At 61.5% G+C, this 57671-nt stretch carries 52 protein-coding genes (1 of these 52 running past the window's edge); 36 read left to right on the top strand and 16 right to left on the bottom strand.

The window, feature by feature from the left end; genetic code table 11:
- Positions 1–337, bottom strand: partial view of a glycine betaine/L-proline transporter ProP gene (proP, locus tag DPV74_RS06475; RefSeq protein ID WP_119336803.1) — the 5' portion only. Its footprint begins 1151 nt before the window's first position; 337 of the gene's 1488 nt are visible here — the first part of the coding sequence; it begins with the start codon at positions 335–337; its stop codon lies off the left edge, out of view.
- A 540-nt stretch (positions 338–877) separates the two neighbouring features.
- Here proP and DPV74_RS06470 point away from each other — a divergent pair.
- Entirely contained in the window at positions 878–1210 is a 333-nt protein-coding gene (locus DPV74_RS06470) for a YnfA family protein (RefSeq protein ID WP_059527239.1), read from the top strand.
- A gap of 34 nt (positions 1211–1244) precedes the next feature.
- Here DPV74_RS06470 and dnaQ read toward each other — a convergent pair whose 3' ends face one another.
- From dnaQ to DPV74_RS06455, 3 genes are read right to left on the bottom strand one after another with little or no spacing between them, the layout of a single operon-like run.
- Positions 1245–1979, bottom strand: coding sequence for a DNA polymerase III subunit epsilon (gene dnaQ / locus DPV74_RS06465; RefSeq protein ID WP_060173808.1), 735 nt, complete (start codon positions 1977–1979; stop codon positions 1245–1247).
- Between the two features lie 37 nt (positions 1980–2016).
- The gene (rnhA, locus tag DPV74_RS06460; RefSeq protein WP_021163370.1) at positions 2017–2460 is read right to left on the bottom strand and encodes a ribonuclease HI; all 444 of its coding nucleotides are present in this window, start codon (positions 2458–2460) and stop codon (positions 2017–2019) included.
- Positions 2457–3269 carry a class I SAM-dependent methyltransferase gene (locus DPV74_RS06455; RefSeq protein ID WP_027787882.1) on the bottom strand — a complete coding sequence of 271 codons (813 nt, stop codon included), beginning with the start codon at positions 3267–3269 and terminating at the stop codon, positions 2457–2459. Before DPV74_RS06455 ends, rnhA begins: the two co-directional genes overlap by 4 nt.
- An 18-nt stretch (positions 3270–3287) precedes the next feature.
- Here DPV74_RS06455 and gloB point away from each other — a divergent pair, with 18 nt between their 5' ends.
- The 8 genes from gloB to DPV74_RS06415 all read left to right on the top strand — a co-directional run bounded on the left by gloB (position 3288) and on the right by DPV74_RS06415 (position 13769).
- Entirely contained in the window at positions 3288–4094 is an 807-nt protein-coding gene (gene gloB, locus DPV74_RS06450; protein ID WP_027787881.1) for a hydroxyacylglutathione hydrolase, read from the top strand.
- A gap of 151 nt (positions 4095–4245) precedes the next feature.
- Positions 4246–5814 (top strand): transglycosylase SLT domain-containing protein, encoded by a 1569-nt coding sequence (locus tag DPV74_RS06445; protein WP_119336802.1) that lies wholly within the window; start codon positions 4246–4248, stop codon positions 5812–5814.
- Between the two features lie 157 nt (positions 5815–5971).
- Positions 5972–7189, top strand: coding sequence for a nitrate/nitrite transporter (locus DPV74_RS06440; protein ID WP_119336801.1), 1218 nt, complete (start codon positions 5972–5974; stop codon positions 7187–7189).
- Positions 7190–7554: 365 nt separating this feature from the next.
- Complete coding sequence (gene carA / locus DPV74_RS06435; protein ID WP_027787879.1) at positions 7555–8700, top strand: glutamine-hydrolyzing carbamoyl-phosphate synthase small subunit; 1146 nt, start codon at positions 7555–7557, stop codon at positions 8698–8700.
- Positions 8701–8737: 37 nt separating this feature from the next.
- Positions 8738–9397: a leucine efflux protein LeuE gene (gene leuE / locus DPV74_RS06430; protein WP_059620705.1), complete on the top strand. Its 660-nt coding sequence runs from the start codon at positions 8738–8740 to the stop codon at positions 9395–9397.
- A 49-nt stretch (positions 9398–9446) separates the two neighbouring features.
- Positions 9447–12701, top strand: a complete 3255-nt coding sequence (gene carB / locus DPV74_RS06425; protein ID WP_119336800.1) for a carbamoyl-phosphate synthase large subunit — start codon at positions 9447–9449, stop codon at positions 12699–12701.
- Positions 12702–12819: 118 nt separating this feature from the next.
- A complete protein-coding gene (gene greA, locus DPV74_RS06420) occupies positions 12820–13296 on the top strand; it encodes a transcription elongation factor GreA (RefSeq protein ID WP_021163362.1) in 477 nt (158 codons plus the stop codon).
- Positions 13297–13310: 14 nt separating this feature from the next.
- On the top strand, positions 13311–13769 hold the full coding sequence (locus DPV74_RS06415; protein WP_021163361.1) for a DUF4149 domain-containing protein: 459 nt from the start codon (positions 13311–13313) through the stop codon (positions 13767–13769).
- Between the two features lie 79 nt (positions 13770–13848).
- Here the strand turns inward: DPV74_RS06415 and DPV74_RS06410 are convergent, their stop codons facing one another.
- Positions 13849–14376 carry a YhbY family RNA-binding protein gene (locus DPV74_RS06410; protein WP_027787876.1) on the bottom strand — a complete coding sequence of 176 codons (528 nt, stop codon included), beginning with the start codon at positions 14374–14376 and terminating at the stop codon, positions 13849–13851.
- 193 nt (positions 14377–14569) lie between these two features.
- On the opposite strand from DPV74_RS06410, the gene DPV74_RS06405 reads away from it, so the two are divergent.
- From DPV74_RS06405 to phoR, 11 genes are all read left to right on the top strand, one after another.
- Positions 14570–15232 carry an RlmE family RNA methyltransferase gene (locus DPV74_RS06405; RefSeq protein WP_021163359.1) on the top strand — a complete coding sequence of 221 codons (663 nt, stop codon included), beginning with the start codon at positions 14570–14572 and terminating at the stop codon, positions 15230–15232.
- Positions 15233–15398: 166 nt separating this feature from the next.
- Entirely contained in the window at positions 15399–17297 is a 1899-nt protein-coding gene (ftsH, locus tag DPV74_RS06400; RefSeq protein ID WP_021163358.1) for an ATP-dependent zinc metalloprotease FtsH, read from the top strand.
- A gap of 78 nt (positions 17298–17375) precedes the next feature.
- On the top strand, positions 17376–18269 hold the full coding sequence (gene folP / locus DPV74_RS06395) for a dihydropteroate synthase (protein ID WP_374708953.1): 894 nt from the start codon (positions 17376–17378) through the stop codon (positions 18267–18269).
- A 28-nt stretch (positions 18270–18297) separates the two neighbouring features.
- Positions 18298–19653 carry a phosphoglucosamine mutase gene (gene glmM / locus DPV74_RS06390; protein WP_021163356.1) on the top strand — a complete coding sequence of 452 codons (1356 nt, stop codon included), beginning with the start codon at positions 18298–18300 and terminating at the stop codon, positions 19651–19653.
- Between the two features lie 452 nt (positions 19654–20105).
- The gene (gene pstS, locus DPV74_RS06385) at positions 20106–21140 is read left to right on the top strand and encodes a phosphate ABC transporter substrate-binding protein PstS (RefSeq protein WP_119336798.1); all 1035 of its coding nucleotides are present in this window, start codon (positions 20106–20108) and stop codon (positions 21138–21140) included.
- A gap of 94 nt (positions 21141–21234) precedes the next feature.
- Complete coding sequence (pstC, locus tag DPV74_RS06380) at positions 21235–22221, top strand: phosphate ABC transporter permease PstC (RefSeq protein WP_091922300.1); 987 nt, start codon at positions 21235–21237, stop codon at positions 22219–22221.
- A complete protein-coding gene (gene pstA / locus DPV74_RS06375) occupies positions 22218–23111 on the top strand; it encodes a phosphate ABC transporter permease PstA (RefSeq protein WP_027787872.1) in 894 nt (297 codons plus the stop codon). The genes pstC and pstA overlap by 4 nt, the downstream gene beginning before the upstream one ends.
- A gap of 15 nt (positions 23112–23126) precedes the next feature.
- Positions 23127–23975, top strand: a complete 849-nt coding sequence (gene pstB, locus DPV74_RS06370) for a phosphate ABC transporter ATP-binding protein PstB (RefSeq protein WP_027787871.1) — start codon at positions 23127–23129, stop codon at positions 23973–23975.
- 18 nt (positions 23976–23993) lie between these two features.
- Positions 23994–24698 carry a phosphate signaling complex protein PhoU gene (gene phoU, locus DPV74_RS06365; RefSeq protein ID WP_027787870.1) on the top strand — a complete coding sequence of 235 codons (705 nt, stop codon included), beginning with the start codon at positions 23994–23996 and terminating at the stop codon, positions 24696–24698.
- Positions 24699–24730: 32 nt separating this feature from the next.
- The gene (phoB, locus tag DPV74_RS06360; RefSeq protein ID WP_027787869.1) at positions 24731–25432 is read left to right on the top strand and encodes a phosphate regulon transcriptional regulator PhoB; all 702 of its coding nucleotides are present in this window, start codon (positions 24731–24733) and stop codon (positions 25430–25432) included.
- Positions 25433–25489: 57 nt separating this feature from the next.
- Positions 25490–26809 (top strand): phosphate regulon sensor histidine kinase PhoR, encoded by a 1320-nt coding sequence (gene phoR, locus DPV74_RS06355; protein ID WP_027787868.1) that lies wholly within the window; start codon positions 25490–25492, stop codon positions 26807–26809.
- Between the two features lie 135 nt (positions 26810–26944).
- On the opposite strand, the gene ppk1 is transcribed toward phoR, so the two are convergent.
- Positions 26945–29008: a polyphosphate kinase 1 gene (ppk1, locus tag DPV74_RS06350; RefSeq protein WP_027787867.1), complete on the bottom strand. Its 2064-nt coding sequence runs from the start codon at positions 29006–29008 to the stop codon at positions 26945–26947.
- Positions 29009–29285: 277 nt separating this feature from the next.
- On the opposite strand from ppk1, the gene ppx reads away from it, so the two are divergent.
- The gene (gene ppx / locus DPV74_RS06345; protein WP_027787866.1) at positions 29286–30800 is read left to right on the top strand and encodes an exopolyphosphatase; all 1515 of its coding nucleotides are present in this window, start codon (positions 29286–29288) and stop codon (positions 30798–30800) included.
- A gap of 80 nt (positions 30801–30880) precedes the next feature.
- On the opposite strand, the gene DPV74_RS06340 is transcribed toward ppx, so the two are convergent.
- The 3 genes from DPV74_RS06340 to DPV74_RS06330 all read right to left on the bottom strand — a co-directional run bounded on the left by DPV74_RS06340 (position 30881) and on the right by DPV74_RS06330 (position 32295).
- Positions 30881–31315, bottom strand: a complete 435-nt coding sequence (locus tag DPV74_RS06340; protein WP_027787865.1) for a hypothetical protein — start codon at positions 31313–31315, stop codon at positions 30881–30883.
- 178 nt (positions 31316–31493) lie between these two features.
- Entirely contained in the window at positions 31494–31931 is a 438-nt protein-coding gene (locus DPV74_RS06335; protein WP_119336797.1) for a DUF3592 domain-containing protein, read from the bottom strand.
- Positions 31932–31971: 40 nt separating this feature from the next.
- The gene (locus DPV74_RS06330; protein WP_119336796.1) at positions 31972–32295 is read right to left on the bottom strand and encodes a hypothetical protein; all 324 of its coding nucleotides are present in this window, start codon (positions 32293–32295) and stop codon (positions 31972–31974) included.
- A 187-nt stretch (positions 32296–32482) separates the two neighbouring features.
- Between DPV74_RS06330 and DPV74_RS06325 the strand changes: the two genes are divergently transcribed.
- The 4 genes from DPV74_RS06325 to DPV74_RS06310 all read left to right on the top strand — a co-directional run bounded on the left by DPV74_RS06325 (position 32483) and on the right by DPV74_RS06310 (position 36463).
- Entirely contained in the window at positions 32483–33034 is a 552-nt protein-coding gene (locus DPV74_RS06325) for a hypothetical protein (RefSeq protein ID WP_119336795.1), read from the top strand.
- A 280-nt stretch (positions 33035–33314) separates the two neighbouring features.
- Positions 33315–34586: a site-specific integrase gene (locus DPV74_RS06320; protein ID WP_119336807.1), complete on the top strand. Its 1272-nt coding sequence runs from the start codon at positions 33315–33317 to the stop codon at positions 34584–34586.
- A gap of 123 nt (positions 34587–34709) precedes the next feature.
- Positions 34710–35378, top strand: a complete 669-nt coding sequence (locus DPV74_RS06315; protein WP_240439936.1) for a hypothetical protein — start codon at positions 34710–34712, stop codon at positions 35376–35378.
- A gap of 2 nt (positions 35379–35380) precedes the next feature.
- The gene (locus tag DPV74_RS06310; protein WP_069238692.1) at positions 35381–36463 is read left to right on the top strand and encodes an ImmA/IrrE family metallo-endopeptidase; all 1083 of its coding nucleotides are present in this window, start codon (positions 35381–35383) and stop codon (positions 36461–36463) included.
- Positions 36464–36573: 110 nt separating this feature from the next.
- On the opposite strand, the gene DPV74_RS06305 is transcribed toward DPV74_RS06310, so the two are convergent.
- From DPV74_RS06305 to DPV74_RS06295, 3 genes are all read right to left on the bottom strand, one after another.
- On the bottom strand, positions 36574–37212 hold the full coding sequence (locus DPV74_RS06305; protein WP_240439935.1) for a hypothetical protein: 639 nt from the start codon (positions 37210–37212) through the stop codon (positions 36574–36576).
- Positions 37213–37600: 388 nt separating this feature from the next.
- Positions 37601–38221 carry a hypothetical protein gene (locus DPV74_RS06300; protein ID WP_162922970.1) on the bottom strand — a complete coding sequence of 207 codons (621 nt, stop codon included), beginning with the start codon at positions 38219–38221 and terminating at the stop codon, positions 37601–37603.
- 140 nt (positions 38222–38361) lie between these two features.
- The gene (locus tag DPV74_RS06295) at positions 38362–38961 is read right to left on the bottom strand and encodes a recombinase family protein (protein ID WP_119336793.1); all 600 of its coding nucleotides are present in this window, start codon (positions 38959–38961) and stop codon (positions 38362–38364) included.
- 321 nt (positions 38962–39282) lie between these two features.
- Here DPV74_RS06295 and DPV74_RS06290 point away from each other — a divergent pair, with 321 nt between their 5' ends.
- The 8 genes from DPV74_RS06290 to DPV74_RS06255 all read left to right on the top strand — a co-directional run bounded on the left by DPV74_RS06290 (position 39283) and on the right by DPV74_RS06255 (position 52108).
- Positions 39283–40446: a hypothetical protein gene (locus DPV74_RS06290; RefSeq protein ID WP_162922969.1), complete on the top strand. Its 1164-nt coding sequence runs from the start codon at positions 39283–39285 to the stop codon at positions 40444–40446.
- Between the two features lie 3 nt (positions 40447–40449).
- Positions 40450–42732, top strand: coding sequence for a hypothetical protein (locus DPV74_RS06285; RefSeq protein ID WP_162922968.1), 2283 nt, complete (start codon positions 40450–40452; stop codon positions 42730–42732).
- A 412-nt stretch (positions 42733–43144) separates the two neighbouring features.
- Entirely contained in the window at positions 43145–45919 is a 2775-nt protein-coding gene (locus DPV74_RS06280) for a type VI secretion system Vgr family protein (RefSeq protein WP_119336791.1), read from the top strand.
- A 35-nt stretch (positions 45920–45954) separates the two neighbouring features.
- Positions 45955–47919, top strand: coding sequence for a triacylglycerol lipase (locus DPV74_RS06275; RefSeq protein ID WP_119336790.1), 1965 nt, complete (start codon positions 45955–45957; stop codon positions 47917–47919).
- Positions 47910–48953 carry a T6SS immunity protein Tli4 family protein gene (locus DPV74_RS06270; RefSeq protein WP_374708954.1) on the top strand — a complete coding sequence of 348 codons (1044 nt, stop codon included), beginning with the start codon at positions 47910–47912 and terminating at the stop codon, positions 48951–48953. Before DPV74_RS06275 ends, DPV74_RS06270 begins: the two co-directional genes overlap by 10 nt.
- Before the next feature lie 12 nt (positions 48954–48965).
- Positions 48966–49253 (top strand): PAAR domain-containing protein, encoded by a 288-nt coding sequence (locus DPV74_RS06265; protein WP_119336788.1) that lies wholly within the window; start codon positions 48966–48968, stop codon positions 49251–49253.
- Positions 49254–51135: 1882 nt separating this feature from the next.
- Complete coding sequence (locus DPV74_RS06260) at positions 51136–51429, top strand: hypothetical protein (protein ID WP_119336787.1); 294 nt, start codon at positions 51136–51138, stop codon at positions 51427–51429.
- 16 nt (positions 51430–51445) lie between these two features.
- Positions 51446–52108, top strand: coding sequence for a hypothetical protein (locus tag DPV74_RS06255; RefSeq protein WP_240439934.1), 663 nt, complete (start codon positions 51446–51448; stop codon positions 52106–52108).
- A gap of 8 nt (positions 52109–52116) precedes the next feature.
- Here DPV74_RS06255 and DPV74_RS06250 read toward each other — a convergent pair whose 3' ends face one another.
- On the bottom strand, positions 52117–52437 hold the full coding sequence (locus tag DPV74_RS06250) for a helix-turn-helix domain-containing protein (RefSeq protein ID WP_119336804.1): 321 nt from the start codon (positions 52435–52437) through the stop codon (positions 52117–52119).
- 121 nt (positions 52438–52558) lie between these two features.
- Between DPV74_RS06250 and DPV74_RS06245 the strand changes: the two genes are divergently transcribed.
- The gene (locus tag DPV74_RS06245; protein WP_162922967.1) at positions 52559–53458 is read left to right on the top strand and encodes a hypothetical protein; all 900 of its coding nucleotides are present in this window, start codon (positions 52559–52561) and stop codon (positions 53456–53458) included.
- Between the two features lie 98 nt (positions 53459–53556).
- On the opposite strand, the gene DPV74_RS06240 is transcribed toward DPV74_RS06245, so the two are convergent.
- A complete protein-coding gene (locus DPV74_RS06240) occupies positions 53557–53808 on the bottom strand; it encodes a helix-turn-helix domain-containing protein (protein WP_089467086.1) in 252 nt (83 codons plus the stop codon).
- A 180-nt stretch (positions 53809–53988) separates the two neighbouring features.
- On the opposite strand from DPV74_RS06240, the gene DPV74_RS06235 reads away from it, so the two are divergent.
- Together DPV74_RS06235 and DPV74_RS06230 are read left to right on the top strand one after the other, a co-directional pair.
- Complete coding sequence (locus tag DPV74_RS06235) at positions 53989–54657, top strand: hypothetical protein (RefSeq protein WP_162922966.1); 669 nt, start codon at positions 53989–53991, stop codon at positions 54655–54657.
- Between the two features lie 114 nt (positions 54658–54771).
- Positions 54772–55563: an HNH endonuclease gene (locus DPV74_RS06230; protein ID WP_119336783.1), complete on the top strand. Its 792-nt coding sequence runs from the start codon at positions 54772–54774 to the stop codon at positions 55561–55563.
- A 66-nt stretch (positions 55564–55629) separates the two neighbouring features.
- On the opposite strand, the gene DPV74_RS06225 is transcribed toward DPV74_RS06230, so the two are convergent.
- Both DPV74_RS06225 and DPV74_RS06220 read right to left on the bottom strand, forming a co-directional pair.
- Complete coding sequence (locus DPV74_RS06225; protein ID WP_119336782.1) at positions 55630–56688, bottom strand: phage/plasmid replication protein, II/X family; 1059 nt, start codon at positions 56686–56688, stop codon at positions 55630–55632.
- A 345-nt stretch (positions 56689–57033) separates the two neighbouring features.
- The gene (locus DPV74_RS06220) at positions 57034–57531 is read right to left on the bottom strand and encodes a hypothetical protein (protein ID WP_162922965.1); all 498 of its coding nucleotides are present in this window, start codon (positions 57529–57531) and stop codon (positions 57034–57036) included.
- Between the last annotated feature and the right edge of the window lie 140 nt (positions 57532–57671).

Below are 57671 nucleotides of genomic sequence, written 5' to 3'. Positions count from 1 at the left end.
CGCGCTGGCGGCCGATGCGGTCGCCGAGCGGGCCGAACACCATGCCGCCGAGCGGGCGCACGAGGAAGGCGGCCGCGAACGTGCCGAAGGTGGCGAGCAGCTGCGCGGACGGGCTGCTGGACGGGAAGAACACCTTGCCGAGCGTGACGGCGATGTAGCTGTAGACGCCGAAGTCGAACCATTCCATCGCATTGCCGATGGCCATCGCGCTGACGGCGCGCTTGAGCAGGCTCTGGTCGACGACGGTGATGTCGTCCGCGACGAGCGGGGCTTCGCCGGATGACGAAGCGGAGGAAGAGGCAGCGGTCGGGCTGACGTGTGTTGCGGTCAAGGTCATGCACTCCTTTGACTGCGCCGGAACGGGCGGGCCGTCCGACACGGTTTGCCGGCGAGCGCGGTGTCGTGCGCGGCGCGTCGGGGCAGACCATTAAGCACTTACTGCACAAGCGGCGGTAAAGGGCCGTAAGGGGCTGCTTCGACGCGGGCCCGATGGGCCGTCGCGACAGTGCGCTCATGAAGAATGGGCCGCGTGATGCAAGCGGCAGATGCCGGTGCGGACGATGTCCGGCGTTCCGGCAAGCGCCCCGGAGGGGCAACGAAACGAGAAAAGCGGGCCTGTCGGGCGGGCTTTCCTGTGGGTGCAATTTCGGTCGAAGGGCCGGCTCGCAACGCGCGGACGGACTTCTCTCGAAATCGAATAGACAGAGATTGAATGTTGAAACAGGCGACATGATAGCACGATGACGGATGATCGTGCAAATTGCCGGGAAGCGCCCGTCTGGCGGGGCGTTCGGCGGGGGCGGCTCGGGTATGATCGGCGGCGCGCGGCGGGGCCGTGCCGCCTCGCGGTGGCGGGGGCGAATTCACGAGGAACCGGATGACCGAACTGATGAGGATCGCGGCGCTGTTCGCCGCCACCGCGCTGGCCGAAATCGTCGGCTGTTACCTGCCGTGGCTCGTGCTGAAGGAGGGGCGGCCGGTGTGGCTGCTGCTGCCGGCCGCGCTGTCGCTCGCGTTGTTCGCGTGGCTGCTGACGCTGCACCCGAGTGCGGCGGGGCGCACCTATGCCGCGTACGGCGGCGTGTACATCGCGGTGGCGCTGGTCTGGCTGCGAGTGGTCGACGGCGTCGCGCTGACCCGCTGGGACGTGGCCGGCGCGGCGCTCGCGCTCGGCGGAATGGCGGTCATCGCGCTGCAGCCGCGCGCGTGAGCGCGGCCGCGGCGCATGCCGTGTGCCGTGTGTTTCAGGCCGTTTCGGCGGCGCCTGCGTCGGCGGACTTGCGCCATACGCAGGTGCCCTTGACCGACTTGTCGAGCTCGTCGAGCTGCGCCTGGTGCGCGGCGAGCTCGTCGTCGCTCGCGGCCACCACGGCCAGGTCGAGCGCGGCGAGCGACACGCGCTGGCCGTTTGCCGCGCCGCCGTCGGCACCCGCGTCGTCGAGCATGTCGATCACGAGGCTGTCCTGGCCGCGCGTCATCGCGAGATAGACCTCGGCGAGCAGTTCCGAGTCGAGCAGTGCGCCGTGCAGCGTACGGTGCGCGTTGCTGATGCCGAAGCGGTCGCACAGCGCGTCGAGCGAGTTGCGCTTGCCGGGGAACATCTGCTTGGCCTGCACGAGCGTGTCGATCACGCCGCCGCAATGTTCTGTGAACGGCGGCAGGCCGAGCCGCGCGAATTCCGCGTCGAGAAAGCCAAGGTCGAACGGCGCATTGTGGATGATCAGCTCGGCGTCCTTCACGAAGTCGCGGATCTGGTCGGCGACTTCCGCGAATTTCGGCTTGTCGCTGAGGAATTCGGTCGTGAGGCCGTGCACCGCCAGCGCGCCCGGATCGCTGTCGCGCTCGGGGTTCACGTAGAAGTGCAGGTTGTTGCCGGTGAGCCGCCGGTTCAGCAGCTCGACGCAGCCGATTTCGATGAGGCGGTCGCCCGTGCGGGCGTTCAGGCCGGTGGTTTCGGTATCGAGAATGATCTGGCGCATGTCGGGGAAAACGTAGGAAACAGGGGGCGGCCCGCGTTCAGGCCGTGAGCGATTCGACGCCGCGATTCGCGAGCGCATCCGCGCGCTCGTTTTCGGGATGGCCCGCGTGGCCCTTGACCCAGCGCCACTCGACCTCGTGCTGCGCGACGAGCGCGTCGAGCCGCTTCCACAGGTCGGCGTTCTTCACGGGCGTCTTCGCCGCGGTGACCCAGCCTTTTTTCTTCCAGCCGTGGATCCACTCGCTGATGCCTTTCTGCACGTATTGCGAGTCGGTGTGCACGATCACCTGGCACGGCCGCTTCAGCGCTTCGAGCGCGGCGATTACGCCCATCAGCTCCATGCGGTTGTTGGTCGTGTTCGGCTCGCCGCCGAACAGCTCCTTTTCCTTGTCGCCGTAGCGCATCAATGCGCCCCAGCCGCCGGGGCCGGGGTTGCCCTTGCAGGCGCCGTCGGTATAGATGTCGATCGTATCGATTGTCATGAATGTTCTTGATGGGTGGTCGGGGAGGCCGCCGGCGTCAGGCCCGGTGCGAGCACGGGTTTCTTCATCCGGATCTGGCCGACGAGGCGCATGCCGCGCACGCGCTTGACGGCCGTCACCATGTAGACGGCGCCGAAGATCGGCCACCAGCGGTCGCCGGCGGCTTCCATGAAGCCGTAGCGGGCCAGCCACTTGTCGGTGACGAGCGGCGGCCGGTAGCAGCCGAAGCGGCCGCGTTCGAGGTCGAAGCCGAGCAGCTTGATCCAGTCCTTGAGCCGGATGAACGCGATCTGGTCGCGCGTGGCCGGCACGAACGGACGGTTCGCCATGCGCCCGAACGATTGCCGCATGCCCCACAGGCTGAGCGAATTGAAGCCGGTGATCACGAGCTGGCCTTCCGGCATCAGCACGCGCTCGGCCTCGCGCAGCAGGCGGTGCGGATCGGACGTGAATTCGAGCGTGTGCGGCATCACGATCAGGTCGACGCTCTGCGACTCGAACGGCAGGTCGAGCAGGTCGCACCAGGTCGTGCTGCGATCGGCGGGTGCATGCTCGGGCGAATGGGCTTCGCGGGCCCACGGATACTGATAGGGCGCGCTCGCGCCGCTCGCCGGATCGAGCACGAGGCCGCGATACGGCATGCGGTTCTCGCGCAGCGCGTCGAGCTGCGGCAGGCCGAGCTGCAGCGCGTGGAACCCGAAGACGTCGGACACGATCCGGTCGAGCTGCGCCTGCTCCCAGCCCAGCACGTAGCGGCCGGGAGGCGAGTCGGTCCAGGCGGGCCAGTCTATAATTTGACGGTCAGACATAACGATGATTGCGCGCCCATGAACGAGCTGGAATACGTGCCGGTTCCGGCATTCGATGACAACTATATCTGGCTCGTCTCGGACGGCCGCGATGCGATCGCCGTCGATCCGGGTGAAGCCGCGCCGGTGCGCCGGGTTCTTGCCGAACGAGGCTGGCGGTTGACCGCTATTTTACTCACGCACCATCATGCCGACCACGTCGGCGGTGTCGCGGCACTGCGCGATAGCCAACCGGACGATGCTCCGCTCGCGGTTTACGGCCCCGCGGCCGAGGCTATCGGCGTGGTCACGCGGCCGCTTGCAGGCGGCGATCGCGTGACGCTCGACGCACCGTCCGTCGCATTCGACGTGCTCGACGTGCCCGGACACACGCGCGGCCACATCGCCTATTTCCAGGCGGCCGGGCCGCGCAACGCGGCGCCGCACGTGTTCTGCGGCGATACGCTGTTCTCGTGCGGCTGCGGCCGCCTGTTCGAGGGCACGCCCGCGCAGATGCTCGCGTCGCTCGATGCGCTCGCCGCACTGCCGGGCGACACGCGCGTGCATTGTGCCCACGAATACACGCTGTCCAATATTCGCTTCGCGCTCGCATGCGAGCCCGGCAATGCGGCGCTCGCTGCGTGGCGCGACGAAGCGCAGGCGCTGCGCGCGCGGGGTGTGCCGACGCTGCCCACTACGATTGCTCACGAGCGTGCCGTTAACCCGTTCATGCGGGCGGACAGCGCGGCGATTCATGCCACGCTCGAGGCCGAGTTGCATGAAACGGTGCCGGATCGTCTGACGGCATTCACGCTGATGCGCGAATGGAAAAACCGGTTCCGATGACGATTTTCGGAGGACTCCAAAGCTCAAGCGGTGTCTGTAAAAATTGCTCCAAATGTAGGATTTCGCTGAGTTTTCGGTGTTTTTATTGACGTGAAGCACGCACTTCCGTAGTATCGCCTGCAATTTCCAGCCGTCGGAAGCCGAGATTTTCATGCGACTTATATTGAGTGCGATGGTGGTCCTGCTGCTCGCCGCTTGTGCGAGCCAGGCCCCTGTCGCCAACAACGCCGCCGATTCGCAGGCGACGTCCAACTACCTCCGTAAATCAGCCACCGCCAAAGAAACTGTCGACGTCGACAAGCAATCCGTCGGCGACCTGACCAGTGCAGACTCCGATCTCTGGGGCCGCATCCGCCGCGGTTTCCAGATGCCCGACCTGCAGAGCGACCTCGTCGACATGCAGACGACCTGGTACACGCAGCGGCCCGATTACGTGCAGCGCATGACCGAGCGCTCGCAGAAGTACCTGTATCACATCGTCGAGGAGCTCGAGGCGCGTCACATGCCGACCGAGCTCGCGCTGCTGCCGTTCATCGAGTCCGCGTACAACCCGCAGGCGCTGTCGGTCGCGAAGGCGGCCGGCATGTGGCAGTTCATGCCCGGCACGGGTCGTACCTACAACCTGAAGCGCAACATGTGGCAGGACGAGCGCCGCGACGTGCTTGCGTCGACGAGCGCCGCGCTCGACTACCTGTCGCGCCTGCATGACATGTTCGGTGACTGGTATCTCGCGCTGGCCGCGTACAACTGGGGCGAGGGCAACGTGCAGCGTGCGATCGCGCGCAACCAGGCGGCCGGCCTGCCGACCGACTACCAGAACCTGCGGATGCCGAACGAGACGCGCAACTACGTGCCGAAGCTGCAGGCGGTGAAGAACATCATCGCGAGCCCGCAGCAGTATGGCCTGACGCTGCCGGACATCCCGAACCACCCGTATTTCGTGACGGTCACGACGTCGCGCGACATTGACGTGGCGGTCGCCGCGAAGCTCGCGAACCTGTCGCTCGACGAATTCCGTTCGCTGAACCCGTCGTTCTCGAAGCCGGTGATCCTCGGCGCGACCGAGCCGCAGATCCTGCTGCCGTTCGACAACGCGTCGGCGTTCGAGAAGAACCTGAAAGCCTACAGCGGCCAGCTTTCGTCGTGGACCACCTATACGGTCAGCGAACGCGCACGGCCGGCCGCGATCGCCGAGAAGATCGGCGTGGACGCCGATACGCTGATGTCGATCAACAAGATTCCGGCCGGCATGCGCCTGAAGCCGGGCTCGACGATCGTCGTGCCGCGCGGCGATGACGACGACGAGGACATCAGCGCCGACGTCGCCGAAAATGGCGCGCTCGCGATGGAACCCGATGTGCCCGACACGCGCAAGATGCTGATCCGCGTGCGCCGCAAGCAGTCGATGGCGGCGATCGCCGGCCGCTACGGCGTGTCGGTCGGCCAGCTCAAGGCGTGGAACCGCACGCACCGCGATCTCGTGATGCCGGGCCAGGCGCTCGTGCTGCACGTGCCGGTCGGCCGTTCGGTGCCGGCGGAGCCCGGTCCGGAACGGATCGCGACGTCGGCCGCCGGTGCGCACATCGAGCGCGCGAGCCTGGCGGTGGGCGGCAAGTCGCACGGCGCGAAGCGCGGCGCGGCGAAGCCGGCGGCCAAATCGACGAAAGCGACGAAAGCTGCGCCGGCCAAGGCCACAACGCATAAGGGCAAGAAGAAATAACGCAGTCGCGAGCGCATCGCGCGGCCGGCCCGGTTCGTGCGATTGCGTTATCATCCGACGAAATGCGACGAAACGCCGTCACCGAGGTGACGGCGTTTTTGTTTGTGCGCGGCGCGGGGGTGCCGCCTTGAATGCCTTCATATAACAAGGAGAGGCGATGTCGTCGGTGCAGGTGAGGGTGCTCGTGCTGTTTTCGGTCGGGTATTTCGTGTCGTATGTGTTTCGCGGCGTCAATCTGGGCTTCGCGCCGTTCGTCACGCACGAGCTCGGGTTGTCGGCCGCCGATCTCGGCCTGCTCACCAGTCTCTATTTCCTCGGCTTCGCGGGTGCGCAGATCCCGGCCGGCGTGATGCTCGATCACTTCGGCCCGCGCCGCGTGACGGCCGGCATGCTGCTGTTCGCGGCCGCCGGTGCGGCCGTGTTCGGCGCCGCGCACAGCCTCGGCACGATGATGGTCGGCCGGCTGCTGATCGGCGTCGGCGTATCGGTGTGTCTCGGCGCGGCGTTCAAGGCGCTCGCGCAGCATTTCCCGGTCGGCCGGCTGCCGCTCGTGAACGGTCTCGTGATGGCCGTGGGCGGCCTCGGCGGCGTGATGGTCGGCTCGCCGCTGACCTGGCTGCTCGGCTGGACGAGCTGGCGCGCGATCTGTTTCGGCCTCGCGGTGCTGACGGTGGCCGTCGCGGCGTCGATCGGCCTGGGCGCGCCGGAGGCGAAGCAGGTGCGTCACCAGGGTGGGCTCGTCAGCCAGTTCAAGGGCACGTGGCATATCCTGAGCAGCCGTGCGTTCTGGAAGATCTCGTCGTTCTCCGTCGTCACGCAGGGGGTGTTCTACGCGATGCAGTCGCTGTGGGTCGGGCCGTACCTGCGCGACGTCGCGGGGTTCGATGCGCCGCATGCGGCGCGCCTCGTGTCGGTGCTCGGCTTCGCGATGATGGCCGGCTGCGTCGGCTTCGGCGCCGCGGCGCGCGTGCTCGAGCGGCGCGGCGTGTCCGTGTACGCGTTCTGCGGCATCGGCATGGCGTTGTTCGTCGCGACGCAGGCCGCGATCGTGGCGCGCGTGCCATTGCCGCCGGCCGTTCTGTGGGCCGCATACGGGATGTTCGGCGGCGTCGGCATCCTGACCTACGCGGTGATGGCCGGACATTTTCCCGCGCATCTGATCGGCCGCGCGAACACGACGCTCACGCTCGTGATCTTCCTGCTGATCTTTGCGTTCCAGATCGGTGTCGGCGCGGTGCTGTCGCACTGGCCCGCGGTCGACGGCCGTTATCCGGCCGCCGCGCACTTCACGGCATGGGGCGTGTTGCTCGCGCTGCAGCTCGCGAGCGCGGTCTGGTACGTATGGCCCGCGCGCGGCGCTGGCCAAGTACACTGATCCGGCGGTACGCTCGGGGCAGGGCGGCCGCGTAAAACGGGGCCGCAGCGCGCTGCTTCGCGCCGCCGCGCGTCGCGCACGCACGATCGGACGGCCGTATCGATTGAAGATAAGGCCATTTTCAGGCTATAATTTGAAAGTTTGTGCTGATCAACCTCGCACCCTAGCGCCTACCTCATACATCCCGTTCATCCGCCGCACGCCGCCTGCCGGGCGATGCCGCGAAGCCTCGTGCGCCACGCGCCGGGTTCGCGTCACGACAACGCAGGCCGCGTTCAGCTAGCGACCACGCGCGCCCACGCAGCGCGGCGCTCGCGCGGCAGGGTAAACAGGTCGGCAGCAGGGTGTTCCCCAAGGAGCCTCCCGTGTTGCCGTCTTTTACTCCCGCCTTGCTTGCACTCGCCGACGGCACGGTCTTTCGTGGTTATTCGATCGGGGCCGAAGGCCATACGATCGGCGAAGTCGTGTTCAATACCGCGATCACCGGCTATCAGGAAATCCTGACCGACCCGAGCTATTCGCGCCAGATCGTCACGCTCACCTATCCGCATATCGGCAACGTCGGCGTGAACGCCGAAGACGTCGAAGCCACGAAAGTCCATGCCGCCGGCCTGATCATCCGTGATCTGCCCACGCTCGCATCGAACTTCCGCATGGACCGCACGCTCGGCGACTACCTGCGCGACGAAGGCGTCGTCGCGATTGCCGGCATCGACACCCGCAAGCTGACCCGCATCCTGCGCGACAAGGGCGCGCAGAACGGCTGCATCCTGACGGGCTCGGACGACGAAGCGAAAGCGATCGAACTCGCGCGCTCGTTCCCGGGTCTCGCGGGCATGGATCTCGCGAAGGTCGTGTCGACCACGAAGCCGTTCGAGTGGAAGCAGACCGAATGGCGCCTCGAAGGCGGCTACGGCATGCAGGAAGCGCCGAAGTACCGTGTCGTCGCGTACGATTTCGGCGTCAAGTACAACATCCTGCGCATGCTCGCGGAACGCGGCTGCCACGTGACGGTGCTGCCGGCCGAGGCGAGCGCGGAAGATGCGCTCGCGCTGAATCCGGACGGCATTTTCCTGTCGAACGGCCCCGGCGATCCGGAACCGTGCGACTACGCGATCGCGGCCACGAAGCAATTCATCGAGCGCGGCGTGCCGACCTTCGGCATCTGCCTGGGTCACCAGATCATGGGCCTCGCGGTCGGCGCGAAGACGCTGAAGATGAAGACGGGCCACCACGGCGCGAACCACCCGGTGAAGGATCTCGGCGACGGCCGCGTGGTGATCACGTCGCAGAACCACGGCTTCGCGGTCGATGCGGATTCGCTGCCGGCCAACGCGCGCGTGACGCACGTGTCGCTGTTCGACGGCACGCTGCAGGGCTTCGAGCTGACCGACAAGCCGGCATTCTGCTTCCAGGGCCACCCGGAGGCATCGCCCGGCCCGCACGACATCGGCTATCTGTTCGACCGCTTCACCGCGCTGATGGACGCGGCGAAGCAGCGCAACGCTTAACGCAACCGACGCAACCGAAGGACGGGAGATTCGCATCATGTTCGGCCACGCACTCGGCATCACGGATATCTGGACCTACGTGTTCGGCGTGATCTTCATCATCCTGCTGCCGGGGCCGAACTCGATGTACGTGCTGTCGCTCGCGGCGCAGCGCGGCGTGAAGGCCGGCTATCGCGCGGCGTGCGGCGTGTTCGTCGGCGACACGGTGCTGATGGTGCTGTCCGCCGCCGGCGTCGCGTCGCTGCTGAAGGCGAATCCGCTGCTGTTCTCCGTCGTCAAGTACGGCGGCGCCGCGTATCTGCTCTACATCGGCACCGGCATGCTGCGCAGCGCGTGGCAGAAGCTGCGCGCGCGCGCCGATGCGCCGGCCGATGCACCGCTCGCGGTCGACGGCGAGCGCCCGTTCCGCAAGGCGCTGATCGTGAGCCTGCTGAATCCGAAGGCGATCCTGTTCTTCATCTCGTTCTTCATCCAGTTCGTCGACCCGGCATTCCCGCATCCCGCGCTGTCGTTCGTCGTGCTCGGGGCGATCGCGCAATGCGCGAGCTTCCTGTACCTGAGCACGCTGATCTTCGCGGGTGCGCGGCTCGCCGAGCACTTCCGCCGCCGCCGCAAGCTTGCAGCAGGCGCGGCGAGCAGCGTGGGCGGCCTGTTCATCGGTTTCTCGGTGAAGCTCGCGCTCGCCACGATGAGCTGAGCGCAGCCGGCCGACCCACGACAACGATTACTTATTGAATTCACAAGCCATGCCAAAACGCACAGACATCAAGAGCATCCTCATCATCGGCGCCGGCCCGATCATCATCGGCCAGGCGTGCGAGTTCGACTATTCGGGCGCGCAGGCTTGCAAGGCGTTGCGTGAGGAGGGCTACAAGGTCGTTCTCGTCAACAGCAACCCGGCGACGATCATGACCGACCCGAACACGGCCGACGTGACCTACATCGAGCCGATCACGTGGGAAGTCGTCGCACGCATCATCGAGAAGGAGCGCCCGGACGCGATCCTGCCGACGATGGGCGGCCAGACCGCGCTGAACTGCGCGCTCGACCTGCACCACCACGGCGTGCTCGAGAAGTTCGGCGTCGAGCTGATCGGCGCGTCGCCGGAAGCGATCGACAAGGCGGAAGACCGCCAGAAGTTCAAGGAAGCGATGACCAAGATCGGTCTCGGTTCCGCGAAGTCGGGTATCGCGCACTCGATGGAAGAAGCGACCCAGGTGCACGCCGAGATCATGGCCGGCACCGGCGGCAGCGGCTACCCGGTCGTGATCCGTCCGTCGTTCACGCTCGGCGGCTCGGGCGGCGGCATCGCGTACAACCGCGAAGAGTTCGAAGAGATCTGCAAGCGCGGTCTCGACCTGTCGCCCACGCGCGAGCTGCTGATCGAAGAGTCGCTGCTCGGCTGGAAGGAATACGAGATGGAAGTCGTGCGCGATCGCGCCGACAACTGCATCATCGTCTGCTCGATCGAGAACCTCGACCCGATGGGCGTGCACACCGGCGACTCGATCACGGTCGCGCCGGCGCAGACGCTCACCGACAAGGAATACCAGATCCTGCGTAACGCATCGCTCGCGGTGCTGCGCGAGATCGGCGTCGACACGGGCGGCTCGAACGTGCAGTTCTCGATCAATCCGAAGGACGGCCGTATGGTCGTCATCGAAATGAACCCGCGCGTGTCGCGTTCGTCGGCGCTCGCATCGAAGGCAACGGGCTTCCCGATCGCGAAGGTCGCGGCGAAGCTGGCCGTCGGCTACACGCTCGACGAGCTGAAGAACGAAATCACCGGCGGCCAGACGCCGGCGTCGTTCGAGCCGACCATCGACTACGTCGTCACGAAGATCCCGCGTTTCGCGTTCGAGAAGTTCCGTGAAGCCGATTCGCGCCTGACCACGCAGATGAAGTCGGTCGGCGAGGTGATGGCGATCGGCCGTACGTTCCAGGAGTCGTTCCAGAAGGCGCTGCGCGGCCTCGAAGTCGGTGTCGACGGTCTCGACGAGAAGTCGACCGACCGCGACGAGATCGCGATCGAGATCCACGAGCCAGGCCCGGATCGCATCTGGTACGTCGGTGATGCGTTCCGCATCGGCATGACGGCCGAGGAAATCTTCGCGGAAACCGCGATCGACCCGTGGTTCCTCGAGCAGATCGAGCAGATCATCCTGAAGGAAAAGGCGCTCGCGGGCCGCACGCTCGCATCGCTGACGTTCGACGAGCTGCGCTACCTGAAGCAGAGCGGCTTCTCCGACCGCCGCCTCGCGAAGCTGCTCGGCGCGACGCCGGAAGACGTCCGCAAGCGCCGCATCGAACTCAACGTGCGCCCGGTCTACAAGCGCGTCGACACGTGCGCGGCCGAGTTCGCGACGAAAACCGCGTACATGTACTCGACCTATGAGGAAGAGTGCGAGGCGCAGCCGACCACCAACAAGAAGATCATGGTGCTGGGCGGCGGCCCGAACCGGATCGGCCAGGGCATCGAGTTCGACTACTGCTGCGTGCACGCGGCGCTCGCGATGCGCGAGGACGGCTACGAAACGATCATGGTCAACTGCAACCCGGAAACGGTGTCGACCGACTACGACACGTCCGACCGCCTGTACTTCGAGCCGCTGACGCTCGAAGACGTGCTCGAGATCGTCGACAAGGAAAAGCCGGTCGGCGTGATCGTCCAGTACGGCGGCCAGACGCCGCTGAAGCTCGCGCTCGACCTCGAGGCGCACGGCGTGCCGATCGTCGGCACGTCGCCGGACATGATCGACGCGGCCGAAGACCGCGAACGCTTCCAGAAGCTGCTGCAGGACCTCGGCCTGCGCCAGCCGCCGAACCGCACCGCGCGCGCCGAAGACGAAGCGCTCGCACTGGCGGCCGAAATCGGCTATCCGCTGGTCGTGCGCCCGTCGTACGTGCTGGGCGGCCGCGCGATGGAAATCGTCCACGAGCCGCGCGACCTCGAGCGCTACATGCGCGAGGCCGTGAAGGTGTCGAACGATTCGCCGGTGCTGCTCGACCGCTTCCTGAACGACGCGATCGAGTGCGACGTCGACTGCATCTGCGACGGCGAATCCGTGTTCATCGGCGGCGTGATGGAGCACATCGAGCAGGCGGGCGTCCACTCGGGCGACTCGGCATGCTCGCTGCCGCCGTACTCGCTGTCGAAGGAGACCGTGGCCGAGCTGAAGCGCCAGACGGGCGCGATGGCGAAGGCGCTGAACGTGGTCGGTCTGATGAACGTTCAGTTCGCGATCCAGCAGGTGCCGCAGGCTGACGGTTCGAAGCAGGACATCATCTACGTGCTCGAAGTGAACCCGCGCGCATCGCGCACGGTGCCGTACGTGTCGAAGGCGACCAGCCTGCCGCTCGCGAAGATCGCGGCGCGCGCGATGGTCGGCCAGAAGCTCGCGCAGCAGGGCGTGACGAAGGAAGTCGAGCCGCCGTACTTCAGCGTGAAGGAAGCGGTGTTCCCGTTCGTCAAGTTCCCGACCGTCGATCCGGTTCTCGGGCCTGAAATGCGTTCGACCGGCGAAGTGATGGGCGTCGGCCAGACGTTCGGCGAAGCGCTGTTCAAGTCGCAGCTCGCGGCCGGTTCGCGCCTGCCGGAGTCGGGCACGGTGCTGCTGACCGTGATGGATGCGGACAAACCGAAGGCGGTCGAAGTCGCGCGCATGCTGCACGACCTCGGTTACCCGATCGTCGCGACGAAGGGCACGGCTGCCGCGATCGAAGCGGCCGGCGTGCCGGTGAAGGTCGTGAACAAGGTGAAGGACGGCCGTCCGCACATCGTCGACATGATCAAGAACGGCGAGATCGCACTCGTGTTCACGACGGTCGACGAAACGCGCCAGGCGATCGCCGATTCGCGTTCGATCCGCATGAGCGCGCAGGCGCACAAGGTCACGTACTACACGACGATGTCGGGCGCGCGCGCGGCAGTCGAAGGCTTGCGCTACCTGAAGGATCTGGAAGTCTATGATTTACAAGGTCTTCACGCTCGCCTAAACTAAGCAGTCAGTTACCTGTAGAAGCAACACGTGCCGCGATTAGGCGGTGTTTCCAGTGCATCGGAAACGCGCTTAATCGCGGTGATTTTTTTTATAGCCGTTTTTAGCGATTGAGCCGTTTATGAGCACCATTCCGTTGACAAAGCGTGGCGCAGAGCAACTGCGCGATGAATTGCAGCGCCTCAAGTCCGTCGAGCGGCCGGCCGTGATCAACGCGATCGCGGAGGCCCGCGCACAGGGCGACCTGTCCGAAAACGCCGAATACGATGCCGCGAAGGAAAAGCAGGGCTTCATCGAGGGTCGTATCGCGGAAATCGAATCGAAGCTGTCGGCCGCACAGGTCATCGATCCGACCGTGCTCGACGCCGAAGGCCGCGTGGTTTTCGCCTCGACCGTCGAACTCGAGGATCTCGAGTCGGGTGACACCGTCAAGTACCAGATCGTCGGTGACGACGAAGCCGATATCGACCACGGCCTGATCTCGGTCAGCTCGCCGATCGCGCGTGCACTGATCGGCAAGTCCGAAGGCGACGTCGCGGCCGTGCAGGCGCCGAGCGGCGTGCGCGAATACGAAATCATCTCGGTCAGCTACATCTGAAGCGGGGCGACACGATGCCGCATCGCGTGTTCCGTCTGCTGTCGGCCGTGTGGGTCGGCAGCCTGCTGACGATCGGGTATGCGGTCGCGCCCGTGCTGTTCAAGACGCTGGAGCGGATGACGGCCGGTTCGGTCGCCGCCCAGCTGTTCCGTATCGAGGCGATCCTCGGTGTCGTATGTGGCGTGCTGCTGCTCGCGCTGTCGAACCAGCAGGTTCGACGCGGCAGCAGCGAATATCGCCGCGTGCGCTGGGTCGTCGCCGCGATGGTCGTATGCGTGCTGGTCGGGTATTTTGCGCTGCAGCCGTTCATGAACGCGCTGCGGGTCGCCGCGATGGACGCGGGCACCGATATCGCGAATTCGCCGTATGCGAGCCGCTTCGGGATGCTGCACGGCGTCTCGAGCGTGTTCTACCTCGTCGAGAGCGTACTGGGGCTGATGCTGATCTGGCGTCTGCCGGCGCGCGACGCCTGACGTGTGTGCCGCGCAGGCCCGGTCGATGCCGGGCCCGCGGGCAGGGTGGCGGTACGGCGCAGCCGTACCGCCCCGATGCTTACTTGTCCTGGAATGGACGCTTCGTGCTGGCTTGGCGCTTTTTCGCGCGCTTCACGGTACCGCCCGCCGTCACGCGTTCGTTGCCGCGCACCGTGACCTTGACCGGCCGCGGACGGCGCACGGGGCTCGCGTTCGGCGACACCTTGACGACCTTGACGGTGCGCGGGGCACGGCCTTTCTTGTCGTCCACGGCTTCGGCCGCGCTCGGCAGCGTGCCGGCACGACGGCCGCGGGCCGGGGCCGCAACGGCAGCTTCGGGTTTCCAGATCACCAGCAGCTTGCCGATGTGCTGGATCGGCGCCGCGCTCAGGCGATCGCAGATCTCGTCGTAGATCGCGATGCGCGCGTCGCGTTCGTCGCCGAATACGCGGATCTTGATCAGTTGGTGCGCGTCGAGGTGCACCTTGATTTCCTTCAGCACGGCGTCGGTGAGCCCTTCGGCGCCGATCAGCACGACGGGCTTGAGCGCATGGGCCTGGGAGCGCAGCGCGGAGCGCTCGGCGGGAGAAAGCGAAAGGGCGGGCATGGAAATGTCGAAATCTAAATAAGGGCGCGCTGACTGAAAAGCGATCGCGGGTAGTTACCGCGTCAGCCGTGCGCCGAAACCACGTAAAATCGCGGCTTGGGCCCGAAAAGGGGCCGCAGCCGCGCGAAGAAGACGCGTATTATCCGCTAAAAGCGCGGCTTCACGAAGCAATTGGCAGCAATCTCTCTTTCGAATGGCAAAAAACCGCTTCAACCAGCACTGGCTGCACGACCACATCAACGACCCGTACGTCAAAATGGCGCAGCGGGAGGGCTATCGCGCGCGCGCCGCGTACAAGCTGAAGGAAATCGACGAGCAGGACAAGCTGATCCGTCCGGGCCAGGTGATCGTCGATCTCGGCGCGACGCCGGGCAGCTGGAGCCAGTATGCCCGCAACAAGCTCGCGCAGGGCAAGAAGCGCGACGCGGAGCGCGAAGGCGGCATCGACGGCACGATCGTCGCGCTCGACATCCTGCCGATGGAGCCGATCGCCGACGTCCACTTCCTCCAGGGCGACTTCCGCGAGGATGACGTCCTTCACCAGCTCGAGGAATTGCTCGAAGGCCGCGCGGTGGACCTTGTTATTTCCGACATGGCCCCCAACCTCTCCGGCGTGGCCTCGGCGGACGCGGCGCGCATCGAGCATCTCTGCGATCTGGCGCTCGAATTCGCGCAGAACCATCTGAAGCCGGATGGTGCGTTGCTCGTGAAATGTTTTCACGGCAGCGGCTACAGCCAGATCGTCGAGAAATTCAAACAGCAGTTTAAGACCGTCGCGCCGCGCAAGCCGAAGGCGTCCCGCGACAAATCGTCCGAAACGTTCATTTTGGGTCGGCATCTGAAACGTCCGCGCTGATGCGCGGCGGGGTGCCGCAAACGGGCTCCGGCCCTTGCCAGACAAGCGAAGCGCTATCGCGGCGGTTGTCAATGCTTATGGCGAGGGTGGTCGGACTGGATTAGAATGACCGAGGGGCGCCGCAAGGAAAATGTAGGCGCTCGTCTACGAGTGAAGGAGTGGTGCTTTGAACAACAATATGTTTTCGAAGGCAGCGGTGTGGCTGGTGATCGCACTGGTGCTGTTTACGGTGTTCAAGCAGTTCGACAAGCCCCGCGTCCAGGAAGGCGTGTCCTATTCGCAGTTCATGGACGACGCCAAGAACGGCAAGGTCAAGAACGTCATCGTTCAGGGGCGCAACCTCACCGTCACTCCGGCTGATGGCCAGAAATACCAGATCGTGTCGCCCGGCGACATCTGGATGGTTGGCGATCTGATGAAGTACGGCGTGCAGGTCAGCGGCAAGGCCGACGACGAGCCGAACGCGCTGATGTCCGCGCTGTACTACCTCGGGCCGACGATCCTGATCATCGTGTTCTGGTTCTACATGATGCGGCAGATGCAGGGAGGCGGCAAAGGCGGCGCGTTCTCGTTCGGCAAATCCCGCGCGCGGCTGATCGACGAGAACAACAACGCGGTGAACTTCTCCGACGTCGCGGGTTGCGACGAAGCGAAGGAAGAAGTGTCCGAGCTCGTCGACTTCCTGCGCGATCCGCAGAAATTCCAGAAGCTGGGCGGCCGCATTCCGCGCGGCGTGCTGCTCGTCGGCCCTCCGGGTACCGGCAAGACGCTGCTGGCCCGCGCGATCGCGGGTGAAGCGAAAGTGCCGTTCTTCAGCATCTCGGGTTCGGACTTCGTCGAAATGTTCGTCGGCGTCGGCGCGGCACGTGTGCGCGACATGTTCGAACAGGCGAAGAAGCATGCACCGTGCATCGTGTTCATCGACGAAATCGACGCGGTCGGCCGTCATCGCGGCGCCGGCATGGGCGGCGGCAACGACGAGCGCGAACAGACGCTGAACCAGATGCTCGTCGAGATGGACGGCTTCGAGGCGAACTCGGGCGTGATCGTGATCGCCGCAACCAACCGTTCCGACGTGCTCGACAAGGCGCTGCTGCGTCCGGGCCGTTTCGACCGCCAGGTCTACGTCGGTCTGCCGGACATCCGCGGCCGCGAACAGATCATGCGCGTGCACCTGCGCAAGGTACCGATCGCGAACGACGTCGATGCGGCAGTCATCGCGCGCGGCACGCCGGGCTTCTCGGGCGCCGATCTCGCGAACCTCGTGAACGAGGCTGCGCTGTTCGCCGCACGCCGCGGCAAGCGCATCGTCGAGATGCAGGATTTCGAAGACGCGAAGGACAAGATCTTCATGGGTCCGGAGCGCAAGTCGGCCGTGATCCGCGAGGAAGCGAAGCGTGCGACCGCGTATCACGAGTCGGGCCACGCGGTGATCGCGAAGCTGCTGCCGAAGGCCGACCCCGTGCACAAGGTCACGATCATTCCGCGCGGTCGCGCGCTGGGTGTCACGTGGCAGTTGCCGGAGCATGACAACGAAACGTATTCGAAGGACTACCTGATGGATCGCCTCGCGATCCTGTTCGGTGGCCGGGTGGCGGAAGAGTTGTTCATGAACCTCGTCAGCACCGGTGCATCGGACGACTTCAACAAGGCAACCCAGACGGCGCGCGCGATGGTCGCCCGTTTCGGCATGACCGATGCGCTCGGGCCGATGGTCTACGTCGACGACGAAAACGATGCATCGCCGTTCGGCCGTGGCTTCACGCGCACGATCTCGGAAGCGACGCAGCAGAAGGTCGATTCGGAAATCCGCCGCGTGCTCGACGAACAGTACGGCCTTGCGCGCCGCCTGCTCGAAGAGAACCGCGACAAGGTCGAAGCGATGACCGCCGCGCTGATGGAGTGGGAGACGATCGATGCCGATCAGATCAACGACATCATGGAAGGCCGTCCGCCGCGCTCCCCGAAGAGCTCGCCGGCTGTCGGCGGCGATTCGTCGGGTGGCGGCAGCAGCGCCGAGGTGAAGGCCGGCAACGCGCCGGCGCCTGCTTCGCCGGCGGCATAATCTCCGCTCTTTAGCACCGTTCACGGGCTGGTGTGTCTTCACACCGGCCCGTTTTGCATTCATTCACGCCAGTTGCCCGTGTCCGATTCCGCTGTTTCCCCCCAAATTCCCGCACCACTCCGGTGCGGCCGCTTCGAACTGACGTTCGAGCGCCCGCTCGTGATGGGCATTCTCAACGCCACGCCCGATTCGTTCTCCGACGGCGGCCGCTTCCTCGCGCGCGACGATGCGCTGCGCCAGGCCGAGCGGATGATTGCCGAAGGCGCCGATCTTCTCGATATCGGCGGCGAATCCACGCGCCCCGGCGCACCGCCGGTGCCGCTCGACGAGGAACTCGCGCGCGTGATCCCGCTCGTCGAAGCGCTGCGTCCGTTGAACATGCCGCTGTCGATCGATACCTACAAGCCGGCCGTGATGCGCGCGGCGCTGGCCGCAGGCGCCGACCTGATCAACGACATCTGGGGGTTCCGCCAGCCGGGCGCGATCGACGCGGTGCGCGAGGGCAATTGCGGGCTGTGTGCGATGCACATGCTCGGTGAGCCGCAAACGATGCAGGTCGGCGAACCCGATTACGGTGACGTCGTGACCGACGTGCGCGACTTTCTCGCCGCGCGCGCGCAGGCACTGCGCGACGCGGGGATTGCGCCGGAGCGGATCTGCGTCGATCCCGGTTTCGGGTTCGGCAAGGCGGTCGTCGACGACAACTATGCACTCCTGGCCGCACTGCCGGAAACGGCGCCCGCGCGGCCCGACGGGCGCGCGTATCCGATACTCGCAGGCATGTCGCGCAAGTCGATGCTCGGCGCGGTGATCGGCGGCAAGCCGCCGATGGAGCGCGTCGCGGCGAGCGTGGCGGCCGCATTGTGCGCGGTCGAGCGTGGGGCGGCGATCGTGCGCGTGCACGATGTCGCGGCGACGGTCGATGCGTTGAAAGTCTGGAATGCCGTGCGTGAAGCCGCGCGGCAACGATAAGTCAGAAGACGAAGGAGGAAGATTCGCTATGGGACGTCGATATTTCGGCACGGACGGCATTCGCGGCACGGTGGGCGAGGCACCCATCACGCCGGATTTCGTGTTGCGTCTCGGCTACGCGGCCGGCAAGGTACTGGCCAGCTCGGCCGATGGCGCGGCAGGCTCGCGGCCGACCGTGCTGATCGGCAAGGACACGCGCGTGTCGGGCTACATGCTCGAAGCCGCGCTCGAGGCAGGGTTCTCGGCGGCGGGTGTCGACGTGATGCTGGCCGGCCCGATGCCGACGCCAGGGGTCGCCTACCTGACGCGCGCGCTGCGCCTGTCGGCGGGCGTCGTGATCAGCGCGTCGCACAATCCGTATCGCGACAACGGGATCAAGTTTTTCTCCGCTGACGGCAACAAACTGCCGGACGACACCGAAGCCGCGATCGAAGCGTGGCTCGACAAGCCGCTCGAATGCGCATCGTCCGACGGTCTCGGCAAGGCGCGCCGCCTCGACGATGCGGCCGGCCGCTACATCGAATTCTGCAAGAGCACGTTCCCGGCCGCGTTCGACCTGCGCGGGCTGAAGCTCGTGATCGACTGCGCGCACGGTGCCGCGTACCAGATCGCGCCGCACGTGTTCCACGAACTCGGCGCGGACGTGATCCCGATCGGCGTCGCGCCGAACGGCTTCAACATCAACGACGGCGTCGGCGCGACCGCGCCGGACGCGCTGGTGCGCGCGGTGCGCGCGAACCACGCCGATCTCGGCATTGCGCTCGACGGCGATGCGGACCGCCTGCAGGTCGTCGACGCGACCGGTCGCCTGTACAACGGCGACGAGCTGCTCTACGTGCTCGTGAAGGACCGGATCGCGACCGACGGCAAGGTGGAGGGCGCGGTCGGCACGCTGATGACGAATCTCGCCGTCGAAGTCGCGCTGCAGCGCGCGGGCGTGAAGTTCGTGCGGGCGGCGGTCGGGGATCGCTACGTGCTCGAGCAGTTGCGCGAGCACGGCTGGCAACTCGGCGCGGAAGGCTCGGGCCACATCCTGTCGCTCGATCGCCACTCGACCGGCGACGGCATCGTGTCGGCGCTGCTCGTGCTGGCTGCGCTGAAGCGCAGCGGCCAGACCCTCGCGCAGATGCTCGACGGCGTCACGCTGTTCCCGCAGAAGCTGATCAACGTGCGGATGAAGCCAGGTGCCGACTGGAAGGGCAGCACGTCGATTCGCGCAGCGATCGACGCAGCCGAGGCCGCGCTCGCCGGCAGCGGCCGCGTGCTGATCCGCGCATCGGGCACCGAGCCCGTGTTGCGCGTGATGGTCGAAGCGCAGCAAGCGGCCGACGCGGTCCGCCATGCGGAGACGATCGCCGACGCGGTGCGCGCGGCGACGGCCTGACGCGCGGGCCCGGTGCGAGGGCGGTCGGACGCCCGCGCGCCGGCGTTCCGGTGAACCGGCATGCGGCGCCTTCGGGCGCCGCGATTTCATCAGACGCAAAGGTTTGCGATACCTATAAGTAACGCATATCGACTGCTGCATTCCCCGGACGAAAAATCGTCCGACCCCGAGATCGGGCCAGCCGCCGGCGGAGGCTTTTCGTACCACCGACGCGGCGCTGCGATCCCGTCACACAGTGAGAAACGGGGCGTCATCCTGTCCCTTCCGGGCCGGCAATTCCTGCCGCCATCGCCCCTCCGGCGCCGTCTGCGCGCCACGCGCGCCGACCCTGTTACTCCCTTTCAACCAGTCATGTTACTGTCACGCCAGTTTCATCGATTGTCACATTACCGTCATGAGGAGCCCCTAACCTTCGCGGTGCCGTAGTCATCCGCTCACACACTGGAGGTCTCATGAAATTGATGCAAACCGCGATTGCCGGCCTGGCTGGCGCGCTTTTCGCCGTCGCCGCCCACGCTGCCGACATCACGGGCGCAGGCAGCACGTTCGCGATGCCGATCTATACGAAATGGGCTGCTGACTACCAGCAGACCGGCGGCGCGAAGGTCAACTACCAAGGTATCGGTTCGTCGGGCGGCCTGAAGCAGATTATCGCGAAGACGGTCGATTTTGCCGGCTCGGACGCTCCGCTGAAGGATGACGAGCTCGCGAAGGAAGGCCTGTTCCAGTTCCCGACGGTGGTCGGCGGCGTGGTGCCGGTCGTCAACGTGCCGGGCGTGAAGGCCGGCGAACTGACGCTGTCGGGCCCGGTGCTCGGCGACATCTACCTCGGTAAGATCAAGAAGTGGAACGACCCGGCGATCGCCGCGCTGAACCCGAAGGTCAAGCTGCCGGACACGGACATCGCCGTGGTCCGCCGCGCTGACGGCTCGGGTACGAGCTTCATCTGGACGAACTACCTGTCGAAGGTCAACGACGAGTGGAAGTCGAAGATCGGCGAAGGCACGACGGTCAACTGGCCGACGGGCACGGGCGGCAAGGGCAACGACGGCGTCGCGGCCTTCGTGCAGCGCCTGCCGGGCGCGATCGGTTACGTCGAGTGGGCGTACGCGAAGAAGAACAACATGATCTACACGGCCCTGAAGAACTCGACGGGCACGGTGGTCGAGCCGAAGACCGAAACGTTCAAGGCCGCTGCTGCAGGCGCGAACTGGTCGAAGTCGTTCTACCAGATCCTGACGAACCAGCCGGGCAAGGAAGCCTGGCCGGTCGTCGGCGCGACGTTCGTGCTGCTGCACGCGAAGCAGGAAAAGCCGGAGCAGGGCGCGGAAACGCTGAAGTTCTTCAGCTGGGCGTTCAAGAACGGCGAGAAGGCTGCTGACAGCCTCGACTACATCTCGCTGCCGCCGGCAGTCGAAGCGGAAATCCGCAAGCAGTGGAAGGTCAAGGTGACGGACGCGTCGGGCAAGGCGGTCGCCGCCGAGTAAGCATTGCAGCGGTTCGCTGCCCGGCCGTGCCGGTCGGGCAGTGTGTGCGGTAAAGCCGGGCGTTACGGCGCCCGGCAATCAAAAGCAGGCACCCATGTCTGATATTTCCTATACGTCCTCACGGTCCGCCGACGTTGCGCAGCAACGCGCGCCGAGCCGCCTCGGGGATGTCGTATTCGGCGGTCTTGCACGGCTCGCCGCCATCGTGACCCTGCTGCTGCTCGGCGGGATCATCGTTTCCCTGATCATCGCGTCGATGCCGACCATCCAGAAGTTCGGCCTCGGCTTCCTGTGGCAATCCGAGTGGGATCCCAACTCGGACCTCTACGGCGCGCTCGTGCCGATCTACGGCACGATCGTGACGTCGATCATCGCGCTCGTCATCGCCGTGCCGGTCAGCTTCGGCATCGCGCTGTTCCTCACCGAGCTGTCGCCCGTGTGGCTGCGCCGTCCGCTCGGCATCGCCATCGAGCTGCTCGCCGCGATTCCGTCGATCGTGTACGGCATGTGGGGCCTGCTCGTGTTCGCGCCGATCTTCGCGGAATACTTCCAGAAGCCGATCGGCCGCCTGTTCAAGGACATCTGGGTGCTCGGCCCGCTGACTGCCGGCCCGCCGATCGGTATCGGCATCCTTGCCGCCGGCGTGATCCTCGCGATCATGATCATCCCGTACATCGCATCGGTGATGCGTGACGTGTTCGAAGTCACGCCGGTGCTGCTGAAGGAGTCGGCATACGGGATCGGCTGCACGACCTGGGAAGTGATGTGGAAGGTCGTGCTGCCCTATACGAAGACCGGTGTGATCGGCGGCGTGATGCTCGGCCTCGGCCGTGCACTCGGCGAGACGATGGCCGTGACCTTCGTGATCGGCAACACGAACCTGCTCGACAGCGTGTCGCTGTTCGCACCGGGCAACAGCATCACGTCGGCGCTGGCCAACGAATTCGCGGAAGCGCAACCGGGCCTGCATACGTCCGCGCTGATGGAGCTGGGCCTGATCCTGTTCCTGATCACGTTCATCGTGCTGTCCATCTCCAAACTGCTGCTGCTTCGTCTCGAGAAGGGAGAGGGCAAGAAATGAGCGAGCCCATCATGAATTTCCCGGGGCCGGACGGCGCCGTGCTCGACGCGATGCGCAACCGCCTGCAGCGCAAGCGCAAGGCCGTCAACGCGATCGCGCTGGCCGCGTCGCTCGGCGCGATGGCCTTCGGGCTGCTGTGGCTCGTGTGGATTCTCTACACGACGGTGCATCTCGGCGTCAGCGGCCTGTCGCTGCAACTGTTCACGGAATCGACGCCGGCACCGAACACGGAAGGCGGCGGTCTCGCCAACGCGATCGTCGGCAGCCTGCTGCTGTGCGGTTTCGGCACGCTGGTCGGCACGCCGATCGGCATCCTCGCGGGCGTCTATCTCGCCGAATACGGTCAGAAGAACCTGCTGGCGAGCACGATCCGCTTCATCAACGACATCCTGCTGTCGGCGCCGTCGATCGTCATCGGCCTGTTCGTGTATGCGATCGTCGTCGCGAAGTCGGGGCGCTTCTCGGGCTGGGCCGGCGTGATCGCGCTTGCCCTGCTGCAGATTCCGATCGTGATCCGCACGACGGAGAACATGCTGAAGCTCGTGCCGAACGCGCTGCGCGAAGCGGCCTTCGCGCTCGGCACGCCGAAGTGGCGCATGGTGCTGAAGATCACGCTGCGCGCATCGGTCGGCGGGATCGTGACGGGCGTGCTGCTCGCGGTCGCGCGGATCGCCGGCGAAACGGCGCCGCTGCTGTTCACCGCGCTGTCGAACCAGTTCTTCTCGTGGGACATGAGCCAGCCGATGGCGAACCTGCCCGTCACGATCTACAAGTTCGCGATGAGCCCGTTCGCGGAATGGCAGGCGCTCGCATGGGCGGGTGTGTTCCTGATTACGCTCGGTGTGCTCGGACTCAACATCCTGGCGCGCACGATCTTCTCGAAAAAGTAACGGCGGAGCAATCCGATGAATATGGCAGAAAGCCACCTGAATCCTGTCGAGCGCACCGCTGCGCCGGCCGGCACGCACGAAGCGGCGCACGGCCGTCCGCTCGAGCCGCTGAACGCGAAGATCGAGGTCAACAACCTCAACTTCTTCTACAACAAGTTTCATGCGCTGAAGAACATCAACCTGAGCATTCCCGAAGGGAAGGTGACGGCGTTCATCGGCCCGTCGGGCTGCGGCAAGTCGACGCTGCTGCGCACGTTCAACAAGATGTTCGCGCTCTATCCGGAGCAGCGCGCCGAAGGCGAAATCCTGATGGACGGCGAGAACCTGCTGACGACGAAGCGCGACATCTCGCTGCTGCGCGCACGTATCGGCATGGTGTTCCAGAAGCCGACCCCGTTCCCGATGTCGATCTACGACAACATCGCGTTCGGCGTGAAGATGTTCGAAAAGCTCACGCGCTCGGAAATGGACGACCGCGTCGAGTGGGCGCTCACGAAGGCCGCGCTGTGGAACGAAGTGAAGGACAAGCTGAGCCAGAGCGGCTACGGCCTCTCGGGCGGCCAGCAGCAGCGTCTGTGCATCGCGCGCGGCATCGCGATCCGTCCGGAAGTGCTGCTGCTCGACGAACCGTGCTCGGCGCTCGACCCGATCTCGACCGGCCGCATCGAAGAGCTGATCGCGGAGCTGAAGAGCGACTACACGGTCGTGATCGTCACGCACAACATGCAGCAGGCGGCGCGCTGCTCGGATTTCACGGCCTACATGTACCTGGGCGAGCTGATCGAATTCGGCGAGACCGAAAAGATCTTCATCAAGCCGGTGCGCAAGGAAACGGAAGACTACATCACCGGCCGTTTCGGTTGATGACGGAGAACAACAGCCATGTCGGATAAACATCTGTCGAGCCAGTTCGACGCGGACCTCAATGCCGTGTCGTCGAAAGTGCTGGAAATGGGCGGGCTCGTCGAGTCGCAGATCGTCGGCGCGATGCACGCGCTGAACGAGTTCGATCGCGATACGGCCGAGAAGGTGATCGCGGCCGAGGAAACGCTGAACGCGATGGAAGTCGACATCGACCAGGAGTGCGGCAACATCATCGCGCGGAGGCAGCCTGCCGCGCGTGACCTGCGTCTTTTGATGTCGATTTCGAAAACGATTACGAACCTCGAGCGCGCAGGCGACGAGGCCGAGAAGATCGCCAAACGCGTGCGCCGCCTGGTCGACGAGCCGGCCGCGCGTGCGGTCAACATCGCCGAGATCAAGGTGTCGGGCGAGATGGCCGTGACGATCCTGCGCCGTGCGCTCGACGCGTTCGCGCGTCTCGATACGGTGGCCGCCGCACAGATCGTCAAGGACGACAAGGAGATCGACCTGGAATTCCGTGCGTTCGTGCGCAAGCTCGTGTCGTACATGCAGGAAGATCCGCGCACGATCTCGGTCGGCCTCGAATACCTGTTCATCGCGAAGGCGATCGAGCGGATCGGCGACCACGCGAAGAACATCGCCGAATTCATCATCTACATCGTGAAGGGCACGGACGTGCGGCACCAGCCGCGCGACACGCTCGATCGCGAAGCCAACAGTTAATCGACTCCGTACAGGGGAAAAAAGAGGTGCCGATGCCCAGCAACATTCTCGTCGTTGAAGATGAGCCCGCGATTTCCGAACTGATCTCGGTGAATCTCCAGCACGCCGGTCACTGCCCGATTCGTGCGTACAACGCCGAACAGGCGCAGAACCTGATCAGCGACGTGCTGCCCGATCTCGTGCTGCTCGACTGGATGCTGCCGGGCAAATCCGGTATCGCGTTCGCGCGCGACCTGCGCAACAACGAACGGACCAAGCACATCCCGATCATCATGCTCACCGCCCGCGGCGACGAGCAGGACAAGGTGCTCGGCCTCGAAATCGGCGCGGACGACTACGTGACGAAGCCGTTCTCGCCGAAGGAACTGATGGCGCGGATCAAGGCCGTGCTGCGCCGTCGTGCGCCGCAGCTGACCGAGGACGTCGTGTCGATCAACGGGCTGCGCCTCGACCCGGCCACGCATCGCGTCGCCGCGCATGCGGAAGGCAGCGAGATCAAGCTCGATCTCGGCCCGACCGAGTTCCGCCTGCTGCATTTCTTCATGACGCATCCGGAGCGTGTGCACAGTCGCACGCAACTGCTCGACCAGGTGTGGGGCGACCACGTGTTCGTCGAGGAGCGGACCGTCGACGTGCACATCAAACGATTGCGCGCGGCCTTGAAACCGGCCGGTTGCGATGCGATGATCGAGACCGTGCGCGGCAGCGGCTACCGGCTCGCCAAGCACGCGTAACGTATTCGGGCCTGCCGTGTGCCACGGCATGCCGTTCATTCTTTCGGGCGCTGAATCATGAACATCATCTGGGCGCGCTTTCTGGTGTCGCTCGTGCTGCTCGTGCTGATCGGCGTATTGGTCGGCGTGTTCGCCGGCCCGACCGCGGGCCTCGTGTTCGTCGTCGTGATGCTGGTCGCGCAGGGCTTTTTCAGTACCTTTCACACGCAGCGTCTGTGGCGGCTGCTCGATGCGCCGGTCTACGGTGAAGTGCCGAGCGCGCCGGGCATCTGGGGCGAGATCTACTATCGTCTGCACAAGCTCGCGAAGCAGTGGCATGCGCAGGTGCGGCAGGTCGAGCAGCAGCATTCGCGCTTCATCCAGGCGATCCAGGCGTCGCCGAACGGCGTCGCGATGCTCGACGATCACGACCAGATCGAGTGGTGCAACGCGATCGCCGAGGTCCATTTCGGCCTGGATGCGAAGCGCGACCTGCGCCAGCACATCACCAACCTGGTACGCCATCCCGATTTCGTCCGTTACCTGAACGCGCAGCATTACGACGAGACGCTCGTGATGCGCGGCATGGGCGACTCGCGGCAGAACGTGCTGGAAGTGCAGGTGTTTCCGTACGGCGAGAACCGCAAGCTGCTGCTCACGCAGGACATCACCGAGCTTGAGCGGACCGACGCGATGCGGCGCGACTTCGTCGCGAACGTGTCGCACGAACTGAAGACGCCGCTCACCGTGCTGTCGGGCTTTCTCGAGACGATGCGCGAGCTGCCGCTGAACGAGGAAGACCGCGCGCGCTATCTCGAGATGATGGAGCAGCAGGCGTCGCGGATGCGGCACATCGTGACCGACCTGCTGGTGCTCGCGAAGCTGGAGGGCGAAAGCAAGCCGCCGGTCGATCGCGCGATCGACATGCGCGCCGTGTTCGACCACCTGAAGGAGGACGCGCAGACGCTGTCGAACGGGCATCACGACATCGCGTTCTCGATCGACGAGACGCTCGGCGTCACCGGTGCGCAGACGGAACTGTTCAGCGCATTCGCGAATCTCGTCACGAACGCGATCCGCTATACGCCGGACGGCGGGAAGATCGTCGTGACGTGGCGGCGCGAAGGCGCGCAAGGCGTGTTTTCCGTCACGGACAGCGGCTTCGGGATTCCGGCCGCCGACCTGCCGCGGCTCACCGAGCGCTTCTATCGCGTCGACCGCAGCCGTTCGCGCGACACGGGCGGCACGGGGCTCGGGCTCGCGATCGTCAAGCACGTGCTGCAGCGGCACGACGCACACCTGTACGTGCAGAGCGAGGAAGGGCGCGGCAGCACGTTCACCGCGCGGTTCCCGGGTTCGCGCGTCATCGCGATCCGGCCGGCCACTTACGAGGCATGATCGCGTAACGGCATCCGTTGCTCGTTCTGCGAGCGGCGGCATGCCGGATCCGCAACGAAAAAGCGCAGCCCGCGGGCTGCGCTTTTTCGTTGGCAACGCTGGTGCGCGGCGCGCAACTCGCGCTGCGTTGCCGGTTCACGAGCAGAACTTCGCGAGCAGCCCGAGTTGCGCGTTGCGGATCGTCTTGCCGGCGCGGCGCCGGCGGTAGTGGCCGTCGCTGTGCATCTGCCATGCCGACTGGTTGTCGCCGAGGCACACCGACAGCCCTTCGGCCAGCACGCGCCGCTTGAGCTTGCGATCGCGGATCGGGAACGCGACTTCGACGCGGCGGAACAGGTTGCGGTCCATCCAGTCGGCGCTCGACAGATAGACATCCTCGGCACCGTTCGCGTGGAAATAGTAGATCCGGTGGTGCTCGAGGAAGCGGCCGACGATCGAGCGCACGGTGATGTTTTCCGACAGCCCCGGCACGCCGGGCTTCAGCGCGCAGACGCCGCGCACGATCAGGTCGACCTTGACGCCGGCCTGCGACGCTTCGTACAGCGCGGCGATCACCGTCGGTTCCAGCAACGCGTTCATCTTCGCGACGACGCGCGCGCGCTTGCCGGCACGCGCATTGTCGATCTCCGCGCGGATCGAGTCGATGATGCGCGGATGCAGCGTGAACGGCGACTGCCACAGCTCGTGCAGCGTGAGTTCGCCGCCGATGCCGGTCAGTTGCTGGAACACGTGATGCACGTCCTCGCAGATCTTCTGGTCGGCCGTCATCAGCCCGAAGTCGGTGTAGAGGCGTGCCGTGCGCGGATGGTAGTTGCCGGTGCCGAGGTGCACGTAGCGGCGCAGCGACGCCTTGCCGCCCTGCACGACGCGCCGCACGATCAGCATCATCTTCGCGTGGCACTTGTGGCCGACCACGCCGTACACGACATGCGCGCCGACGGCCTCGAGCTGCGACGCCCAGTTGATGTTGGTTTCCTCGTCGAAGCGCGCGAGCAGTTCGACGACGACGGTCACTTCCTTGCCGTTGCGCGCGGCTTCCATCAGCGCGTCCATCAGCGGCGAATCGGTGCCGGTGCGGTAGATCGTCTGCTTGATCGCGACGACGCTCGGGTCCTTCGCGGCCTGCTGCAGCAGTTCGAGCACCGGCTGGAAGCTCTCGTACGGGTGGTGCAGCAGGATGTCGCCGTTGTCGATCGCGTCGAACATCGTCGGTGCGTTCGTGATCGCGGCGGGAGTCGACGCGGTGAACGGCGTGAACTTCAGGTCGGGTCGGTCGACGAGATCGGGAATCTGCATCAGCCGCACGAGGTTCACCGATCCGGCCACGCGATAGCAGTCCTTGTCGCCGAGCTCGCTTTCGTCGAGCAGGCGTCGTACGATGTGCGGCGGCGTGTCGGCCGACACCTCGAGGCGCACCGCGTTGCCGAGGTGGCGCGCGGGCAGTTCGCCCTGCAGCGCGACGCGCAGGTTCGTGATCTCGTCTTCGTCGACGAACAGTTCGCTGTTGCGCGTGATACGGAACTGGTTGCAGCTCTTCACGACGAGTTGCGGGAAGAGTTCGCCGACGAAGCGCTGCATGAACGAGCTCAGCAGCACGAAGCCGTGCTCGAAGCCCGACAGCGCGTGCGGCATGCGTACGACGCGCGGCAGCGCGCGCGGCGCCTGCACGATGCCCATCACGGCCTGACGGCCGAATGCGTCGCGGCCTTCGAGCTCGACGACGAAGTTCAGGCTCTTGTTCAGTACGCGCGGGAACGGGTGGGCGGGATCGAGGCCGATCGGCGTCAGCACGGGCAGCAGCTCGTCGAGGAAGTAGTGCCGCGCCCATTCGAGCTGCTCGTCGTTCCACGTGTCGCTCGCATGGAAGTAGATGCCTTCCTGCTCGAGCGCGGGCAGCACGGTTTCGTGCAGCATCGTGTACTGTCGATGAACGAGCCGCTGCGCGCGTTCGACCACGAGATCGTAAGCATGTTGTAACGACATGCCGTCGGGCGTCAGGGCGCCGGGGTTGTCGCGGATCTGCTCCTGAAGGCCGGCCATCCGGACTTCGAAGAATTCGTCGAGGTTGCTGCTGGTGATGCAGATGAAGCGGAGGCGCTCGAGCAACGGGACTTGCGGATCGGCTGCCTGGGCCAGCACGCGCTCGTTGAAACCGAGGATGCCGAGTTCACGATTGAGAAGCGGATAACGGACGGACATCGGCAGAGTAGGGGGGGATTCGGGCGATGATTCGAAAGGACGCTCGGAAACTCTCACGGTACGATGACGTGCTGATGACAATGATGTATTTATATCGGGAAATTCTACGCTGTAATCGTTTCGTCCCATAAATGTTTCGACGATTTGCAAACGAGCAGTATGCATGCCCGTGAAGCGTGGCAACGGCAAGCGTTCCACGCTTAAAATGTCGCCTTTGATTGATCGCCCAAGGCTGTCGCACCGGCCGCCGCGGGCGAACGCGCACGGAGCCCCTCTGATGGTTACAACCCCCCACTTGCTGGCTGCCGTGGATCTCGGCTCGAACAGCTTCCGGCTGATCGTCGGACGCGTCGAGGAAACGCCGGCGGGCAGCCAAATCTATCCCGTCGATGCGCTGCGCGAGCCCGTCCGGCTGGCCGCGGGCCTGTCGAGCGACAAGATGCTCGATCGCGCGTCGCAGGAGCGTGGCTGGGAGGCGCTCAAGCGGTTCGGCGAGCGCCTGCGCGATTTCCATCCCGATCATGTGCGCGCGGTGGCCACCAACACGCTGCGCGTCGCGAAGAACGCGGGCGAGTTTCTCGGCGAGGCGGAAGCGGCGCTCGGTTTTCCGATCGAAGTGATTGCAGGCCGCGAAGAAGCGCGCCTGATCTACGCGGGCGCCGCGCACTCGGTGCCGGCGAGCGCCGGCAAGCGGCTCGTCGTCGACATCGGCGGCGGCTCCACCGAATTCATCATCGGCTCGCACTACACGCCGATCGTGATGGAGAGCCTCTACATCGGCTGCGTGAGCCACAGCCGCGCCTTCTTCCCCGCCGGCAACGTCGACGAATACACGATGCGGCAGGCCGAACTCGCGGCCAAGCGCGAGATCCAGATCATTTCGAGCGAGTACAAGAAGGCCGGCTGGGACCAGGCGATCGGTTCGTCCGGCACCGCGCGTGCGCTCGCGGAACTCGTCGAGGCGAACGGCTTCAACGATCCGGGCATCACGCACGGCATTTCGCGCGGCGGCCTCGAGCGCCTGAAGCGTGCGCTGATCAAGTCGGAGAACGTCAACCGGCTGAAGCTGATCGCGCTGAAGCCCGACCGCGTGCCGGTGCTCGCGGGCGGCCTCGCGATCATGCTCGCGGTGTTCGAGGAGCTCGGGGTCGACTACGTCGATACGACCGACGGCGCGCTGCGCCTCGGGGTGCTGTACGACCTGCTCGGCCGGACGCAGCACGAGGACATGCGCGCGGTGACCGTCGAGGGCTTTACGCGCCGCTACGGTGTCGATCGTGCGCAGGCCGAGCGGATCGGCGCGCTGGCGGGGCGTTTCTACGACGAACTCGAGGAAGCCGACGACGAAGCGCGCGAGGAAGGGCGGATGTTCCTCGGCTGGGCGGCCGCGTTGCACGAGATCGGCCTGTCGATCTCGCACAGCGCGTATCACAAGCATTCGGCCTATATCGCGAGCAACGCGGACATGCCGGGTTTTTCGCGCACCGACCAGGCGCGGCTCGCCGCGCTCGTCCTCGGTCACGCGGGCAAGCTCGGCAAGCTGTCGCAGGCGCGCGAAGTCGAGTGGCCGCTGCTGTTCTGCCTGCGGCTCGCGGCGCTGCTGTGCCGACGCCGAACCGACGCGGGGCTGCCCGACATTTCCGTTTCGCAGATGAAGAAGGGCGGGTATGAAGTGCGCCTGCCGAGCGCGTGGGTCGAGCAGAACCCGCTGACCGACTACAGCCTCAGCCAGGAGGCGGCGGAATGGGAGAAGGTCGGAATCCCGTATCGCGTGGTGTATACGGGCGCGTAAAAGGCCGATAGCGGGGCCGGGACGGGCGGCAGGCTGGCTTGCCGCCCTCAGGATTGCCGCATGATCGTCCTGACGGCCGCTCAGTCCGACGAGCAGACGATCGCGGTCAGGAACGGAAACGCCTGCCTGACGGTCGCGTCGCTGCCGGCCTTGCGCACGGCTTCCTCCACCGCGCTTTTCGTGCCGCGCACCACGACGCCATAGGCCCAGTCGCCGATCGGCGTGCCGTCGCCGGTGCGGAAGATCGGGTCGTTCGCCTGGTAGCCGAGCACGACGTAGACGCCGAAGCCGTATGCGGTCAGCGAGTGGCTCGTGCGGAATGCATTGACCGAGTTCGATTCGACGTGCATCGGCTCCGACTGGATATCGCCGGCGGCGAGCAGCGGCGCGACGAACTTGTGCCCGGTCGAGTGGCAGTCGAGTGCGTCGTCGAGTGCCTTGGCCGATGCGGTGCCGGCGGTCGCAAGCGCGAGCAGCGATGCGCACAGGGCGGTCTTGAGAATGTTGTTTGTCATGCGCGGATGCAGGTTGTCCACGCGCATTATCGCGTGTTCCCGGAAGTGTCGTATCCGGGTTGCGGCGGCTGGGCCGGCCACCTCGTTCGATTCGTGACCTTTGCAAGCGTGACCGACGATGAAAGCGTCCGGACTTGCCGCGAATGCCCGGGCATCGCATGAATCCGTGCGTCGCCGCTCAACGGCTTATCGCGTTCCCGTATCGCCCGGTGAGCACGAACCGTGCGCCGAACAGCGGCAGGACCAGAAAGCCGAGGCCTGCCGGCAATCCCCACAGCACATCGCCCCATATCGCGAGGAACGTGGCGGCCCGGGCCGTTTCCGCGGGCGCGGCAGGGTCGTACGCGACTTGCACGACAGTTCCGGGCGGACCGTCCATGCCGCCGTTCTGCACGAACTCGATGCGCTGGCCCTGGGCCGTTTCGAAGCGTATGGTCGGGTGTCCGCTCGACTTGACGACTACACCGGGTGCACGAGAGGCGTGCGAAAGGAAGACCGTCGTCCGGTAGGCCTGCACGACGCAGAAAGCGAGTACGGCGGCGCCGATGATCATGGCGATGACGGTCGCGATATTCATCGCCGGTTTTGCCGGGCGATCAGTCGAGGAGGTTGTCATGCGAGGTCCGGATGGTGTAGGGGGCGGCAAGTGGGTTCATTCACGCGTCGTACGCATTGCGGAGGTAACCCGAGCTGCCGTCGTCGGTGCCGGTGAGCTGGGCCGAGATCTCCTGTCTCTCGCGGGACCAGGAGGCCGCCCAGCTGCGGAAGCCGAAGCGGTCGGCGGACGAAGCCCGCTCGTCACCGCCGAAATGGCGCTTGACGAAGGCTGACAACCGCGACACGGCTTCGTCGAAAGGTAGATCCGTTTCGAGCATCCACATCTCGAATGTTTTCCGTTCATCCTCGACGAACTCGACAGCCAGATTCCCGATGGTGCCGAGGCCTTCGGGCAGTTGCAGGGACGACAGGGATGTCGGCATGGTTGACGAAACTCCGGTCTGGCAATGGGGCGCTGATAATGGTACCGCTACGGGTTCGAGTTGGCCTCGTTGATGCGCCGGTTTGTTCCTGGAAAAAGGTGATTCGTGCGAGCGTGCCGAAGTGGATAACCCGCGATGCTGCACCTCAATGAGTCGATTCGCGACGCAACTGACCAGTAACGGTCGAATGAAAGCGCTCGCTGTCGGTCTTTTATCGATGGCAACAGCGACGTTCGGCGCGACGCCGGGAATCGATGAGGCCGGTGTCCTGCGTCAGGTGCTTTCCTGCCCGCTGGCGGACGGGAGCCGCATTGCGCTCGACGCCCGCTCGCATGGGTTGGACGGCGATGCACTGTTCGTGCGGCGGGGGCGCAAGACCGGGCGCGCGTTCCTTGACATGCCGGAGACCGATTTCGTGGGCAGGATTGCGTTGTCGAGGTGCGTCGGCAAGGCCCTCGTCTTCGTACTGAACTACGGATCGCCTTACCTGAAGGGCGTCGCAATCCGGCTGAATCCGGTCACGCATGTCGAAGAGCGGATCTATTTCGCGGAGAAGGCGCTTCCGCGGTGGCTGTATTCGGGGCGTCGGGAGATGTGGGTGATCATCCCCAACGAAGGCGGCGAGACGGACGGGAAGTATCTGGTTTATCGATATTCCGGATCGAAAGGGCGGCCATCGGAAAGCACGCCTGCCGATCGATTGCCGCTCGCGCCGCGTGATCTCGTGCGGATCGAGTGACTACGTGGCGCGAAATGCGGCGGTTGCCCGGGATCTTTCACGGGCCAGAAATGGAAAAGGGGTTACAACACTTTGTGTTGTAACCCCTTGATTCCGGTGGTCGGAGCGAAAGGATTCGAACCTTCGACCCTCTGATCCCAAATCGGGTGCCCCCGCTATTTTCAACGTCGTTGGCGATCGATGAAATTTATAAACCATTGATTTGATGTAAGATTTAAGCTCATTGCAATTTTCTGTTCCGACCCACAACGCTACACGTAGTAGCAAAATGGTAGCAACGATGAGCGATAGCGAGAAACAGCAGCGGGCGGGCAAGGACGCCTTGAATTTTACGAAAGCGGCGATCGAAGCGTTACCGATGCCAGAGAAGGGTTGGAAGTATTACTACGACACGAAGGTGAGCGGTCTTGCGATCGGCATCGGCCCGAGCGGCGTCAAGACGTTCATTCTCTATCGGAAAGTAAATCGTAAGCCAGAGCGGATCAAGATTGGACGCTATCCCGATCTGACGGTCGATAAGGCGAGGACGCAAGCTCTGACCCTTATCGCAGACATCGCCGGTGGGACGAATCCAGCCGAGCTGAAGCGTGCCCGCCGCGCGGAGATGACTTTTGGCGAGCTGTTTGACCAGTACTACGAGAATCACAGCCTTCCGCACAAAAAGACGGCAGCGGAAGACAAGCAGAAATTCGAGAAATACCTTTCCAGTAATGGGGACGGTATCAATCTCGCGTCGCGGCAGCTGTCGGAGATCACGAAGGCGACGGTTGCTCAACTGTTCACCAAGATCAGCAAGGATCACAAGGTGATGGCGAACCGGGTGCTTGCGCTCGTCAGCAGTATCTTTGGCAAGGCGATCGAATGGGGAATCTGGAACCAGATCAATCCATGCCACGGTATCCGCAAACATAGCGAAGTCAGCCGGGATCGCTTCCTGCAGCCGGACGAACTGCCGAAGTTCTTCGAGCAGGTGCTGGCATATCCAAATGCCACGGTGCGGGACTACATTTTGGTTAGCCTGCTGACTGGCGCGCGCAGAGGAAATGTTCTTGCGATGCGTTGGGATCAGGTGAATCTCGACCGAGCGGAGTGGCGTATCCCGGATACGAAAAATGGAACGCCGCAAAGCGTTCCGCTGGTTCCTGATGTGGTGGCTATTCTCCGGGCGCGGGATAAAGAGCGAGGGGACTCGGCATTCGTGTTTCCGGGTTCTGGCGAGGCGGGACATCTCGTGTCACCGAAGAAGGCATGGAGGATCATCCTCGATAAGGCTGGCATCGCCAATCTTCGGTTGCATGACCTGCGCCGCACGATGGGCTCGTGGCAAGCAGGAACCGGCGCGAATCTGTCGGTCATCGGCCGGTCGTTGAATCATAAGTCGACGCAGACGACAGCGATCTATGCACGTCTCTGGCTTGAGCCAGTTCGGAACTCGATGGAGACGGCCGCTACAGCGATGTTGCAGGCGGCTGGATTGGTAACAACCGGCGGGGCCGACGTGAGAGTTGGAGCACGCGGAGATGCCGTTGCCAATGATGAACAGTCAGGATGAGTGGTGACCGTGCGTGGGCGAGATGGTGACTAGCTACGCGTTCGGATATCGCCGTCGAGACCTACACAATGTCCATTTTCTCCACTACAATTGAGGCTCCAAAAACGGACATGGAGTCCTCGTATGTCGGCAGTCGTGCATCAGAAGCTCGAAGAAGTCGAATCGCGGCTCTCGCAGCTCGGTCTTACCCGCGACATAATGATTGAGATCGTGCAGGCGTGTGTGGCGGGATACGCTGGCTGTACCGACAACGATCCGCCCGGTGCGCCGGGCTATTCTTCGTGGCGGTACGGCGTCCGTCGAAGCCGCGAACTGCTGCGGCCTCTCGGCTGGCTCAAAGACAATACCGGCGGCTATGCGACCTGCCTGAACCGCGAGAAGAAGGTCCGCCTGGCCATCATGAATGCCGACGATGGGGCGGGAATTCCCGATCGCGTTCCGCAGAATCGATCGAAGAAAGGCCCGAACTCCGAGCGGGCCGCGTTCAACAACAAACAGGTTCACCAACTTCCGCTGTTGAACGCTGAAGACTGGCCGGTGCCTGAAGATGAGGTGTTGGTCGCCAACCTCAGCGAGTACGCGACGTGGCACGTCTGTGTCTTCATCAAGGGCGACAACGTTCAAGCTGAGTTGTCGTTGCTCGGAGATTTCGACGGCGGCTACGCCTCCGAGTGTCTTGAGAAGATCATCCTCGTGGCCCCCGGCGAGTGGAACACGCCGATCCGTGATCAGAATAGCAGCGACGATGATGACGATCTCGACGCATTCCCTATCGAAGTGACCCGTAAGTAAGCATGTTTAATCCAAGCCGACTGAGTCTCGCTAGGCGTCGACGCAAGTTCACGAAAAAGGCTCTTGCAGAGACACTAGGTTGCGATCAGAAGACAATCATTCGGTACGAAAGCGGCGAAGCAGAGCCGCCCGAAGATAGTTTGAATGCTCTCTCGAAAGCATTAAATTTTCCGGTCGCTTTCTTCTTGGGCAACGACATCGATGAGCCACAACCGGAAGCGGCGAGCTTCCGGTCAATGAGCACAATGTCTGCTCGCGAGCGAGATGCGGCTCTCGCTGCTGGCGCTTTTTCGTTCATCCTCAGCGATTGGGTGGATGCGCGGTTTCATTTGCCTTCGCATGATCTTGTTGACTGTAAGGATAGCCCCGATCCCGAGGCTGCAGCACGAGTTTTACGCGAGAAATGGGGGCTTGGTGACCGCCCTATAACGAACATGGTGCATTTACTCGAGGCCAAGGGCGTGCGGGTTTTTTCGCTAGCGGAAAACACGAAGACGGTCGACGCGTTTTCGATGTGGAGACGGGAAACTCCTTATGTTTTTCTGAATACGTTTAAGACACCAGAACGTAGCAGATTCGATGCAGCGCACGAGCTTGGGCACCTTGTCCTGCACAAGCATGGTGGTCCGCAAGGCGGTAGGATTGTCGAAGACGAGGCGAACCAGTTTGCCTCGGCGTTTCTGATGCCGGAAGGAGATGTGAAGGCGCGACTCCCTCGGGTCAATGCGGTAAATCAGATTGTGGAAGCCAAGAAGAGGTGGCGGGTGTCGGTCGCTGCGTTGAACTATCGCTTGCATCGCTTAAGGATTACCACCGACTGGCAGTATCGAAACTTCTCGATCCAGATATCACAACTTTATCGGCAATCCGAGCCACTTTCGGTTGAGCGTGAAACGTCGGTGGTGTGGGACAAGGTACTGCAGATGTTGCGTACCGACGGCATGACAAAGCATTCGATCGCAAGTGCGCTTGCGCTGCCAGTGATGGAAGTCGATAACTTGGTGTTTCGTCTCACCAACTACCACAGTATCGAGGGCGGCGGGGCTACCCGCGGTAAGAGTAAAGCGAAACTAAGCGTTGTATAGCAAAGTAATAGGGTCATGCGATGTGCCACCGTGTTGACACGGTGGCACGAATTGCTTTCATGCTTGATGCGTGCTCGTTCTAATGCATCGTCAATCGATTCATGCGGCGTTCAGTCATCGATTAGCAGCTTTTGATGTTTCTCCGGGAGTAAAGCGAATTCGCCCCATTGCAAACCGGAGGCTGCTAACCCGATTCCGTTGGCCGTGATTTTCCCCCAAAAGAGCACGACGCGGCCTGTTGATTCGTCTGTGATACCTTTTTCTTCCTGTTTCCACGCTTGCACTTTGATTGTGAAGTCCGCGACGTCCGGATGTGGCTGCAGTCTGGTCATTCGGATATTGGTGGGCTTCGGATGCTGACCGGCATTCCACGAACGAAGGATGGTTCCGTAATATAGGCGCGGCACCTCACACTCGTCCGTAACAGTGGAAACGTCGATAAGGATGTCGGTTAGTTTTCGTGCAACATCGGCATTGGGAAGCACGAAGTATTTATAAAGATTGACATCGAATCGTCGGCACAAGCCCCAGACTGTGGTTATCTTACTCGGGAGAGCAAATTTTTCGCCGCGATGTCTTCCGATGGGGATTGCTGCGATCGGGCCATCTTCATCCTCGACGGCACTTTGTCCGTATGGCTCAGCATCCCCATCAGGCTTGCTTGGTCGGTCATGCATAAAGGAATCTATAATTGCAAGCTGATCACTCGCGATGGCTTGCTTAGCGTCCTCTTCCGTCAAATATCTCATGCCGTCCGCAAGTGGTGTGCGAAGCGAGCAGGGTATTTTGCGGTAAGCTTGACGGTGCATGAAACAGCACGCGCGACCGTTCGAAAATCGGTCTTTGTCTTTGGGTGACCGAGATATAGGTGTGAAACATTCTGGACAATAGAGGCCCTCAGCCATGTCTTTCGTGTATTCCCCCGGAAGGACCGTCTCAGCTTCTTTAGGTCGTACTCGATTTGCTCCGTCGTAGATCCAATTTGGATCGTATAAGGCGTGCTTAATTCTATTGTTTGAGTTCACATTGGCCTTCGTGTTGGTCGTTGGAAGATACTTCACACGTCGGTAGTAGGATGCCGAGATATTGGTGTGAGCGGTTCATCGTTCGAGCTACTCGTCAATACATCGACGAAGGCTAATGTCCCACGGGCGGCGGTGTCTTATTTTCCAACTCGAAAAGCATTCGTCGAGCGAGTACAGTATATCTGTCGACAGCTTCCTTCGACAAGGCAGCGTCCGGTTCGTGTGCCGCCTTGTTTCTAAGACGCTGTAGATGTTTTAGAATTTCGACTTGGTTCTCATCTAGCACGCCATTTTGACGCAATTCGTTCACAATGGCGCTGATAGCGCGCCAACTCTTTGCACCGGACGGGCCGGACATTGTTGACTCATAAACTAGACGTCGGAGTTCCAGTTCGATATCACGCCACGCCACCATGATTACTCCAGCGGGGTTCGCGTGGGCTGCGTCGTTATCAAGCACGAGCCCTAGATTGCCGGCGCGGCCTTGAGCAGCTACGCCTTCAAGCTGGATTTGAACGTCAGAATCAAATGACGCCTCAACTTCCGCAAGTTCTTCGGTGAAGCTTGCTTCGAATCCACCGGGGGCCTTAAAGGAGCGAATGTCCTTCAGTTTTGCGCGAATCTCTGCCTTGAATATGTAAGCACAGAATCCAACAGCCAAAGGCCAAGACCAAGCGGCGGCTAGTTCGGCGACGCTTTTGAACAGTGAAGCTATGAATGTGAGCCAATCCATAGGTATATCCGAGGAGAGGAATTGTCACGATAGTAGCGTGTCACATCGGTCAAAGATACAGAGCGGATATCTCCAGCGGGCCAGCAGAGCTATCAATCAAGACGAACACCGTCATATTGATTGTCACGATTAGCGATCTGTCAGGACGGTATGCGCTCCGCGCATGCTCGCTTTACGGTCGCTGTTCCGACGCAGAAATGTTCGGCGGTCTCCCGAATGCTTGCGCCCCGTTCGGCACGCCACGCCTTGATGGTCGCATAGTCGTGCGATCGAGCGCGCCCCTTATACTTCCCTTCCGCCTTCGCGATCGCGACGCCACGACGCTGCATCTCTGCCCGGTTGCGATAGTCTGCCTCGCCCTGTGCAGCCATGAATGCCAACACAGCATCTCGTGTCGCTTTCTCGATAGGGTCTCGAGCTTTCCCATCGAAGACCATCCCGTTGAGCGTGCATTCGACGCGAACGCCGAGCTCCATTAAGCGACGCATCGTCCTGTGCAGCTCGTCATAACGGCGGCTGATCCGGTCTAGCCAGCGCACGATGAGAACGCCACCGTGGCGCAGATCGTGCTCTGCTTTGCGCCACTGCTCCCGCTCGTCCGGGGCGACGTGATACCCGCTCACGCCCTCGTCAATGAAAACATCTTTGTCCTGCACGCCGTGCGATGTGGCGTCCTCGTACTGGCTTGCTGAGGACTGGCCGTCGGTGGTCGAAATCCGGCCGTAGTAGAGCTTGCGCATAATCTATGTGGATCATTAGAGCATATAGATCAATTATAACATGGCTCAATTTGACGGTTGATCCTGTTGATCCAAGCCACCGCCCCCGAGTCACTGGCTCATTACGGTGTACCGAAATGAGCCATAGCTACAAGCTAATGTGCGATCGCGACGACCAAGTAACGGTATCGATGTTCACAACTGTGGATAGCTGATTTGCGTGAAAAGCGATTAGTATTGAAGGCTAGCGCCGATACGGGGGGGCGAGGTCGCTGGAGACCTCCACTTGGCCAGAGTCGGTAGACGAGACCGTGCGATTACTACACCTTCAGCAAATCAAAAATGGCTGAGCCGCAATTTTTAGATTTCCGGTTACCGCTTGACCTAATTGTCGATGAGCACGAGCGTGATGTCTTGGCCACGAGCAAGGGCATCAATATCACGGTTCCCGACACCTATGACGAGGACATGACGGAAGACGTCGCTCGGTCTGAGGTGCTTGCCATTCAGCGTTTGCTGACTCTCAGCCGACGCGCGCCGATACGCGTTATGTGGGCAAAGAACATTGCTTCGCGCGTCTTGGCATCCCCAACGATTTTTCCGCTGCTGGCCGTCCTCATCGTCCTGGAAACTGCGAATCACGAAATAGAAGGGCTCAACGACGCTGAGGCAGTCGATGCATTGGAGACCGCACGTCGAAAGCTCTTCAAAGAACGTTTGAAGACTGACCTCTTTGCTGACACTCAAGTCGTGATTTGTGCGGATAGCCGAGGAAGGGGTAATCCACCGGATTTATATGGCGCAGACGGGCGTATGATCGCACGGGAAGACTTCGAGGCAATCATCGAGGAATTGGTCACTCGGCAAGTTGCCATCAACGCATCGACTTCGTCGGCCGTCCATTGGAGCTCAGCTCTCGCCACGATTGTGTCAGAACTCTTCGAAAATGCTGATACGCATGGAAAATCGGAACTCTCGGGTCTCCCAATCCGGGAAAATGGAATCCGTGGACTGGTTTTGAAGCGAACAAAAGTCGAGCGTGCAAAAGTCAAAGAGAGCGCGCCTGCGGTACCTTCCATTGAGGCGTTTGAGCTTTCGATTTTTGACTCGGGCCCAGGTTTTTACGCTTCATATATGGGTACACCACTCGAACAAGGGGTGGACCTAGACCTTGAGTGGAAGGTGATACATGCGTGCCTGGAGCGCCATTACGAACCTGGACTGACCGACATTCGCCAGGGGCATCGAGGGATGGGGCTTTATGAAGTATTGCGTGCGCTGCAATTGCTGCGAGGCGCGATCGAGGTTCGGACTGGTCGGATTCACGGTTACCGCAGTTTTATGGAGGGTGAGTTCAAATTCAAGATGGAGCCTGCAAGTTCTCCGACGCGACCTGGAATGCCCAAGCCACAGCTGCTAGACGTCCAACGTAAGTATGTTGCTGTCCCGTCCAAACATGAACCGCTGGTTGGGTCATCTATTCGTGTAATTGTTCCTCTGCACTGAAGCATGAGCGCTCTAAGACTAACAACAAGATTTCGTCAAGGTGCATACGAGGGTGAGGCCTGCCTGCTCGTCTATGACGAGTATGAATTTGCCGAATCAACTCTGAGTGAAGACGTTCGAAATGTGTTCGACGGACGTCCGGCCACCGCAAATATCTTTGTGCTCGCCCCGTTTGTGGCGGAGAGCGTGCTCATCACGCTTATCGAGAATGGCATCGCGGTTAAACGGGCACGTCGCTACTTCGAGAGTATTGGTGGAAAAATACGTCTACTGACTATTGAGAAGGATGAAGGTGAAAAATATAAGGTTGTAGCAGTTCCATTTGATTACTCTGGTGAGGAGGTATACGCAGGCCAGAGAGAAAACTTGAACGATCGTCTTCAAAGTGGGTGGTTGTTTGACTTGTTCCACCGTGGTGGAGGACTCGTCGAAGCACCGGCTGGAGTGCATTTCGGTAAGTTGTCGAGTCGGCATTCAGACAAGTTCCTCCGTGCAAGCGGCCCTCTGCTCACTTCAGAAGCTTGTGCAGCGGTTGCATTCTTCGCACTGAGTGGGACCTCAGGCGCAGAGCCTTCGCGCATTTTCGTGGATACGGCACCAATCATTGCTGTGGCATTTTCGATGGCCCGCATCGCAATGACGCAAGGCCTCTGGGAAAAATTCCCGCCAGTTAAATCGTTCAGTTCCTACGGAGGAGTGGAGCATCTTCCCCGGGCAAAGCCATCGGACTTGTATATCATCTCCGCGTCAACCTCTGGCGGCTTAGCCGGCAGACTCACTCGGAACAATGCGCCCGCGAACCGAATCGTCACTCTGTTCTATCTCACGTCCGACGGACCTGACTATGCTGGAACCGTGATTTGCCATTTGACATATCGTAACGACGGTATGTTCGGCTATCCTCCGGTGAGCAATTATCCTGCTCAAACGTGTCCGCTCTGTAAGAACGGTCACTTCCTTGCGCAGCTGGAGGGTGACCAGTTTCTCCTTGAGAAGCGCGCGGTTAAGCGTCTCGAGGTTAGAAAATCATCCCAGCCTGATGATGCCCGCCGCGCTGCTGAGCGTTTGGCGCGGACGAACTGTATTGAGGTTACGCTCTTCCGGAACGGACCCAGACCCGCGGGTGTCGCAATCAATGCAGGTGTGTTGCTCGACGCAGATACACAACTCCGAATAGACTTCATCCGGACGCTGCGACGCTTTACGCCGGCTCCACTGGATTATGTTGTTTTGGTAGAGCTCACTGCAGAAAAATTCCAGGAATTGCTTAAGGAAGCGGGTCTGGAAAGCGTCGTTGGAAACGCAACAATAACCGTGGTCGGAAATGCTAAAGCTGCAGTGGCCGAAAGCTCGGCAGCAAAGGACGGACTGGATAGACTAGCAAGTGTACAAAACGGAACGGCGCTTGTCGTCTTTGGCTGTCTAAGTAACCATGCTCGCGCTCGGGAGATTAACGCGAGAATGCGAACGCTTGTGCCGGGCGGTTCGGTCGCATATCTATCCGCTGTTACCGTAGCAGAGACGTCCCAAGCACTCTCTGAATTGGACATGTTTTTGAACTTCGGCGAACGCGGTAGGGATACGTTTACTTTCCGTTCGGCTCTACAGTTCATGCTTCCGATGCCTATGCCGATTGCAACTTCATGGGAAGCAGAAAGAGAGCTTCTTCTGCGCATGAAGGGAAAAAAAGCACTCGCCCCGGAGCTTCAGGCACGGCTGAACGATATAACCACGTCTGCAATAAGTACAGACAAGCTCTTTTTCAGTGGCTGTCGGCCTAAGCTCGAGATTGCTCGTGATTTTGTGTACCTCGATACCAAGGAGCGATGCGCGGACATTTCGCAGGCGGATATTTTTGCGGTTGTGGCAAATATGCTCGCCTGCGCGCGAGCGAACAATAACGGCCTTGTGCGCAAGTCAACGCGCGCAGAGGTGAGTAAGTGGTCGCCGAGTGTGTACGGCCACGTGTTGGTATGTCCGTCAAACTTCGCGATGTACAACGATCCAATTTTGCGCGGTGCTTTTCTGCGTAGTGCAAGCCCTTCTGAGCTCTTGTATTCGGTAGATGACGATTGCAGTACCGAAATGCTAGACGTGATTCTCGCCGAGGCAGATGCCTGGAATCAGGGCGGCGGAGGGGCACTTCCGGAATTCCTGCTGGCTATGGCGACGGGACGCATGCGACTAGCGAGCAAGCATCACGAAGAACTCTGCACTCGTCTGAAAGTGATGGCACTATCAGAATATTTGCAAGACCTAGTACAAGAGGTCGCTGCAGAAAAATAGCGCGGGTTGATAGGTCGGCGGAAAATACTACCGGGAAGGCGGTGCTGCGGATTCAAGCAGTCTTGAAATCCTGCGCATCTGCCGGCAGGCAGAATCTCAAGGCTGCTCTGGGTCAGAGTTTAGGGTTGCGGCGACGTCGTCCAATTGTCGCTGCGACAAACCGACAAACTGCACATGGAGTCTGTTTGCCGGAGCACCGATGTTGCGCGCTCGCTTTCTCGGCTGAGAGCGCAAGTGGACGACCTTTAGCTCGATCCCCCGCATCGCTAGGCAGCAGGGCTTCAATTTCTGTCAAGTCGGCACATATTTCTCAGACTTTAGATAAAATCGCGCGAGCGACTTGCTGTCGCGAATGGCTGACCGTCACTTTGTGTCACTTTCTTGACGGTCGAACCTGAGAGAGATAACGAAAATGGATATCAGACCGTCCGCACTCGGGGACTTGAAGGCACGCGACCTCTACGAGGCGATCAGTAAAGGCGTTTTGCAGCAGGGGCGGTTGTTGATGCTGAACACGCCGCTCGGCGAGAACGCGCTGGTGCCATTACGTGCGCGCGGATCGGCCAGAATTGGGCGTGACTACTCTTACACGATCGACGTTGCGTCGACGCGTGATGATACTGCGCTGCTGTCGCTGATGCACCAGCCTGTCACCCTGCAGATTCAGCAAGTCACGGCCCCCTTTGCGGTTCCCGTCTATCGTCCGATCCACGGCTTCGTCCATCGAGTCGCCTATTTGGGCGGTAACGGCGGCCTTTCGACGTACCAGATCGAGTTTTCATCGGCGCTGGTCTTCCTTGAGAAAACCCACAACGAAGAGGGCTGGCTCGAGAAAGACGCCCGCGAGATCATTTCCGACGTGCTTGATCGGTATCCGCAGCTACGCGGACAGTACCGTTTCTCGCTGTCGTCTGATCCCGCCAAGCGTTCGTGGTGCAGGCAAAGCGAATCCGATCTTCACTTTGTGAACCGCTTGGCTGAGGCCGAGGGCTGGTATTTCTACTGGGTCCACGAAAACGTTAGCGAAGGTGACGCGCCCAAGACGACGCTTGTCATCGTTGACCGCGTCTCGACTCTTCCCGATGCCAAGTCAGTTGAGTTCATTCGAGCGAACGACAGCAACGAATCTGACGGTTTCGTGCATTGGGCTGCGGTGCAGACGATGCAGAGCACGCGCTACATGTCGCGTGCGTTTGATTTCAAGCGACCCGCGTCCAATTTCCAGGTAGAGAGCGGGCTTGCCGCGACGAGCTATGTCACGGAGGACCGCCGCCAGAAGGCCGAGCATAGCGTTCCCGACGCGCCGATGACGGTCTACGAATCGACGGCTTACGGCTACTCCAGCTCAGATATGGGTGAGGTGCGAGCGCGACGGCGAGTGGAAATATGGGATGCACGTGCAAGCCGATATTTCGGCGTAGGCGGTGTGCGGTGGCTGGATGCCGGTTTGCGGTTCGTCTTGAACGGTCATCCCCGCCACGAGGACGGCGATTCGAAGAAGCGAGAGTTTGTGGTGGTCGAGGCACGGTGGTTCATCGAGAACAACGTCCCGATTGGCCCGCAGACGGCCGAGTTTCCGCAAAGTCTTCGCGCAACGCTGGCCGAGAAGCAGGCGATTCACCGTGAGCGATTCAAGACGCTGGGGCATGAGGCGGATGGTTCGGCCGGATTTTTCGTGCTCGAAGTGGAGGCGCAACCTACGGCTGTCGAATACCGGAGCCCGCTAGATCATCCGAAGCCGGTCATGTCGATCGAACACGCGCTTGTTGTGACCCCGGATGGCGCGGAGGCGTGGACGAACGACCGGAACCAGATCAGGGTGCATTTCGCATGGGATCGCAAGAATCCACCGGACGCCTTCAATTCCTCACCGCTGCTGTCGACGCTTCAATCCGATACGGGTAACGGCTATGGAGCGGTTCACGTGCCGAGGGCACGGGAGTGGGTCATCGTCGGTTACTGGAACGGGGATTGTGACAAGCCGTTCGTGTTGGGGCGGATCAATGGCGGTACGACGCCTTCCCAATGGCATTCGAACGCATTACTGTCCGGGTTCAAGTCGGAAGGGTTCGGCAAAACAGGCGCCTACAACTCGTTCGTCCATGATGATTCCACGAATCAAAGCGGGACGCGGCTGGTCAGCTATACGGGCAAGAGCTATGCGGCGCTGACGCAGGGTTACCTGATCAAGCATGAGGGCAACACACGCGGGCAGTACCTAGGCACTGGTTTCATCCTGCACGCCGACGAATTCGGCGCGGTTCGTGCCAGCAAGGGGTTGTCCATCAGTGCACACTCGAAATCCTACGACGATGAGCAGATGGGCGTGGACGAGGCGCGGTCGCAGTTGCAGCAGGCGGGAATGCTGGTCGAATCGCTGTCCAGCGCAAGCACAACCGCTCAAGCCGAATCGCTGCAAACCGGACAGGATGCGCTCAAGGCACTGTCGAAGGACATCCGGCATCCGGTGTCGGGCGATACGTCGGGCGGCGTGACGGCGGGCGGCGGTACGGGCAGCGCGAACGGATTTGCGCAGCCGAACATTTTGGTATCGACGCCGAAAGACATTGCACTGGTCGCGGACAGCTCGACGCATATCGTGGCCGAGAAAGAGGTCAACGTCGTCAGTAACGAGAACACGTACGTCGCGACGGGCAAGTCGTTTGTTGTGGCTGCCGCAGAAAAGGTCAGCTTCTTCGCGCAGAAACTGGGCGCGTTCTTTGTGACGGCGAAAGGTCCGATCAAGCTGTCGGCCAACACGGATGATGTGAACGTCAATGCAGGCAAAGATGTGACGGTGAAGGCCAAGCGCATTGTGCTTGATGCCGATGAAATCATCATCAAGGCTGGCGGCTCGTACACGAGGTGGGTTGCTGCTGGCATCGAGGATGGCACGCAAGGCCCGCGCACGATCAAGTCGGCTTCACTGAGTCGTCAGGGGCCGAGTTCGATTGCGCAGCATATGAACAGCCTGCCGCAGGCCAAGTTCAACGATCCGTATGTGCTGCGCGATCGCATTACGGGCGAGGTGCTGAAAAACCACCCGTACGAACTGATCCGCGGGGACGGCACACGCCTGACCGGGATGACGAACGAGCTGGGGCACGTGGCCGAGCAGAAGAGCGAGGATATCGAGAAGCTGGCCGTCCGTGCATTGCGGCCGAAGCCGACCGGTCCTGCGGCATGAATCCGATAACCGATGGTCGAATCTGAAGAACGACAATGAGCGAAAACACAGATCAATCCGGCGGCGGATCGCCGTTCAGTGACGATGCCGAGAACGAAGTCGTCCAGCAGTCGGGTCGCACGGACAAGGACGGGGCCTCGGTCGGGCATTTCACGTTGACGCCGGCAAGTGACACGCGCTCCAAAGAACTGCTGTGCGACGTGCGGCCAATCATTCCGGTGATCTTCCTGCCAGGCGTGATGGGCTCGCCGTTGGTGAACGCTGACACCGGTGACGAGCTGTTCTTTGCGCCGGAGACGGACGGCCTATTTGGGAAGGCGGGCGCATTGCCCGCACTGATCGGCCTGTGGTTCAAGGGCGCGTCCACGCGAGAAACGCAGTTCGACCCGACTAAGGCCGCCGTGACACCGTTCGGGCCGGTCAGTGCTGGCAAGCACGAAAAGGATGACGACCCGAACCAGTACGTGGACGAGAAGGAGGCCATTAGGCGGGGTTGGGGCTCGGTGTATCGGTCGAGCTATCAGCCGATGTTGGCGTGGCTGCAGGAGCAATTGAACGAGCCGATGCATCTGGGGAAGCATAAAGGGCCCTGGATTCAAGGCGACCCTGACGGCAAGAAATGGGCGCTCAAGCCACTGCTGGACACCGAGCCTTCCGACTATGGAGCGATCGACGCCGGCGCACAACGCAGGGGACAGGTGATCACGAAAGATTCGGAGGTGTTCAAGCACTTCATGAAATTCCAGTACCGGGTGTACGCGATCGGCTACAACTGGCTGCAATCGAATGAAAAATCGGCGCAACAGGTGATTGATGGTGCGAATTTCACGGACAAGAAGACCGGCAAGACGGCACGCCTGATGGGCATCAGGGAGATCATCGAGGAGAACCATAGCGGCAAGGCGATTATCCTCACGCACTCGATGGGTGGGCTAGTAGCACGGATGGCGATCGCCATGCACGGCGGAGCGGGCCTAATGCACGGCGTGTTCCACAATGTGCTACCAGCGACCGGGGCGCCAATCGCGGCGAAGCGGTTCCGCACTGGTGGCGGCAGCGAGGGCGGGGTGAACGGTTTTATCAACGGCGCCTTGCTCGGGAGCAATGCAGACGAGTTTGTGGCGGTAGCCGCGAATGCGCCGGGACCGCTTGAGTTGTTGCCGATGCCGGATTACCACAACGGGGAGGCATGGTGGATCTTTTCGCGCCTTGACGGCACTCCGGTGATGAAGTTTCCGAAGGAAGGGAGTGCATACAAGGAAATCTATGCAAATTCGAAATGGTATGGCTTGGTCCCGAGTGAATCGAATTCATTGCTTGATCCTGCTGGAATCATCAAAGAGCGACTCGACCGTCGACCAATAAAGGCGACCGTATCTGAGAATTTCAACGAAGTTATGGGTGTTGTGGTGGATAACCAGAAAAAAATAATAAATAAATACCACGATAGAACGTATGTTGCCTATGGGGACGGGGATTTGAAACCCAAGGAAGCACCCACGTCAGGCGACAATCACGACAAACCCAAGAGCGACAGACCCAAGATCGAGAAAAGCGAGAAGCTGGAGGATTTGTTGGCATGGGGTACAGTGATTTGGAAGGGTAACGTGCCGCCGGATGTGACGGAGGAAGAGTTGCGCGCCGCACGGTTCTTGAGTGAAAAGGGCGCCGATTCGCACACTGGGACGCTACGCGTGCACCTGGATTCTCGTAACCTCACCATCGAGTTCGAAGTGCAAAAGGTGGCGAAGCTGCCGCCGGGCAGCGACACGCCCGATCCTAAAAAAAATGGCATTGTGCTAGGCGACGGTACAGTACCGGTCTGGTCCGCGGAAGCTCCTGCGTACGGCGATGAAGGCAGAGCGGCGCTTGGCGTACAAATGGTATTTGACCAAGGAGGCTATGTGCACCAGGAAAGCTATAACCACCCGTGGTCCCGCTGGGCGCTCCTGTACAGCATCGTACAAATTGCTCAGGATGCGCAGGAGCCATCATGCTGACGCGTATTGGGCGACTCCTGTTTTTAGTGGTGGGCGTTTGCGCCTGCTCGGTAACGTTCTCCGGGGAACCGACCATGACAAATCCCTTGTTGTCCAAGCAGCGCCCGTGGTGCATCGGGCGCTTCGTTTTCCAACGACCTGCTACTAGTGAGATTACGAATCAGCGATACGCATTTTGGGGAGAGAACCTGGAGACGCAGCACAATGTGTCGACTGCAACGTATCAGGCCAAGATTGGTAGCCTCGAAAGAGAATTGAATGCAAAAAAGCGCACTGACCCAGGTAGTAGGGATAATAAAAAATATAATCCGTGGTTGGAGAAAGCGCTGTCGCCTACGGCTGACTCAAAAGTTTTTGCTTATAAGAAATTTCATACTGAAGGGATCGCTCAGCCGTTTCATACTGAAGGTTATATTTTCGAAAACAACACGTTATTCCATACAACTGGGTCATTTGGCTCAAACGGTTTGGATAAGTTTGATTCGGTTTACACGGACCTCTATCGGCGCATCAAGGCACGCGACAATTGGTCGGTGCCGACCGAATCGGGATTCTGCTTTGACGGCGGCATTGCCACTGGCTCGTCGACCTACTCCGAGGAGGTCAGCCAGTCGTTCGCGTTGATGCCGGGGCGACCGGCGCTGCTCGTCATCCAGATGCGCGAGTCGGTAGACGGGGACCAGAATTCGCCATTGACAAAAACGCTTCCTGATCTTCGTGCGAAGATGGATCAGGTATCGAGCGGGAGCTACCGCATTCTGCGGCAGGGCAAGCGCACGGTGGCGGGGATGGACGCGGAGGAAGTGCTGTTCGCGTTGAAGGAGGGCGAGATCACGTCGTACCGTTTCTACCTGCTTGCGCCAGGCGATCCGACCACGCTTGCGAAGCCACATACGGCAATTCAATTGCTGTTAGGCGCCCACAGTCACGACCTGTCGCCCGATCAGGCAAGCTCTCCGGTCGATGAGGCCGGCGCACTGCAAACATGGGATACGCTGCTGAACAGCCTTCGGCTGCGGCCTGGCGCGGTTTAAGGGGGCCAGCGGATGAGGCGTTATGACATCGTGAAGGGTGACACGACGACAGTCGGAGGCATCGTGCAGGGTGGTGACGGACAAGACGTTCTGCACGACCGCGAACAAGCGTATGAACACGACCCGGTGTGGTGCCCAGTATGCAAGACAGTCGGCGTGATCGTGTGCGACGGACCACGCCATTCGAGCACGGGGCCGGATGGTCGACAGTCGGCGTTGAGTGACGATCTCTGTCGCTGCGCATGTCCGACGCCGCCGAAGCTGGTGGCGTCGCAGTCGGTATCATATGTCGAGGTCTGAACAGCAGGTGATTCGAACGGAATATTGAACGGCGTCATGTATTTTTCCGCTTCCGGCACTAGGCCGATATCGTGATACTAGATGTCCTCTCCTTTTCTGCTTCATTGGTAGCGAGGCCCTGTTTTCGTGACAACCCGTGACGAGCGATTCGCAATGCTTCAGGATTACCTTGCGGACGCTGGTTTTGTATTGCTCGACCGCAAGTGGCATACCGTGCATCATCAGTATCGATTCAGATGCGCGGACAAACACGTTTCCTCAATGTCCGGAGCGAGTTTTATGCTCCGGATACGCGGGCGCGGTGGGCCATTAATATGCCATCAGTGCTGGATCAAGCAGACTCTGGTTCGCATTCACGATATCGCCCTTCAGGCAGGTGGTCAGTGCCTGAGTAAGCGGTATCGCGGGAGGAATGCGTACTACCGCTTTGTCTGTGCCGCAAGTCACAAATTCGAAGCCACGGCCGCTTCCGTCTTGGATGGTCACTGGTGTGCAAAATGCTCGACAGAACGACGGGCTGAGCGTCGTCGATATCAAGGCGGACTGAAGCCGATACAGGATCGTGCGCGAGAGCGCGGCGGCGAATGCCTGTCGACCCTCTACGATGGCCGGATGGCGAAATATCGATTCAGATGTGGTTCGGGTCACGAATGGGAGGCCGCGGGCTACGACGTCTTGCGCAAGGCATGGTGCCAAGAATGCTCTTCGGATCGTAAGCGCATTCCTGACGGACTTGCGAGGCTGCAAGCGAAGGCGGCCGGGCACGGCGGCAGATGTTTAGCGTCTCGCTATGAGCGCATACAGGCTCATTACCCTTTTCAGTGTAAGCAGGGGCACGAGTGGATGGCTTGGGGCACGGAGATTCTGAAGGGAAGTTGGTGTCCGACATGCCGTACCGAAGAGAGAAAGCGGCTCGGTATCGAATCGATGCGGGCGGTTGCAGCGGAACGAGGTGGCTTGTGCATATCGGAGCACTACGTTGACAACAATACAAAGCTCGAATGGGAGTGTGCGCGCGGTCATCGATGGTGGGCGAGGCCACGGCAGGTTTCGTCGGCGGGCAACTGGTGCGCTCAATGTCAGTACCTGTCGCAGATCACTCTCGAAAAGACGCGGCGGAAGCGCCGCTATGAGGTAGTTAAATCAAAGGAACCTTGATTCAGCGTCGCGTGGATGAATTGATCGGACCAGAAAGCAATATCAAACCTCGTTTGACCATTCCTGCATCCGGTTGAGGTGGGTTATGGCGGGCCTTGACCTACATTTCGGATTGCAAAACACCTGAAGCGGCCTGTTTTGCTTAAAAATTGAGCAAAATCACCATTTTTCGATCCCGAAACGGCCCGAACCAACGGTGGGCGCACCACAACAAAAATTACAATTCCCTTCCATTCAAATATCCGGGCCATAGCGCCGTCGTATGGTCGCGCCCATGCCAACCCGTATCCAGGATAAATCAAAGCCGCTGGGGAGCCGGAAAACTGGTCAGAGAGCCATTCGGGGTATCCGGGAAGGGGGCGGAACGGGACGGAATGACGAATCCAGTAAAAATTGCCGATTCGAGCGCAAGTGATCGAGCCCTTTTATTGGATCGGGTCGATTCGTGCTACATTTCCTCCACCGAAGGGCGGTTCACGGGTGGTTTTTTGTCGATTTCGAGCAAAAATCCCCAGTTTTGGCTCTCTGCCTCGCGGTTGCCTGCCCGATTTCTGTCTCCGCCTGGGCGTCGCGCCTTCAACCGTTCCCGCGACCCATTCGCCGCACCTCGCTTTCCTGAAACGCCCCTGTAGTCGCCTCGCGTTTCGGTTTTTCCAACCCTGAGCCTGATCCCGGACATTCGTTCGGTGCCTTTGCTCGCTTTAATTAATTCGGATGCCTAATCATGTCAGCGCTTAGTATCGAACATCTGTTTCCTCTTGGGCGCGTTCTTGTTACGCCGGGAGCGATTGATCTGCTCGATCGAACCGGCACCAACGCCGATGATCTATTGCGACGCCATTTGCGGGGTGACTGGGGTGTCGTCTGTTCGGCCGACGCGCGTGCGAACAATCTGGCCGTTGTGAGCGGCACGCGCATCCTCTCCGCCTACGAGCTGGGCGCTCGCCGAGAAAAATTGTGGGTGCTCACCGAAGCAGATCGCCGGGCAACAACCCTCTTACTACCGTGCGAATACTGACCCGATGGAGGCCACCGTGCAGAAACTCCATTCGGCTCTTCAGTCCGGCCGACGCCTTACGCTTGTCGGCTCGAATATTCCGGCGTTCAGTTTTCAAGGCTGCTGGGACGGCGGCTGCGCGCTGCATGCGACGGCGATGGCGCTCGCGATGCTTGGTCGCTTGTCCGATCCATTGCGTGTGTCGTCGCGTCGTCGCGCCCCGGAAGCGGAATTCTGGCGTCGCGCACAGCCGTTTTACCTCTCTGGCGCGTCGCTTGAAGAACTGCAAGCGCTGATTCGAGAACTCGACTGGGGATTGCGCCCGACCTGCTTCGAGGGAGCGCACGCAAACGTTCTCCGGTTCAGCGAACGAGAAGTATTGCGCGGTCGACCGGTGATCCTGACGTTTCGACAATCGCGCGGGGCGACCCTGCATGCGGGACTTGCCGTCGGCATCGAAGGGCGAAGGATTGGCCGAACCTTTGACGGACATACGTTGCTGGTGGTCGATTCCGCCGAAGCGGAACCCATCCTCGCGGCCTACAACGCGCGGTTGACGCGGATGGCCACCAGCCGCGGCAGGTCGAGCGAGCACGCCCTGTACGTCACCGGGTTCGATCAGCGAAAAGTCGTGCTCACGGGTGCCATGTCGATCCGGTCATCCGCAACGACAGCAGACCGGAAAGCAAAGCCGCCGTAGCACCGGCGTCAACGCAATCGTGAGCGTTCGATCTTGGGCGGCTTGGCGGCATTGACTCGACGTGCGTCCTTGTCGTTTAGCGTCATCGTCAGCGGCGCGAAAAGCTCCGCGAGCGAAATGCCGAGCGGCCCGCACAACGCCGACAGCGTCAGCACCGTCGGGTTTGTCACACCCGACTCGATCGAACTGATCGCGGCTCGACCGACCGATGCCTCATGAGCAAGGTCTTCCTGACTCTTGCCGGCTTTGCGACGGACTTCCTTGAGCCGTTTTCCAACGGCGACGGTAATGGGGTTGCGTTCTTCGATGGGCGGGACGGGTGTATTCATGTCCGAAAGGATGCCGCCTCAACGCAACAATTACCATCGCACAAACCGTACATATTTTGATATGTTAACCGTACAACATCACCAAGGGCAAACGCCCACAACCATCCGGGGATTCAGAAAAATGTCGGCACCTACCATCCAGAAGACCACTACAGCAGACGGGATTCAATTCGAGAGATGGCCCGCGCGGCGTTCGATCGGTCACGGGCATGATCATCCGGCTGTCCAGATCGTCGGGGTAGGAGAAACGGGCGGTGGATTGGCTGCCGGCCTGTACTACCGGCTCGGCGTCGATGACGGCATTGCGTTCCAGCATGTCTCCGCAACGGACGGAGCATCGTCGGGCGACGCATCGCTAATTGATGATCACGTGCCATTCGCAAGGGCGAAAGCAGTGATCGTGATCGCGGCCGCCGGCGAGCCGGATGCGCTGCGGGTTTCGGTGATCGTCAGCGCTGCCGCACAGAAGGCCGGCGCGCGAGTTGTAGCGCTGCTGGCCCAGCCGCCGCTTCCTCCGGGCTCGCTGGTTCGGGCGGTCGCGGCCGAGCTATCACGCTGCGCTGACGCGGTCGTGTTCGTTCCCGAATGTCCTCACCCTTCCGTGCTGTACTGCCTGGTCGACGTCTACGTGACGGCAATGCGGGGGACGCAGCCGGATTTGTCGGAATGGAAGATGCCGACCGGAAGTGATTTTCTTGATGTGCGAGAGGCGTTCACCGGCACGACTGGAGCGGTAATTGGTGTCGGCGAAGGACGTGGCCCAGATCGTATCAAGGACGCAGCCCAGCAGGCGATTCACGATGTTGGTTCCGACCGGCTTTCGATGGCGGGTGGCCTACTCGTGATGGTTTCGGGGGCTGAATCCCTTCGGCTCCGAGAAGTTGCTGCCGCAGCCTACGCCATCTGCGAGGCGACCACGGGCGATGCGGGCTCCGTGCTCGCCGCGCATTACGACGATCGGCTCGGCGAAACGGTTCGCATTAACGTAATGGCAGCCGAACGAGGCGAAAGCGGCGGCTAACGGGACCTCGTCCATCGTGCTCGCCGGCGCGCTATCGAGGCCTGTGAGCCGAAGCTTCTGTAGTTAAGCGCTACGCACGGCCACGCAGCAGTCCAAGTTCAGGGCCGTTCAAACAGACGGGTAGGCTCGACATCAAGAGCGGTCGCTATACGTTCGATGTTGTCGACCGATATGTTCACACGAGCACGCTCAACCTGGCTGATGAAAGTACGGTCCAGTCCAGCAGCAAAGCCAAGCTCTTCTTGAGACAGTGACTTCTCGACCCGATTGGCGCGGACGTTGTAAGCCAACACGTCCCGAAGAGAGACGAGTTTAGCTTTCGGATCAGGACCTCGGAGCGGAGCGGACATGCTCCGATCTTTACGATATGATGCGTTCCCATCTACGGACTTTGCATCACATATCGGGAGCCACGCTCCTGCGACCAAGGCGAAGTCTGGCGGTACCGCCAATCTTGCATCGAATTCCTCAAACCCGGCGTGCGGTCAGGCGGGGGCCCCCGCACGCGCAAACCACAAGGAACAGAGACCATGAAAGTAAATGCGTATCCGCGCCACCTTCTCGCGCTGTCCGCGCTCACATTGCTGGCACTCGCCGCATGTTCACAACATTCGTCGCAAACGGACACCAGCTCTCCGGCGAGTGCGCCGGAAGCTACTGGATCACTTCCGGTAGCTCAGCAACCAGCTTCTGCCGACAAAGCGGCGGATCAGCGTGATGAAGCTGGCGAGAATGGAGGAGCCAAACCGCAGCAACCGGCAGCCAGTTCCTATGGTCCACGGATCAAGGGCATTGCCCTTGGGGAGTCACCAGATGAAGTGCGTCAGGCGCTGAGCGCATTACTACCGGTAGGTAATCCATGCCAGTACAGCGCTGATGCAGTGCGCGTTGTTTGCGAAAGCACTGCACAGCGACTGCAAGCGAGCTTCACCTACGAATCTGGCAAACTGACTGGATTCAAGTTCTATTCCGCCTTCACTGGTCTCGCCTTCGGCCAGATGCCGTTCAATGACTTCACACAGAACTTCATGAAGGCGTACAACATTCCGCGCATGGACCCAGCGCAGGACAACCCGGCGTTGAGTCAATACCTGCGGTACCGCGACGACAGCGGCTGGGAAGTTGGTATCTACCCAGACAACACGTTCTACGTTAAGGGCGTTGCTACGGCGAGTCAGCAGGCAAAGAGCTTCAACTAGTGGAACGACGCATTCTGATAATCTGTCGAGTCCGGAGTCTCCAAGCGGCTCCGGCGTCAAGAGCATTCATCAAAGTCGGCCTGCCTTCGGAATACTCGCGATATACCAACGACGATGCGATATCACATCTTCAACATCGGCCAGCCGTACATCAACGAATGGTGGCAACGAAACCGAGATATGGGCGTAATTACTGCCGGCTATAAAGGGGCGGCAGGCGATCGAGGCGACGTGATCCTGCACGACATGGCCGACGGTGATTGGATATTCGCGTATGCGAACCGCCACGGCTTTGTCGGGGCTGGCATCGTAGGACCTGCGAGCTCATATCGACTTCTCGATCAACGTGAGTTGCCGGACGGCTATGAGGCCGACCATCGGCACATTCGGTCCGTCAACTGGATTCATTACGTGATCGATTTGAGCGATGCTGTGCCTCCCTCTGAAATTGAACGCCGAGCACCCCGGCAAACGAAGGAAGAGATTCACGAGGCTGCATTAGCGGAGCGGTTGTTGGCGTGCGTCAAGGCGCGGGATCAGAGTGCGTTGGCCGGTCAGTGGTTTGCTGAGGAGGTGCGTCCGGGAGAGACATACCGTGAAGGCAGCGTTGAACACATAATGGTAGATCGGTACGAGCGAAATCCCGAAGCTCGCCGAAAGTGTCTTGAGCGCTGGGGCACGACGTGCGTTGTCTGCTCCTTCGACTTCGGCGCGAAGTACGGCCCGCTCGGCGAGGGCTTCATCCATGTACATCATCTGCGGCCGCTGTCGCAAATCAAAGAGGAATATGAGGTTGATCCGCTTGCCGATCTTCGGCCCGTATGCCCGAACTGCCATGCGATGCTTCACCGGGGAAGCAGAGTCCTGACCATCGAAGAGCTGAAGAAGCTTATTGATGGACGATAGACCCGTGTCCGGCGGAACGCAAACGGGTCCATCGAAATTACTGCATACGGTGACGCGCGTTTCCGTCTATGTCGGCATACCAAATGCACACGCCGGGAACTTGCGCGCCCACTTCGGAAACGTCGCGCGCACATTTTTGCGGCAGAAAATTTGGGAGAGGGGCAGCGCCTCATTCATCGGCACGTCGAGCAGGATGTCGATGCCCGTCATTCGACGAATTTTCGAGCGATGCTGATCAAGTGTCGACTTGACGTAGACCGAGTTCAACTCTGCGCCGCGCGCCCAAAGTTCAAGCGCGCACCGCAATGGTCGAGGCTTCATGCGGCTGATTGCGTGGCGGAGTTGGTGAAGCGGAACATGTCCTTCGAAGCGCAGCTTTTCCATTTCGGCCCAGTAGATCTGATGCGTTTTCTCGATCGTCCACGCCGAGCCGCGGTTCAGGCGGTGCCGCTTCAAATACTCCTTGGGCAGCTTGAGTTCTGCGCGGACGCTGTTGGCGGCAGCGTGTTGTAGGCCCGTCCAAATATCGCGGGCATCGTCGCCGACGACCGCGCGTAGATGTCGAAACGAATGTGTGCGTTGATCCGTCAACTTTTGCAGCTTGTCGTAGAACACGAAAGCGGTGTTGCGACGGGGCGCAGACATACGAATGCCTGTTCCAACGGATATCACGCTGGGGCGGAATTCCCAGGCAGACTTTGTCCGAATATGGTCAAAGATTTGCTTCTGGCTCAGGTTCTCCGGCAACTCGAAACGGTGCGTGATGTCGAGCGCGTCGATGGCGAATTCGCCCACTTCCCATGCCTGCCGTTGCTCGGCGGTATACGGAATTTGGAGTTGATCGAGTACGGCACAGATCAACGTCGATCCGAGAAGGCAAACATCGTTCGAACCGAAGACGTTATGGCCCTGCAGCGGCGCGAGGGGGCAATCGCGAATGTGGATCACGGAACCGTTATCGAGCGAGGTCACGTCGATAAGAGGTCCGTTCGGTTGCAACGCGATCTTCTTGCTGAACCGCTTTGATGTCGGCGGCGACGCTCGCGAATTCTCAGCCAGCTTAATGCGTTCGTTGCCGAACGGCTGATGCTGCAATTGAATTTTGATGTCGATGAGATCGATCATGAGAATTCCTTCAAGGCAATGCAAGTACGTAGCTGCTATAGCAGCGCGGAACTACACAATGCTTTTACAAGATTCCGGGGAAGGGAGTGTAGTGATTGAGGAGATATAGATTAGTATTGGTTCAGGACGCTCAAGCCCGGTCGATTGCGCGAATTTTGCACGGTTCTTTGCCTCGCTATCGTGCCGGCGTTGCGATCCACGGTGGGATGATCTTGCAGTCGATGCACGTTAGTGTCGACGACGGCATGGACAAGTGTGCGTTTTTCGTCAGCGTTGAACCGATTGCGCAAGTTGCGATGAACGATAAATCCACCGCAACCTGCGCAAGCCATGCAACCGATACAACTAGCCGATCCGCTTCGGGCGATCGCTCGACTCGCCGTCAGGGTCGTCGTCGTCGCTTTCATCTTCGGCGTCGTTCCAGCCGAGGAACGGGAACCACAGGTCATGCCACTCGTCAGGCGGGTCAACATCTGCGTCGACGTCAGTGCTAAGCGTCAAGTTGTCTTGGCGACGCTTCACGGTCGATTTGTCGACGCCCATCCAGTCCGCAATCGTCTCGAGGTATTCGCCGTTGCGACGGGCAAACCAGATTGCACGATCTTCGGCCTTCGCCGCGATGAACACGCTCGACGTTGACGACCAGTTGCTACCCTGATAGCTGATCTCGTACATCGTGCGGCCGATGCCGTTGGCATGCTGGCTTTCCAACGATAGAGCCGTGATCGAGTACGCGATGGAGGCGCCCGGCCCGGGCTCGCACTTGTCGACGATGAAAATTTCGTCGCAATGCTGCCGCAACCACGTTGCATCGTTATTCGGCAAACAGAGCAAAAAAAGCAATGACCTGCGGTGGAATTTTGTAGCCAGTCAGGCAGTGAGTCTCGCGTCGATATTATCGGAATCCAGCCAGGCTCGACGGACCGTGGCGGGAGGTTGATAGCGATGTGCGCTATGGGGCCGGCGCTCGTTGTAGAACTGTC

It is taken from the genome of Burkholderia sp. HAN2018 (assembly GCF_024704855.1).
Taxonomy (GTDB): Bacteria; Pseudomonadota; Gammaproteobacteria; order Burkholderiales; family Burkholderiaceae; genus Burkholderia; species Burkholderia cepacia.
This window is presented reverse-complemented; position numbering and strand designations above follow the sequence as displayed.

What these genes read in the sequence shown, in the direction of transcription:
- DPV74_RS06470 (WP_059527239.1), top strand. Translation starts at nt 878, where the DNA reads ATGACCGAACTGATGAGGATCGCGGCGCTGTTCGCCGCCACCGCGCTG.
- dnaQ (WP_060173808.1), bottom strand. Translation starts at nt 1,979, where the DNA reads ATGCGCCAGATCATTCTCGATACCGAAACCACCGGCCTGAACGCCCGC.
- rnhA (WP_021163370.1), bottom strand. Translation starts at nt 2,460, where the DNA reads ATGACAATCGATACGATCGACATCTATACCGACGGCGCCTGCAAGGGC.
- DPV74_RS06455 (WP_027787882.1), bottom strand. Translation starts at nt 3,269, where the DNA reads ATGTCTGACCGTCAAATTATAGACTGGCCCGCCTGGACCGACTCGCCT.
- gloB (WP_027787881.1), top strand. Translation starts at nt 3,288, where the DNA reads ATGAACGAGCTGGAATACGTGCCGGTTCCGGCATTCGATGACAACTAT.
- DPV74_RS06445 (WP_119336802.1), top strand. Translation starts at nt 4,246, where the DNA reads ATGCGACTTATATTGAGTGCGATGGTGGTCCTGCTGCTCGCCGCTTGT.
- DPV74_RS06440 (WP_119336801.1), top strand. Translation starts at nt 5,972, where the DNA reads ATGTCGTCGGTGCAGGTGAGGGTGCTCGTGCTGTTTTCGGTCGGGTAT.
- leuE (WP_059620705.1), top strand. Translation starts at nt 8,738, where the DNA reads ATGTTCGGCCACGCACTCGGCATCACGGATATCTGGACCTACGTGTTC.
- carB (WP_119336800.1), top strand. Translation starts at nt 9,447, where the DNA reads ATGCCAAAACGCACAGACATCAAGAGCATCCTCATCATCGGCGCCGGC.
- greA (WP_021163362.1), top strand. Translation starts at nt 12,820, where the DNA reads ATGAGCACCATTCCGTTGACAAAGCGTGGCGCAGAGCAACTGCGCGAT.
- DPV74_RS06415 (WP_021163361.1), top strand. Translation starts at nt 13,311, where the DNA reads ATGCCGCATCGCGTGTTCCGTCTGCTGTCGGCCGTGTGGGTCGGCAGC.
- DPV74_RS06410 (WP_027787876.1), bottom strand. Translation starts at nt 14,376, where the DNA reads ATGCCCGCCCTTTCGCTTTCTCCCGCCGAGCGCTCCGCGCTGCGCTCC.
- DPV74_RS06405 (WP_021163359.1), top strand. Translation starts at nt 14,570, where the DNA reads ATGGCAAAAAACCGCTTCAACCAGCACTGGCTGCACGACCACATCAAC.
- glmM (WP_021163356.1), top strand. Translation starts at nt 18,298, where the DNA reads ATGGGACGTCGATATTTCGGCACGGACGGCATTCGCGGCACGGTGGGC.
- pstS (WP_119336798.1), top strand. Translation starts at nt 20,106, where the DNA reads ATGAAATTGATGCAAACCGCGATTGCCGGCCTGGCTGGCGCGCTTTTC.
- pstC (WP_091922300.1), top strand. Translation starts at nt 21,235, where the DNA reads ATGTCTGATATTTCCTATACGTCCTCACGGTCCGCCGACGTTGCGCAG.
- pstA (WP_027787872.1), top strand. Translation starts at nt 22,218, where the DNA reads ATGAGCGAGCCCATCATGAATTTCCCGGGGCCGGACGGCGCCGTGCTC.
- pstB (WP_027787871.1), top strand. Translation starts at nt 23,127, where the DNA reads ATGAATATGGCAGAAAGCCACCTGAATCCTGTCGAGCGCACCGCTGCG.
- phoU (WP_027787870.1), top strand. Translation starts at nt 23,994, where the DNA reads ATGTCGGATAAACATCTGTCGAGCCAGTTCGACGCGGACCTCAATGCC.
- phoB (WP_027787869.1), top strand. Translation starts at nt 24,731, where the DNA reads ATGCCCAGCAACATTCTCGTCGTTGAAGATGAGCCCGCGATTTCCGAA.
- phoR (WP_027787868.1), top strand. Translation starts at nt 25,490, where the DNA reads ATGAACATCATCTGGGCGCGCTTTCTGGTGTCGCTCGTGCTGCTCGTG.
- ppk1 (WP_027787867.1), bottom strand. Translation starts at nt 29,008, where the DNA reads ATGTCCGTCCGTTATCCGCTTCTCAATCGTGAACTCGGCATCCTCGGT.
- ppx (WP_027787866.1), top strand. Translation starts at nt 29,286, where the DNA reads ATGGTTACAACCCCCCACTTGCTGGCTGCCGTGGATCTCGGCTCGAAC.
- DPV74_RS06340 (WP_027787865.1), bottom strand. Translation starts at nt 31,315, where the DNA reads ATGACAAACAACATTCTCAAGACCGCCCTGTGCGCATCGCTGCTCGCG.
- DPV74_RS06335 (WP_119336797.1), bottom strand. Translation starts at nt 31,931, where the DNA reads ATGACAACCTCCTCGACTGATCGCCCGGCAAAACCGGCGATGAATATC.
- DPV74_RS06330 (WP_119336796.1), bottom strand. Translation starts at nt 32,295, where the DNA reads ATGCCGACATCCCTGTCGTCCCTGCAACTGCCCGAAGGCCTCGGCACC.
- DPV74_RS06325 (WP_119336795.1), top strand. Translation starts at nt 32,483, where the DNA reads ATGAAAGCGCTCGCTGTCGGTCTTTTATCGATGGCAACAGCGACGTTC.
- DPV74_RS06320 (WP_119336807.1), top strand. Translation starts at nt 33,315, where the DNA reads ATGAGCGATAGCGAGAAACAGCAGCGGGCGGGCAAGGACGCCTTGAAT.
- DPV74_RS06315 (WP_240439936.1), top strand. Translation starts at nt 34,710, where the DNA reads ATGTCGGCAGTCGTGCATCAGAAGCTCGAAGAAGTCGAATCGCGGCTC.
- DPV74_RS06310 (WP_069238692.1), top strand. Translation starts at nt 35,381, where the DNA reads ATGTTTAATCCAAGCCGACTGAGTCTCGCTAGGCGTCGACGCAAGTTC.
- DPV74_RS06305 (WP_240439935.1), bottom strand. Translation starts at nt 37,212, where the DNA reads ATGAGATATTTGACGGAAGAGGACGCTAAGCAAGCCATCGCGAGTGAT.
- DPV74_RS06300 (WP_162922970.1), bottom strand. Translation starts at nt 38,221, where the DNA reads ATGGATTGGCTCACATTCATAGCTTCACTGTTCAAAAGCGTCGCCGAA.
- DPV74_RS06295 (WP_119336793.1), bottom strand. Translation starts at nt 38,961, where the DNA reads ATGCGCAAGCTCTACTACGGCCGGATTTCGACCACCGACGGCCAGTCC.
- DPV74_RS06290 (WP_162922969.1), top strand. Translation starts at nt 39,283, where the DNA reads ATGGCTGAGCCGCAATTTTTAGATTTCCGGTTACCGCTTGACCTAATT.
- DPV74_RS06285 (WP_162922968.1), top strand. Translation starts at nt 40,450, where the DNA reads ATGAGCGCTCTAAGACTAACAACAAGATTTCGTCAAGGTGCATACGAG.
- DPV74_RS06280 (WP_119336791.1), top strand. Translation starts at nt 43,145, where the DNA reads ATGGATATCAGACCGTCCGCACTCGGGGACTTGAAGGCACGCGACCTC.
- DPV74_RS06275 (WP_119336790.1), top strand. Translation starts at nt 45,955, where the DNA reads ATGAGCGAAAACACAGATCAATCCGGCGGCGGATCGCCGTTCAGTGAC.
- DPV74_RS06265 (WP_119336788.1), top strand. Translation starts at nt 48,966, where the DNA reads ATGAGGCGTTATGACATCGTGAAGGGTGACACGACGACAGTCGGAGGC.
- DPV74_RS06260 (WP_119336787.1), top strand. Translation starts at nt 51,136, where the DNA reads ATGTCAGCGCTTAGTATCGAACATCTGTTTCCTCTTGGGCGCGTTCTT.
- DPV74_RS06250 (WP_119336804.1), bottom strand. Translation starts at nt 52,437, where the DNA reads ATGAATACACCCGTCCCGCCCATCGAAGAACGCAACCCCATTACCGTC.
- DPV74_RS06245 (WP_162922967.1), top strand. Translation starts at nt 52,559, where the DNA reads ATGTCGGCACCTACCATCCAGAAGACCACTACAGCAGACGGGATTCAA.
- DPV74_RS06240 (WP_089467086.1), bottom strand. Translation starts at nt 53,808, where the DNA reads ATGTCCGCTCCGCTCCGAGGTCCTGATCCGAAAGCTAAACTCGTCTCT.
- DPV74_RS06235 (WP_162922966.1), top strand. Translation starts at nt 53,989, where the DNA reads ATGAAAGTAAATGCGTATCCGCGCCACCTTCTCGCGCTGTCCGCGCTC.
- DPV74_RS06230 (WP_119336783.1), top strand. Translation starts at nt 54,772, where the DNA reads ATGCGATATCACATCTTCAACATCGGCCAGCCGTACATCAACGAATGG.
- DPV74_RS06225 (WP_119336782.1), bottom strand. Translation starts at nt 56,688, where the DNA reads ATGATCGATCTCATCGACATCAAAATTCAATTGCAGCATCAGCCGTTC.